At 54.1% G+C, this 51,399-nt stretch carries 52 protein-coding genes, 1 tRNA gene, 1 pseudogene and 1 riboswitch; of the genes and pseudogenes, 14 read left to right on the top strand and 40 right to left on the bottom strand.

The window, feature by feature from the left end:
* Positions 1-134 precede the first annotated feature (134 nt).
* The gene (locus tag K9G39_RS08100) at positions 135-1,523 is read right to left on the bottom strand and encodes a PAS domain S-box protein (protein WP_292004419.1); all 1,389 of its coding nucleotides are present in this window, start codon (positions 1,521-1,523) and stop codon (positions 135-137) included.
* A gap of 290 nt (positions 1,524-1,813) precedes the next feature.
* Here K9G39_RS08100 and K9G39_RS08095 point away from each other — a divergent pair, with 290 nt between their 5' ends.
* From K9G39_RS08095 to K9G39_RS08080, 4 genes are all read left to right on the top strand, one after another.
* Positions 1,814-2,341, top strand: coding sequence for a lipocalin family protein (locus tag K9G39_RS08095; protein WP_292004418.1), 528 nt, complete (start codon positions 1,814-1,816; stop codon positions 2,339-2,341).
* Positions 2,342-2,373: 32 nt separating this feature from the next.
* Positions 2,374-2,889 carry a lipocalin family protein gene (locus tag K9G39_RS08090; protein ID WP_292004417.1) on the top strand — a complete coding sequence of 172 codons (516 nt, stop codon included), beginning with the start codon at positions 2,374-2,376 and terminating at the stop codon, positions 2,887-2,889.
* 94 nt (positions 2,890-2,983) lie between these two features.
* Complete coding sequence (thiM, locus tag K9G39_RS08085; RefSeq protein ID WP_363319372.1) at positions 2,984-3,799, top strand: hydroxyethylthiazole kinase; 816 nt, start codon at positions 2,984-2,986, stop codon at positions 3,797-3,799.
* 111 nt (positions 3,800-3,910) lie between these two features.
* Positions 3,911-4,483, top strand: coding sequence for a flavin reductase family protein (locus K9G39_RS08080; RefSeq protein WP_292004415.1), 573 nt, complete (start codon positions 3,911-3,913; stop codon positions 4,481-4,483).
* A gap of 163 nt (positions 4,484-4,646) precedes the next feature.
* On the opposite strand, the gene K9G39_RS08075 is transcribed toward K9G39_RS08080, so the two are convergent.
* Complete coding sequence (locus K9G39_RS08075; protein WP_292004414.1) at positions 4,647-5,846, bottom strand: Fic family protein; 1,200 nt, start codon at positions 5,844-5,846, stop codon at positions 4,647-4,649.
* Positions 5,847-6,184: 338 nt separating this feature from the next.
* Between K9G39_RS08075 and K9G39_RS08070 the strand changes: the two genes are divergently transcribed.
* A complete protein-coding gene (locus K9G39_RS08070) occupies positions 6,185-6,361 on the top strand; it encodes a hypothetical protein (RefSeq protein ID WP_292004413.1) in 177 nt (58 codons plus the stop codon).
* A gap of 172 nt (positions 6,362-6,533) precedes the next feature.
* Entirely contained in the window at positions 6,534-6,710 is a 177-nt protein-coding gene (locus K9G39_RS08065; RefSeq protein WP_292004412.1) for a hypothetical protein, read from the top strand.
* Between the two features lie 51 nt (positions 6,711-6,761).
* Here the strand turns inward: K9G39_RS08065 and K9G39_RS08060 are convergent, their stop codons facing one another.
* Both K9G39_RS08060 and K9G39_RS08055 read right to left on the bottom strand, forming a co-directional pair.
* The gene (locus tag K9G39_RS08060) at positions 6,762-7,217 is read right to left on the bottom strand and encodes a PIN domain-containing protein (protein ID WP_292004411.1); all 456 of its coding nucleotides are present in this window, start codon (positions 7,215-7,217) and stop codon (positions 6,762-6,764) included.
* Positions 7,205-7,459, bottom strand: coding sequence for an AbrB/MazE/SpoVT family DNA-binding domain-containing protein (locus K9G39_RS08055; RefSeq protein WP_292004410.1), 255 nt, complete (start codon positions 7,457-7,459; stop codon positions 7,205-7,207). The genes K9G39_RS08060 and K9G39_RS08055 overlap by 13 nt, the downstream gene beginning before the upstream one ends.
* A 216-nt stretch (positions 7,460-7,675) precedes the next feature.
* On the opposite strand from K9G39_RS08055, the pseudogene K9G39_RS08050 reads away from it, so the two are divergent.
* Positions 7,676-7,765, top strand: a pseudogene (locus K9G39_RS08050) (DMT family protein); the annotation flags it as partial.
* A gap of 56 nt (positions 7,766-7,821) precedes the next feature.
* On the opposite strand, the gene cydC reads toward K9G39_RS08050, so the two are convergent.
* Together cydC and cydD are read right to left on the bottom strand one after the other, a co-directional pair.
* Complete coding sequence (cydC, locus tag K9G39_RS08045) at positions 7,822-9,543, bottom strand: thiol reductant ABC exporter subunit CydC (protein WP_292004409.1); 1,722 nt, start codon at positions 9,541-9,543, stop codon at positions 7,822-7,824.
* A complete protein-coding gene (cydD, locus tag K9G39_RS08040) occupies positions 9,540-11,276 on the bottom strand; it encodes a thiol reductant ABC exporter subunit CydD (RefSeq protein WP_292004408.1) in 1,737 nt (578 codons plus the stop codon). The genes cydC and cydD overlap by 4 nt, the downstream gene beginning before the upstream one ends.
* A 298-nt stretch (positions 11,277-11,574) precedes the next feature.
* Between cydD and K9G39_RS08035 the strand changes: the two genes are divergently transcribed.
* Positions 11,575-12,963: an MBL fold metallo-hydrolase gene (locus K9G39_RS08035; RefSeq protein ID WP_292004407.1), complete on the top strand. Its 1,389-nt coding sequence runs from the start codon at positions 11,575-11,577 to the stop codon at positions 12,961-12,963.
* Between the two features lie 238 nt (positions 12,964-13,201).
* Positions 13,202-13,699, top strand: coding sequence for a DUF2721 domain-containing protein (locus K9G39_RS08030; RefSeq protein WP_292004406.1), 498 nt, complete (start codon positions 13,202-13,204; stop codon positions 13,697-13,699).
* Here K9G39_RS08030 and K9G39_RS08025 read toward each other — a convergent pair.
* Positions 13,694-13,769: transfer RNA gene (locus tag K9G39_RS08025), tRNA-Lys, on the bottom strand. The two genes, K9G39_RS08030 and K9G39_RS08025, sit on opposite strands and share 6 nt — an antisense overlap.
* Positions 13,770-13,845: 76 nt before the next feature.
* Between K9G39_RS08025 and K9G39_RS08020 the strand changes: the two genes are divergently transcribed.
* Entirely contained in the window at positions 13,846-14,367 is a 522-nt protein-coding gene (locus K9G39_RS08020; RefSeq protein ID WP_292004405.1) for a tetratricopeptide repeat protein, read from the top strand.
* Positions 14,368-14,380: 13 nt separating this feature from the next.
* Here the strand turns inward: K9G39_RS08020 and xerD are convergent, their stop codons facing one another.
* On the bottom strand, positions 14,381-15,295 hold the full coding sequence (xerD, locus tag K9G39_RS08015) for a site-specific tyrosine recombinase XerD (protein WP_292004404.1): 915 nt from the start codon (positions 15,293-15,295) through the stop codon (positions 14,381-14,383).
* Between the two features lie 2 nt (positions 15,296-15,297).
* The gene (gene rsmB / locus K9G39_RS08010) at positions 15,298-16,635 is read right to left on the bottom strand and encodes a 16S rRNA (cytosine(967)-C(5))-methyltransferase RsmB (protein ID WP_292004403.1); all 1,338 of its coding nucleotides are present in this window, start codon (positions 16,633-16,635) and stop codon (positions 15,298-15,300) included.
* A gap of 97 nt (positions 16,636-16,732) precedes the next feature.
* Positions 16,733-16,840: riboswitch (SAM riboswitch) on the top strand.
* Positions 16,841-16,956: 116 nt separating this feature from the next.
* Between rsmB and K9G39_RS08005 the strand changes: the two genes are divergently transcribed.
* Together K9G39_RS08005 and metX are read left to right on the top strand one after the other, a co-directional pair.
* Positions 16,957-18,249: an O-acetylhomoserine aminocarboxypropyltransferase/cysteine synthase gene (locus tag K9G39_RS08005; RefSeq protein WP_292004402.1), complete on the top strand. Its 1,293-nt coding sequence runs from the start codon at positions 16,957-16,959 to the stop codon at positions 18,247-18,249.
* Between the two features lie 5 nt (positions 18,250-18,254).
* Positions 18,255-19,334: a homoserine O-acetyltransferase gene (gene metX / locus K9G39_RS08000; RefSeq protein ID WP_292004401.1), complete on the top strand. Its 1,080-nt coding sequence runs from the start codon at positions 18,255-18,257 to the stop codon at positions 19,332-19,334.
* A 108-nt stretch (positions 19,335-19,442) separates the two neighbouring features.
* Here the strand turns inward: metX and serS are convergent, their stop codons facing one another.
* The 3 genes from serS to K9G39_RS07985 all read right to left on the bottom strand — a co-directional run bounded on the left by serS (position 19,443) and on the right by K9G39_RS07985 (position 22,190).
* Positions 19,443-20,726, bottom strand: coding sequence for a serine--tRNA ligase (gene serS, locus K9G39_RS07995; protein ID WP_292004400.1), 1,284 nt, complete (start codon positions 20,724-20,726; stop codon positions 19,443-19,445).
* Positions 20,727-20,750: 24 nt separating this feature from the next.
* Positions 20,751-21,209, bottom strand: coding sequence for a GatB/YqeY domain-containing protein (locus tag K9G39_RS07990; RefSeq protein WP_292004399.1), 459 nt, complete (start codon positions 21,207-21,209; stop codon positions 20,751-20,753).
* 249 nt (positions 21,210-21,458) lie between these two features.
* Positions 21,459-22,190 carry an SDR family oxidoreductase gene (locus tag K9G39_RS07985; RefSeq protein ID WP_292004398.1) on the bottom strand — a complete coding sequence of 244 codons (732 nt, stop codon included), beginning with the start codon at positions 22,188-22,190 and terminating at the stop codon, positions 21,459-21,461.
* A gap of 209 nt (positions 22,191-22,399) precedes the next feature.
* Between K9G39_RS07985 and K9G39_RS07980 the strand changes: the two genes are divergently transcribed.
* Positions 22,400-22,669, top strand: a complete 270-nt coding sequence (locus K9G39_RS07980; RefSeq protein WP_292004397.1) for a cold shock domain-containing protein — start codon at positions 22,400-22,402, stop codon at positions 22,667-22,669.
* Positions 22,670-22,935: 266 nt separating this feature from the next.
* Here K9G39_RS07980 and radC read toward each other — a convergent pair whose 3' ends face one another.
* The 28 genes from radC to K9G39_RS07840 all read right to left on the bottom strand — a co-directional run bounded on the left by radC (position 22,936) and on the right by K9G39_RS07840 (position 50,517).
* Positions 22,936-23,607 carry a DNA repair protein RadC gene (gene radC / locus K9G39_RS07975; protein WP_292004396.1) on the bottom strand — a complete coding sequence of 224 codons (672 nt, stop codon included), beginning with the start codon at positions 23,605-23,607 and terminating at the stop codon, positions 22,936-22,938.
* 168 nt (positions 23,608-23,775) lie between these two features.
* A complete protein-coding gene (gene cydB / locus K9G39_RS07970) occupies positions 23,776-24,789 on the bottom strand; it encodes a cytochrome d ubiquinol oxidase subunit II (protein WP_292004395.1) in 1,014 nt (337 codons plus the stop codon).
* Positions 24,790-24,808: 19 nt separating this feature from the next.
* Positions 24,809-26,164 (bottom strand): cytochrome ubiquinol oxidase subunit I, encoded by a 1,356-nt coding sequence (locus tag K9G39_RS07965; protein ID WP_292004421.1) that lies wholly within the window; start codon positions 26,162-26,164, stop codon positions 24,809-24,811.
* Positions 26,165-26,341: 177 nt separating this feature from the next.
* Positions 26,342-27,025 carry a sulfite exporter TauE/SafE family protein gene (locus K9G39_RS07960; RefSeq protein WP_292004394.1) on the bottom strand — a complete coding sequence of 228 codons (684 nt, stop codon included), beginning with the start codon at positions 27,023-27,025 and terminating at the stop codon, positions 26,342-26,344.
* Positions 27,022-27,213 (bottom strand): cbb3-type cytochrome oxidase assembly protein CcoS, encoded by a 192-nt coding sequence (gene ccoS, locus K9G39_RS07955; protein WP_292004393.1) that lies wholly within the window; start codon positions 27,211-27,213, stop codon positions 27,022-27,024. The genes K9G39_RS07960 and ccoS overlap by 4 nt, the downstream gene beginning before the upstream one ends.
* 3 nt (positions 27,214-27,216) lie before the next feature.
* Positions 27,217-29,646: a heavy metal translocating P-type ATPase gene (locus tag K9G39_RS07950; RefSeq protein ID WP_292004392.1), complete on the bottom strand. Its 2,430-nt coding sequence runs from the start codon at positions 29,644-29,646 to the stop codon at positions 27,217-27,219.
* Positions 29,633-30,034, bottom strand: a complete 402-nt coding sequence (locus K9G39_RS07945) for a hypothetical protein (protein WP_292004391.1) — start codon at positions 30,032-30,034, stop codon at positions 29,633-29,635. The genes K9G39_RS07950 and K9G39_RS07945 overlap by 14 nt, the downstream gene beginning before the upstream one ends.
* Before the next feature lie 5 nt (positions 30,035-30,039).
* Positions 30,040-30,477 (bottom strand): FixH family protein, encoded by a 438-nt coding sequence (locus K9G39_RS07940; RefSeq protein ID WP_292004390.1) that lies wholly within the window; start codon positions 30,475-30,477, stop codon positions 30,040-30,042.
* The gene (locus K9G39_RS07935; protein ID WP_292004389.1) at positions 30,474-31,577 is read right to left on the bottom strand and encodes a 4Fe-4S dicluster domain-containing protein; all 1,104 of its coding nucleotides are present in this window, start codon (positions 31,575-31,577) and stop codon (positions 30,474-30,476) included. The genes K9G39_RS07940 and K9G39_RS07935 overlap by 4 nt, the downstream gene beginning before the upstream one ends.
* Positions 31,578-31,630: 53 nt before the next feature.
* Complete coding sequence (locus K9G39_RS07930) at positions 31,631-32,092, bottom strand: c-type cytochrome (RefSeq protein ID WP_292004388.1); 462 nt, start codon at positions 32,090-32,092, stop codon at positions 31,631-31,633.
* A 66-nt stretch (positions 32,093-32,158) separates the two neighbouring features.
* Entirely contained in the window at positions 32,159-32,302 is a 144-nt protein-coding gene (locus K9G39_RS07925; protein ID WP_292004387.1) for a cbb3-type cytochrome c oxidase subunit 3, read from the bottom strand.
* Positions 32,299-32,970, bottom strand: a complete 672-nt coding sequence (gene ccoO, locus K9G39_RS07920; RefSeq protein ID WP_292004386.1) for a cytochrome-c oxidase, cbb3-type subunit II — start codon at positions 32,968-32,970, stop codon at positions 32,299-32,301. The genes K9G39_RS07925 and ccoO overlap by 4 nt, the downstream gene beginning before the upstream one ends.
* Positions 32,971-32,998: 28 nt before the next feature.
* Complete coding sequence (locus K9G39_RS07915) at positions 32,999-34,384, bottom strand: cbb3-type cytochrome c oxidase subunit I (protein ID WP_292004385.1); 1,386 nt, start codon at positions 34,382-34,384, stop codon at positions 32,999-33,001.
* 229 nt (positions 34,385-34,613) lie between these two features.
* Positions 34,614-35,678, bottom strand: a complete 1,065-nt coding sequence (gene mtnA / locus K9G39_RS07910; protein ID WP_292004384.1) for an S-methyl-5-thioribose-1-phosphate isomerase — start codon at positions 35,676-35,678, stop codon at positions 34,614-34,616.
* Positions 35,679-35,701: 23 nt separating this feature from the next.
* Entirely contained in the window at positions 35,702-36,523 is an 822-nt protein-coding gene (locus K9G39_RS07905) for a purine-nucleoside phosphorylase (RefSeq protein ID WP_292004383.1), read from the bottom strand.
* Entirely contained in the window at positions 36,520-37,776 is a 1,257-nt protein-coding gene (locus K9G39_RS07900) for an aminotransferase class I/II-fold pyridoxal phosphate-dependent enzyme (RefSeq protein ID WP_292004382.1), read from the bottom strand. Before K9G39_RS07900 ends, K9G39_RS07905 begins: the two co-directional genes overlap by 4 nt.
* 57 nt (positions 37,777-37,833) lie before the next feature.
* Positions 37,834-38,523 carry a YggS family pyridoxal phosphate-dependent enzyme gene (locus tag K9G39_RS07895; RefSeq protein ID WP_292004381.1) on the bottom strand — a complete coding sequence of 230 codons (690 nt, stop codon included), beginning with the start codon at positions 38,521-38,523 and terminating at the stop codon, positions 37,834-37,836.
* Positions 38,524-38,533: 10 nt separating this feature from the next.
* Positions 38,534-39,025 carry a peptidylprolyl isomerase gene (locus tag K9G39_RS07890; RefSeq protein WP_292004380.1) on the bottom strand — a complete coding sequence of 164 codons (492 nt, stop codon included), beginning with the start codon at positions 39,023-39,025 and terminating at the stop codon, positions 38,534-38,536.
* Between the two features lie 33 nt (positions 39,026-39,058).
* A complete protein-coding gene (locus K9G39_RS07885) occupies positions 39,059-39,742 on the bottom strand; it encodes a tetratricopeptide repeat protein (protein ID WP_292004379.1) in 684 nt (227 codons plus the stop codon).
* Between the two features lie 159 nt (positions 39,743-39,901).
* Positions 39,902-40,675, bottom strand: coding sequence for a TatD family hydrolase (locus tag K9G39_RS07880; RefSeq protein WP_292004378.1), 774 nt, complete (start codon positions 40,673-40,675; stop codon positions 39,902-39,904).
* The gene (gene lspA, locus K9G39_RS07875) at positions 40,665-41,171 is read right to left on the bottom strand and encodes a signal peptidase II (RefSeq protein ID WP_292004377.1); all 507 of its coding nucleotides are present in this window, start codon (positions 41,169-41,171) and stop codon (positions 40,665-40,667) included. The genes K9G39_RS07880 and lspA overlap by 11 nt, the downstream gene beginning before the upstream one ends.
* A gap of 24 nt (positions 41,172-41,195) precedes the next feature.
* The gene (locus tag K9G39_RS07870) at positions 41,196-42,104 is read right to left on the bottom strand and encodes a shikimate dehydrogenase (protein ID WP_292004376.1); all 909 of its coding nucleotides are present in this window, start codon (positions 42,102-42,104) and stop codon (positions 41,196-41,198) included.
* A 26-nt stretch (positions 42,105-42,130) separates the two neighbouring features.
* The gene (locus tag K9G39_RS07865; protein ID WP_292004375.1) at positions 42,131-43,528 is read right to left on the bottom strand and encodes a tetratricopeptide repeat protein; all 1,398 of its coding nucleotides are present in this window, start codon (positions 43,526-43,528) and stop codon (positions 42,131-42,133) included.
* A 96-nt stretch (positions 43,529-43,624) separates the two neighbouring features.
* The gene (gene uvrC, locus K9G39_RS07860; protein ID WP_292004420.1) at positions 43,625-45,523 is read right to left on the bottom strand and encodes an excinuclease ABC subunit UvrC; all 1,899 of its coding nucleotides are present in this window, start codon (positions 45,521-45,523) and stop codon (positions 43,625-43,627) included.
* Positions 45,524-45,620: 97 nt separating this feature from the next.
* Positions 45,621-47,405: a sodium:solute symporter family protein gene (locus K9G39_RS07855; protein ID WP_292004374.1), complete on the bottom strand. Its 1,785-nt coding sequence runs from the start codon at positions 47,403-47,405 to the stop codon at positions 45,621-45,623.
* 55 nt (positions 47,406-47,460) lie between these two features.
* On the bottom strand, positions 47,461-47,718 hold the full coding sequence (locus tag K9G39_RS07850) for a DUF4212 domain-containing protein (protein ID WP_292004373.1): 258 nt from the start codon (positions 47,716-47,718) through the stop codon (positions 47,461-47,463).
* A 256-nt stretch (positions 47,719-47,974) separates the two neighbouring features.
* Positions 47,975-49,027, bottom strand: a complete 1,053-nt coding sequence (locus tag K9G39_RS07845) for a hypothetical protein (RefSeq protein ID WP_292004372.1) — start codon at positions 49,025-49,027, stop codon at positions 47,975-47,977.
* A gap of 239 nt (positions 49,028-49,266) precedes the next feature.
* Complete coding sequence (locus K9G39_RS07840) at positions 49,267-50,517, bottom strand: Coenzyme F420 hydrogenase/dehydrogenase, beta subunit C-terminal domain (protein ID WP_292004371.1); 1,251 nt, start codon at positions 50,515-50,517, stop codon at positions 49,267-49,269.
* Positions 50,518-50,710: 193 nt separating this feature from the next.
* On the opposite strand from K9G39_RS07840, the gene K9G39_RS07835 reads away from it, so the two are divergent.
* Positions 50,711-51,217, top strand: coding sequence for an NUDIX domain-containing protein (locus tag K9G39_RS07835; protein ID WP_292004370.1), 507 nt, complete (start codon positions 50,711-50,713; stop codon positions 51,215-51,217).
* Positions 51,218-51,399: the final 182 nt, after the last annotated feature.

Below are 51,399 nucleotides of genomic sequence, written 5' to 3'. Positions count from 1 at the left end.
TCTCCTCTGATCGCCTCAAGCGCCACTTTGGCCTTGAATTGTGCCGTAAAACTTTTGCGGTGCTTTTCGCTCATATCTTGTCCCTTTTTTGGGCAAGTTACCACCTTAAACCTTTGTCTGAAAATCCGGGTCCACTATATTGTTTCCGCTGAAAGGATGATGGTGCGGTATTCCCTCAGGAGATGCCTGAGGTCTCCGATATCTTCCTTGAGAGTTGCATGGTTGATTCTCAGAAAGTTGACGGGGTTGTTGATTTCATGTGCGAGTCCTGCAGCAAGCTGGCCTATGGATGCAAGTTTTTCCTGCAGTACCATCTGCTGATGGGTGATTTCAAGTTCGCGTGTGCGCTCTTCGACCCTTTCTTCGAGTGTCTGGTTGAGTTCCCTGAGCACCTCTTCGCTGCGTTTGCGTTCGGTTATGTCGAGGCCGATGCCTCTTATGCCGCAAACTGTTCCGTTGCGCAGGATGGGTGAGCTGTAGATCAGTATGGGGAAGGTTGTACCGTCTTTCTTCAAGGCTGTGTATTCGTGATTTTCGATAGGAATGCCTTTGAAAGATGAGGTGATTGCAGTTTGTATCCTGCTTTGTTCTTCGGGTACGAACAACCTGAGACAGCTGAAGTTATGCTCGATTTCCTCTTTGCTGAAGCCGAAGAGGTCGAGTCCGGATTTGTTGGCAAAGGTGATGTTTGCCTTGAGATCCGTTTCAAAGAGAGGCTGCGGAACGAGGTCTGCAAGTTCCTGAAACCGTTGTTCGCTTTCGGCAAGGGCTTCCTGTTCTTTTTTGCGGAGAGTTATATCTTGCTTGATGCTGATGAAGTGTGTAATAGCGCCGTTCGTGCCGGGTATCGGGCTGACGATGCTGTATTCTGTATACAGTTCTCCGTTTTTTCTGCGGTTGATGATCTCTCCCTGCCATATGTTGCCTGAGGTTATGGTCTGCCAGAATTTCCGGTAGAATAGTTTGGATTGCCGGCCTGATTTCAGCATGCAGATGTTTCGGCCTTTCGCTTCGTTTTCGGTGTATCCGGTGATGGCAGTAAAGCCCGGGTTCGAGTATTCAATGATGCCTTTTTTGTCGGTTATAACCACGCCGAAAGGGCTTTCGGTAATGGCTGCCGAAAAGAGTCTGACTTTACGGCGGAGTTCAAATTCGTTCAGGGCGTTTTTCAGCGTCACTTCAAGCCTGTCTGCGTTGACCGGCTTGAGCAGATATTCGTAGGCGCCTAACGTGAGCGACTGTACAGCCTGTTCGATGTCGCTCGAACCGGATATCATGATAACAGGGATCATGATGTTATGTTCGCGGATGTAGTCGAGCACTTCAAGGCCGTTTTTGCCCGGCATATGGATGTCGAGCAACAGGAGGTCAATGTTGCTGTTGTTGAGCAGTTCGATGCAGCTGTCGCCGTTGTCGGCCTGCAGGGTGTGGTAGCCGAGTTTTTTGATGATCTGCACTGCCACTACTCGTGAAATAGTGCTGTCATCGACAACCAGTACGGTTTTTGCTGTATCCTCAGGCAAGGATGCCGTTTTTTCCATATTGAGGCATGTTCATGACAAGTTGACCTGGGGGGTCATGAAATAGTGGACGCAAATTCGATAAAAATTTACATAAAATTTCATTTATAAGTTTATAAATAAAGAGATGGATAACGATCTTTTGCGATGGTATAACACTTATTACAGTTATTACAGAAAAACAAAAGACCCTGCCGCTCAAAAACTTCTGAATAAAATAATACAATGAAGAACTTGGTTCGATAGCTGCAGTTTCAGATTTATTCTTAATGTCCTATTTGTAACTCCTGACAATGTGTAAGAACTGTTTTCTGTTTTTTGTCATGCTGATTGCCGGTTGTGCCCCGGCGCCGAAAGATACTCCCGTTGTCGTCGACGATTTCCATCTTGAGCGTTTTCTCGGCACCTGGCACGAAATAGTGCGCACAGACAACGTCTTCCAGCGGAACGTCGATCGAGTTTCCGCGAACTATTCGGTGGAGGAAGATGGGTACATCACGGTCGTCAACAAGGCCTATGACGTGAAAATCCATCGCTGGCGGGTCAGGACGGGTAGGGCGATGCTTGCCGGCAGAAGGGACAAGGGTGCGCTGAAGATGTCGTTCTACGGCAACTTCTATTCGCAGTGCAACATCGTCGCCCTCGACATGGAACACTACAGCTGGGCTCTTCTCTGTGGTCGCGACAAGTCGATGTTCTGGATCGTTTCCCGTCGACCCGAAATTGACCCTGCGCTCCTGAAGCGGCTTCTGGCAAAGGCCGATTCTCTCGGATTCGATACCTCCAAACTGCTCTATGCCGGCTACGGCAGCAAGCGGTAAGCGTTTTTTTCCTGAACCCAACTTTAACTATCATGAAAAAACTGTTTGTTCTGCTGTTTTTCCTGTTTGCAGGCTGTACCGGCGTGCCGGAGGGGATTACCGTCGTCGACGGGTTCAGGCTCGACCGTTACCTCGGCAGCTGGTACGAGATCGCCCGGCTTGAAAACCGTTTCGAGAAGAATCTCGGGCAGGTTTCGGCGGAATACTCGCTTCGCGAGGACGGAAGCGTGAAGGTGATGAACCGGGGGTTCGACGCGAAAAAAGGGGAGTGGCAGTCCATCGAGGGAAAAGCCGCTTTTGTGGGCGACGCTACGAAAGGGGCTCTGAAGGTGTCGTTTTTCGGCCCCTTCTATGCGAGCTACAACGTTTTGGAGCTCGACAGGGAAAACTACTCGTGGGCCATCGTCTGCGGGCACAAGAAATCCCTCTTCTGGATTCTTGCCCGCCAGCCCGAAATGGAGCCCGTACTGCTGAAGCGGCTTGTGCTCAAAGCCGACTCCCTCGGATTCGAGACCGCGAAACTGCGCTATTTCGAGAAGCGGAAGTAAGAGAAAAACCCGGATTTACGCTACATTCGTCAAGGAGCATACCCGCAAAAGCCGCATGCAGAGTAAGTTTTTTCATGAAAAGCTGTTGAAAGCCATGCACAGAGGAGAGTCAGTCCCGTTTTTCGAAAGCAGAACATGGTCCCATCCGGAAGTCCCGGAAGATCTCGCCCGCCTGCGCAGGGAAGCACCCCTGGTACACTGCATCACCAACGGAGTTGTAACCAATTTTACCGCGAATGTGCTTCTTGCCTTGGGTGCATCGCCCGCAATGGTCGAAACCATCGAGGAGGTTGCTGACTTCGTGCGGATTGCCCAGGTACTGCTGATCAATGTCGGCACGATAACAACCAGAGACGCCGAGGCGATGTTCGAAGCTGCTGCTGCAGCCCGCGAGACGGATACGCCATGGGTTCTGGATCCTGTCGCGTTTGGTGCTCTCGAGTTCAGATCGCGCATCGTCAGGGAGCTCATTGCGTTTCGCCCTGCGGTCATACGGGGCAACGCATCCGAAATACTCGCTCTCGGCGGAGAGACAGGTGGAGCGAAAGGCGTTGACGCCACCGTTTCATCAACCGAGGCCGTGCAGGCGGCTGTTGCGTTGGCTGCAGGTTCCGGAGCTGTCGTTGCTCTCAGCGGTGAAATCGATTACATTACTGACGGCAGTTCCGTCATACCCGTACCGGGCGGTCATGAGATGATGACGAAGGTCACCGGTATGGGCTGTACCCTGGGAGCCCTGATTGCCGCACTGTTGCCGGTAACCGGCTCGGCCTTCAGGGCGGCCACGGCAGCCTCGGCCATTTATGCCGAAGCGGGTGAACGTGCAGGCAGGGATGCACGGGGGACAGGCAGTTTCGCCGTATCGTTTCTCGATCAGCTTTCGACCATCGGAACGGAAGCAGCGCCTTAGGTTTGCCTCCTGTTCCGCCCGCGACCTCTCCTCTCCGTGCCGACACGGCAAACCCTCAGATCTGAAATAGAACAAAAAAAGCCTCATTACTTCCATTCGAGCATGACACGTATGAAAAAATCTGTCGGAGCCAAAACGCTTCTTTTTCCAACCCCGGTTCTGATGGTCGGCACCTACGACCAGGCAGGCAAGCCGAACCTTATGAACGCCGCCTGGGGAGGCATCTGCTGTTCGAAACCTCCCTGTGTCGCGGTTTCGCTGCGCAAGGCCACCTACTCCCACGGTTGCATCGTCGAGCGAAAAGCCTTTACAGTAAGCATTGCCTGCGAAGGGCGAATGGCAGAAGCCGATTACATGGGGATCGCTTCCGGGCGCGACGCGGACAAGTTCGCCGTCGCAGGGCTGACTCATGTGAAAAGCGAACTGGTCGATGCTCCTTACGCGGAGGAGTTTCCCGTGGTGCTGGAGTGCAGGCTCCTGCACGTTATCGAAATCGGCCTGCACACGCAGTTCATCGGCGAAATCATGGACGTCAAGGCCGATGCCGCAGTGTTCGACGATGCCGGCCGCCTCGACATCATGAAAATCCAGCCGCTCATCTACGATACCGCCCGGAGAGGGTATCACGGCGTGGGTCCGCGTCTTGGCGATGCCTTCTCTGTCGGCAAAACGCTGCAATCGTGACGGTATTTGAGGAATAATTGAAAGCTTTGGATGTGCTTACAACCAGGTAGCCTTTTGAGTCTGCAGTGCTACACTCAGGCAGTTTTGGCGGGTGGATTTTCCTGCGGAATTTTTTGAAAAAGTGACTGTGTCAGTAACCATGCCCTGTATCGGATTTGCTGTATCAGAGCGTTTGGGCAGGGAAGAGATTAGGAAAAAGACGGTCGAGGGATTCTGCCGGAAAGCGGAGTGATACCGGCCCTTTTGGTGAGTCCGATCCGAGAATGCCTTTTTCGAGCAGTGACGACAGCATGGTTCTTGCCGTCCGTTCCTTTAGACCGGTGATGCGGCTGGCATCACCTCGGGAGATTTCGCCCTTTATGAGCACCATTTCCAGAAGGGTGAAGGCTTCCGGTTTCCATTCCTGTTCGTCGCAATATTTCGACAATCGCGCAGAGAGGCTGTCGAGATCAAAGAGTTGCCGCATGAAGGTTATCTGGTCGATGCAGATGTCGAGAAACCAGCCGATAAAGCTGTTGAGCGCTTTGAGTGAAAGATTTCCCCTGCCGTCAAGGTCGCCCTGGCGCGGCATATCCGCCATATCCATCATGCTCATATAGTCTCCGGGAGTGCTTATGCCACGAGCAAGTCCCCTTGATACGGACCAGAGGCCGTGGGTGCCAATACCGGCTTTCAACGCCATTGCGTGACTCATCAGGCGGCTTACACGGCCATTTCCGTCGGGGAACGGATGGATGTAATTGAACCGGTGGTGCGCCGAGGCCATGGCGGCAAGCTGCATGCCTCTTCCCATAGCGCCGGAATCGAATCGCGTTTCGAAGTAACCCATAAACGAAGCAACAACGGCACTCGAAGGGGGCAAATGCCGGGCGACAGCTACGTCGTGCAGCGGAAGGTGACGGAATTCCCCGGGTATCATGCGGATTGTCTTGCCATTTTTTTCGAGAACAAGCATCGATTCAGGCAGGTCACGATAAAATTCACGGTGAAGCCAGGTGATGAATTCGACCGAGGAGGGCTCGGGAAGTTTGCCGGATGCGTGTAGATCGTCGATTTTTTTCTGCAGCCGGATATGGGCCACAGCTTCCATCTGGAGGTTTCTTTTTTCAGGATCACCGGCATCGAATTTTTTTTGCAATGCCTGTTCGATGTCATATGGCCTGGTATTGTGGCCTTCGATAAGGTTGGAGTAGTAGCAGTTCATGATCCTTACCAGATCGGCAAGATTCGCTGCGGTCCGGGATTGGAGCCGTCCGCCAAGACGTGCAGCCGCATCCGAGAGTGTTGCCACGCGATCGACAATCTCCGGGAGAAGGGTGTCAGGAATACATGGCTCGATTCTTTGTGGTGCCTCGATGATCATTTTGCCGGTCTTTCGTAGTGATTTTACCTATAATATAAAATAAGTTATTCTGTTTTATAAAGGCTTTTTTGCCGATCTTTTTGCCGATCTGCAGTAACTCCCATGCCCACCTCATCTATGATACCGCCCTTAGAGCATATCACGGTGAGGGGCAGCGTCCTGCAGATGCGTTTTCCATCGAAAAAGTGCTGCGGGAAGTATTTGGGGGGGAGGGATGCAGATACAATAGGGGAAAAAGTATCAATTCGATTACTTGTCATTTTGGCTTCAAGAACTTCGACGGATTTCCATATCGTTCGTGAACGCCCATTCACGGAATCAGTTCAAACCGGAATTTTTTGCAGAGAACAAAGGCTGCGCTGGAGAGTGTTGTGCCGCTGCTGCCGAACCTGCCTGAAGAAAAACGTTCGGAATTTCGCGATGTTGTCGTCCAGTGCATGATCGGTGAAACCCTGCAGCCAGACGGCCGCTGCTTCGAAACTTTCAGGCGGATCAACCTGTCGGCAACGAAATGAACGTGCCGTCTCCCACTCAATGCAGAACCATTATATAACCTTGATCCGCAAACGAACATGCAGGTCGGCATTATTTGCGGGATGCGAATGCCGCACAGGTACGCTTATCAGTATATTCAGCATTGACAAGGGGCATTGGATTAACTCAAACAGTAAAGAGAGGGAGTGCATAATGAAAAAGGAGTGTGGCACGTGCGGCGGAACCGGCAAGGTGCTCGTGGAATGCAGTAAATGCAGCGGTACCGGGCAGGTAAACGGAAAGGACTGCAGGAAATGCTCTACGCAGGGTCAGGTTGTCGAGAAGTGCGGCTCCTGCAATGGCACCGGTGACGGCAGTGAGGAGGAATAAACGGATGCTTCTTATTTAAGGCATGGGAGGCTTGTGGCCGCTTATCCGCAATCAGCCATGGAGTGCTTTCAGTGAGATGACCTCGATGATATGGTCGGACTGGATGGCAAGATCGTTCGTGACGAAAAAGGTGCAGCCAGAGCGGATTGCCGTTGCGTAATGCAATGCATCGATGAATTTCATGCCCCGTTGTGCCCTGAGTTGAGCTGCAAGGTCGAAGGTTTCCCGCTCATGCGTCTGAACCGACAGGAACCCTTCAGTGCTGAAAAATCCCTTGACGGCTGAAACGAGTTCAAGGTTTCCCGTTCGATAGGGTTTCACCAGCGTTTCCGCGATAGCGGTATCGCCGGTAACCCCGATTATTCTGCCTGCATCGACAGCCTGAACGATGGGACTGACGATCCGGAAAAAGTCGGGGTTCCTGTCGAGGAAGTAGACGAAAATATTGGTATCGAGATAAACCCTGTGCCCGTTCATCCGGCTGATGGCAGCTTCTACCTTTCCCATGACTCCCTCTCTCGCTGCAGCTCCTCATCGATTTCCGCAATCGTTTCTCCCCAGACGCCTCTTGCGATTCCGGAATAATCCATTACCGACCGTTTTCGTTCTTTTCTTCCATGCGGCATCAAGGTAACCACGCCGTTGGCATAGTTTATTTCAAGCATGTCGTCCTGCTTTATATTGGCAGCTTCAGCTATGCGAAGCGGGATGGTGATCTGGTTTTTTTGACGGACTCTTACTTTTACCATTTTTCCGTTTTCTATATGTTCATAAAATCCTACTGAAGTATAAAAATCTTACTGACGGTATCCAAGATATATTCGGGTGGCAGTCAATTTCCGTCGCTTTTTCTTGTCCGGCCTCCTGATTTTTCTCCGATTTTTATAAGTTCTTCTCCGTCGGGATACCCTGCATAGAAAGAATTACCCGTTACGAATAAAAAACACGTTTATGAAAACGTCGTTCTGCTGCTTGCTTCCAATATTTTCATGACTTATGCCTGGTATGGGCACCTGAAAAATATGCAGCACAAGCCGCTGGTTCAGGCTGTGCTGGATTTTTCGCGACTCCATGTGATTTTCAGGCATTCAGAGGGGCAAATGTTTTCGCCCTACACCAGTTCCGTCGTGTGCTGCAGCTCCCACATTCTCCGATACAGCCCTTTTCCCTGCATGAGTTCTTCATGGCGGCCCTGTTCGGCAATTTTTCCTTTATCGAGTACAACGATGGCGTCGTACTGATCCATCGCCTTGAGGCGGTGGGTGATGGTGATCATGGTTTTGCCTTTGCCGAGGGTGGCGAGGGTTTCGGTTACCTCTTTTTCGGTGACGCCGTCGAGGTTCGCGGTGGCTTCGTCGAGAATCATGACCGGAGCGTTCTGCAGCACCATACGGGCGATGGCAATGCGCTGCCGTTCTCCTCCGCTGAGTTTCATACCGTGCTGGCCGCTCCATTCGTCGAGCTTCGAAGAGAAGTGGCCGAGCCCGGCGGCGGTGAGGGCTTTTTTCAGCTCCTGGTCGGTTGCTTCCGGCCGGGCAAGCAGCAGGTTTTCGCGGATGGTCCGGGCGAACAGGTAGGTGCGCTGCGAGACGAGTGCCATATTGCGCCGAAGCTCTTCGGGGTCGAACCGTTCGATGTCTGCCCCTCCGATGGTGAGGCTTCCTTCGGGCGTGTTCCAGAAGCGCATCAGGAGTGCGGTGATGGTCGATTTGCCCGCTCCGCTCGGGCCAACGATGGCGATGTGCTCTCCTGGAAGAGCCGCAAAAGAGATCCCGTCGAGGGTTTTCGCCGTGCTTCCCGGATAGCTGAAACTGAGGTTTTCGGCACGTATGGCAGGCTCTTTCGGGAAGGGCAGGGGAGCTGCCGGTGTTGTGGTTTCGGGTTTGGCATCGAGAATTTCGAACAGCCGCTCTCCGGCGTGCGTGTCGGCTTCGAGGTGCTTCAGCGATGCCGGTAGCGGAAGAAAGGGTTCGAACGAAGCCATGACAGCGAGCGTGACGATCGTGAGGGAGATGCCGTTCATGCCCGGCGTGGAGATGGCCGGAACGAGCGCCCAGAGGATGGCCACGACCGCGCCGTTCATGAGCAGGCCGGTAAGCGATTCGTGCAGCCCGTCTATCAGGGCGTTTTTCCGCTGCAGCCGGAGCTTGGTCTCTTCGGCGGTGCGCATCGCTTCAAGGTGTTCCGGAAGCTTTCCGTAAATCTGTAGCTCCCCGATGCCCTGAAAGAGGTCGAGGGCGAGCAGCTGCTGGGCGGTTTTCTCTTTCATGATGCCGACGGAGACGCCGCGGCTGAGGCGCATGGCGAGCAGAGGCACGCCGATACCGGCAAGCAGGTGGAAAAAAAGGATCAGAAGCGATGCCCCGAGGGAGTAGGTGCCGAGAAGGAACCACATCAGCGCCGATACAAACAGGGCGGTCAGCGGAGGAGCGAGAACCCGCGTGTAGATGTTTTCGAGGCTCTGGATGTCGTCTACGACCCTCTGCAGCAGGTCTCCGCTTCTGAAGTGCATGAGGCGTGCGGGAGCGAGCGGTTCGATTGCGTCGTAGAACCAGAGGCGCAGTTTCGTGAGAATCCTGAAGGTTGTGTCGTGCGAAAGCAGCCGTTCGGCGTAGCGCAGCATTCCGCGTGCAAGGCCGAAAAACCGGACGCCTGCGATGCCGAGATGCAGGGCGCTCATCGGCGGCTGCAGGGCGGCTTTGGCGATGATGTAGCCGGAGGTCATGAGCAGGCCTATGCCGCTTCCGGTCGTGGCGAACCCGATGAATGCGACAAGCGCCATCCACCAGAAGTAAGGCTTGACAAGAGCCGCGAGGCGAAGGAATGTTTTCATGCGGCTTCCTCCTGCTGCAGGCGCATGGCATCGCGGTAAAAGCCTCCTGCGGCGAGCAGTTCGTCGTGCGTGCCGCAACGGACGAGTTTTCCTTCGTTGAGCACCACGATCTGATCGGCCGACTGTATGGTTTCGAGCCGGTGTGCGATGATTACTGTCGTGCGCCCTTGCATAAGGGCTTCCATGGATGAGCGCAGTGCCGTTTCGAGCTCGGGATCGGTGTGCGATGTGGGTTCGTCGAGCACCAGAAACGGGGCGTTCTTGATGAAGGCCCGAGCAAGCGCGACCCGCTGGGCCTCTCCGCCGCTCAGCCGCGCGCCCTGTTCGCCGATCATGGTGTCGAGCCCATCGGGCAGCGATGCTACGAATTCCGAAAGCCCGGTCTGTTCCATCGCGCCCTGCAGCTCCTCAGGGGAGGCATCGTGTCGAGCCAGAAGAATGTTCTCCCTGAGGGTGGCGTTGAAGAGTGTCGGATGCTGCGGAACCCAGGATATTTTCTCGTGCCAGCGGGCCAGGGGCGTGTCGTGTATCGGACGCCCGTCGATGGTTAGGGAGCCTTCGGCGGGCTCCTGAAAGCGGAGCAGCAGGTTGACGAGGGTACTTTTTCCCGCCCCGCTCGGCCCGATGACCGCCGTAGTTTTTCCTGTCGGGATGGCGAAGCTTATCCCTTCGAGCGCCGGACGAAAAGCTCCGGGATAGGTGCAGGTCACTTCGGTAAAGACAATGGCGCTTTTTTCGGCAGCAGATCCGCCTGAGGAAGCTGTTTCCCGAAAGGGAGCGGGCGACCGGTCGAGGATTTCGAAAATCTCTTTCGATGCACTGACCCCTTCCATGCCGGCGTGGAACTTCGTGCCGAGCTGGCGGAGCGGAAGAAAAAAGTCGGGGGTGAGCACCAGCACGAAGAGTGCGTGCTGGAAAGTGAGCTGGCCATCCATCAGCCGAAGCCCGATGCTGACGGCGATGATTGCGGTGCCGATGGTTCCGACCAGTTCGAGCGTCAGGGATGAGAGAAAGGCGATTTTCAGTACCCGCATGGTGGCCATGCGGAAGGTTTCTCCAGCTTCTTCGATGGTGTCGCGCTGCCTTTCGCTCTCGGCGAAGAGTTTCAGTGTCGGCAGTCCCTGCAGCACGTCGAGGAAGTAGCCGCTCATCCTGCTCATGGTTTTCCACTGCTTTTCGGTCATGGCGCTGGCCGTTTTTCCGATCAGTATCATGAAGAGCGGTATGAGCGGTGCCGAGAGGAGCAGGATCAGACCCGAAAGCCAGTCGCCGGGAAAGATGGCCGCGAGTATCAGGAGCGGAGTGAAAAGGGCTAAAAAGATCTGCGGGATATAGCTGCTGAAGTAGGCATCGAGAGCTTCAACACCCTTGAGCAGCGTTGTGCTGAGCCGTCCGCTCTGCACGGAGCGGGCGTAGACCGGCCCGAGAGAGCCGATGGTGCCGGTCAGGCGGCTGAACAGTTTTTTGCGGATGGCAACCGTTCCCCGGTTGGCCTCGCCGTGAGAGGCCCAGTTGAAGAGCATGCGCAGTGTGCTGAAGAGCGCGAAAAGTCCGATTGGGGAGAGCAGCTCGCCGAGGCCTTTTTTCTGCATGAATGCGCCGTCGATGATGGTACTGAGCCAGAAGGCCTGGCCAATCAGCATTACCGAAGAAATCGAGCCGGCGACGACAGAAAGGATAAAGGGCGCCCGTTCTTCCTGAAGGAGCTGAAAAAGGCGCCGGTCAATGTTCATGGTTCATGCTCACAGTTTTTGATAAAAAACCGTTCTCAGTGTAAAAAATAAAACCCGTGTTTGCAACGGGACGGTTCGGGTATGAAAATACCGCTCTCTTCCTATGAGTTCCCGAGTTTCGATCGGGAGTTCACCGAACCGGTCAGTATCCCGCTGGAGCCGTCGGTGAGGCGGGTCTTTTTTTCTTGCTTTCAGGGTGCCAAATCTGTCGGTTGAAGGTGATTTGAAGTGTATCTTTTACTGTAAGGGCATCTGTTGCCGGACGCAGTTTCCTGAATTTTTTCCTGATGGAGGGGTTATGGAACTTCAGTTTTACGGTGCGGCGGAGCGGGTTACCGGTTCCTGCCATATTCTGAGGGCGGCCGGGTATCTCCTGCTGCTCGATTGCGGTCTGATTCAGGGTTCTGCCGAAGAGGAGGCTCTGAACCGCGATCTTTTTCCCTTCGAACCTTCCGACATCGATGCCGTGGTGCTCAGCCACGGCCATATCGACCATTCGGGTCGGCTGCCGCTTCTGGTGAAGCGGGGCTTCAGCGGTCCGGTCTATACCCAGCATGCTACCATCGATCTTTCGCTGGTGCTGCTGCTCGATTCGGCGGCCCTTGCCGAGCGTGACGCGGATATCCGGCGGCGTCATGCAGCGTCAGGCAAGGAACGGCATGCCGAACCGCTCTATACCCGCGAGGACGCCGAGAGGGCGGTTGCCCGGATGAGAGGCATGGAGTATGGCGAAATGAAGGAGATTCTGCCGGGCGTCAGGCTCCGTTTTCTGGACGCCGGCCATATTCTCGGTTCGGCAGTGGTGGAGCTGCGCATTACCGAAGGGGGAGAGAAACGCACGCTGGTGTTCAGCGGGGACCTCGGCCAGTATGAAAGCCCGGTGCTCAAGGATCCCGAAACGCCGGAAACGGCTGATATACTTCTGGTTGAGAGTACCTATGGAGACCGGCTGCACAGGGATTTTCAAAGCACCGTGGCTGAACTGGGCGAAATTTTCCGGACGGCGTGCAGGGAGTGCGGCAATATTCTTATTCCCGCATTTTCAATCGGGCGGAGCCAGGAGCTGCTCTATCTTTTCGCCACCTATTACAAGGAATGGGAGCTCGATAAGTGGCAGGTCTATCTCGACAGTCCCATGGCCATCGAGGCAGGCAGGATATACTGGGGATACCCCGCCCTGCTCGACGAGGAAGCCCTTGCATTGAGAAACAATCCCGCCAGGCTTCCTCCTCTCGGCAACCTCCACTTTACCGAACGGGTCGAGGCTTCACGGAAGATCAACGATATCAGGAAGGGCGCGATTATTATCGCCGGCAGCGGCATGTGCAACGGAGGAAGGATTCTGCACCACCTCAAATACAATATCCATCGTCCGGAGTGCCGGGTGATTTTCAGCGGATATCAGGCTCCCGGAACGCTCGGGCGAAAGCTTGTGGGCGGAGAAAAGGAGGTTTTTATTCACGGCAGAAGCTACAAGGTAGCCGCGGGTATTCATACCATCGGAGGTCTGTCGGCTCATGGTGACCGTGCCGATCTGCTGCGCTGGATGGGCGGTTTCAGCAACAGGCCGGAGGTGTATGTGGTGCATGGCGATGCGGAGGTGAAAGTCTCGTTCAGGAACGCCATCGAAGAACAGCTGCAGCTGGAGGTATCGATTCCCAAGCCTGGAGACAGGGTAAAATTTTAGGACTGCTCCGACGGCCCGTACGCAGTTCGATCACTCCGCTCCGGCGGTGTCCGGAATTCCCGTATCTCCCGGTTCCAGCATGGCACCACCGGAGTGCAGCTCTTACGGAGCCCCTGAAGCATCTCCCGGAACAATTGTTAAATAGAGGTTTCCTTTGTAGGTTTATAGCCGGGGAAGTGTTATCTCTGGTTCGGTGATTACCGGATTTTACAGAGATGATGTTTTTAAAAGGAAAAATATGACGACTATTACTACCGTACAGGAGCTTGTTCCGATTCTGCAGACCGCTATCGGTCCGATGATTCTCGTTTCAGGCCTCGGCCTTCTCCTGCTGACCATGACCAACCGGCTCGGGCGCATTATCGACCGCTCGAGAGCCCTGCTTGACGACCTGGAGTCGGAGCCGGAGTCCTACATTCTGAGAATCAACAAGGAGGTCGATATTCTCTGGAAGCGGGCGCGTTATATCAGGGTGGCGATCCTGCTGGCCTGCCTGACCTGTCTCGGCGCTTCGATGCTGATCATTCTGCTGTTTCTTTCGGTGCTGGTCAGTCTCGATATTCCGCTGATCATGTCGGGCATTTTTATCGCAAGCATGCTCTGCCTTTCATTTTCGCTCGTGTTTTTTCTGTTTGACGTGAATCTGACCCTTGCGGCGCTGAAAATCGAGAGGGAAAGTCACAACCGAAAGCGGGTGATCATGGAGACGAAAATGCCTAAAGAGGGGATATGGTGAATGCGGCAGGACTCGAACCTGCGACCCTCTGCTTAAAAGGCAGATGCTCTACCGGCTGAGCTACGCATTCGGTACGGTTATCAGCTGCAATATAAGAAAAATCGATGCAAGGCTTATCCCTTCATTTTTTTAACAGTTCAGGCTATATGAACCCGTTCGCTCTTCCTGTTCTCTGGCTTTTGCTTGCAGCCGCTCTTTTTCCCGCTTCGGCTGAAGCGGGCTCTCCGTCCGCACTGGTAAAGCAGGGCGAGGAGTACTACCGGCAGGCCCGTTTCGAGGAGGCGATCTCGGCCTTCAATCTTGCCGTCGCTGAAGATCAAAGTTATCAGCCGGCATATTACGCAAGGGGCAAGGCTCAGTTCGAACAGCGCAAATACCCTGAAGCCATTGCCGATTATACCGTTGCGATAGAACTGAAAAAGGATTGCGCCCGTGCGTTTTTTCACCGGGGAGCAGTCTATGCCGTCCTGAAGGAGTTTCGGCAGGCCATCGCTGATTTCGATCGCGCTATTGCCATTCGGGGGAAGTACGACAAGGCGTGGTATGCCCGCGGTCTGGCTAAAAATGAGCTCGGTGACCGGAATGGCGCCTGTGACGATATGCAGAGAGCCTCCGCTCTGGGCAATGCACAGGCTGCAGCGTGGCTCGGCAATCACGCTGTCCGTTGAAAGAGCCCCTTCCCTATCCTCTCGGGTGGAAGGTTTTGTGTACTTCCCTTATGAACGAACGGTCGATATGGGTATAGATCTGGGTTGCAAGGATGGAGCTGTGGCCCAGCATTTCCTGTACGGCGCGCAGGTCGGCTCCTCCTTCGAGAAGGTGGGTTGCGAAGGTGTGGCGGAGAGTGTGGGGGCTGATATCTTTCCGGATTCCGGCAAGCCGGGCGTTTTTTTTGACGATCAGATAGATCGCCATCCTTGAGAGCTTTTTCCCCCTTGCGTTCAGGAACAGGACGTCGTGCGACTCCGCCGCGACCAACCCTATCCGCAGTTCGTTTCTGTAGCGGGTTATCCACTCTATTGCCGCTTCCCCTACCGGCACCAGTCGCTCCTTCGATCCCTTGCCGAATATGCGTACGAAGCCGGCCTCGAAATAAAGGTTCTGCTGCTGCAGATTTACCAGTTCGCTCACCCTTACTCCGGTTGCGTAGAGGAATTCAAGAATTGCCTTGTCGCGCAGCAGGAATTTTCCGGGAGGCTGCTCCTGAAGCGGCGAGTCGAGCAATTGCATCACCTCGTGGAGGCTGAGCACGTTCGGCAGGTTTTTTGCCTGTTTCGGTTGCTGGATGGTTTCGGCCGGATTGGTGTCGAGGTTTCGTTCAGCAAGAAGGAATTTGTGCAGCGATCGGATAGCCGAAATGTTTCTGCCGAGGGTGCTGGCTTCAAGCCCGGTTCCGTGCAGTTCCGAAATGAACCGGCGGATATCGCCGGTTTCAATGCAGCCGGGAGCCCTGTTTTCGTCCTGCATGAAGAGCAGGTACCGTGAGAGGTCGTTCCGGTAGGACTCCCTGGTATTGACCGAGAAGTTTCGCTCGACGGAGAGATGGTTGAGAAAGCTTTCGAGCAGGATGCTATAGGGCGCCTTGAGGTCGTGCATGCTCAGGAGGATATCTTTTTCATCCGCTGTGCGAATCCTCCGTCGAAGCCTTCCTTTTGGCCCGGCAGCGTAAGGATGCTTCCGTTCCCTGAGGCTTCCGATGCGAATGGTTCAGGAAGAGCGCCGCCGGAGGATTCACGTCTGAATTCCGGGTGACGTCCGAGGAATGCCTCGATCTGCAGTTCGTTCTCTTCGGGTTCGATGGAGCAGGTCGCATAGATGAGTATGCCGTTTTCGGCGAGCAGCGATGCGGCATGATCGAGCAGTTCAGCCTGCAGTGCGACGAGTTCGGCAATCATCTGCGGCGTGAGTTTCCAGCGCAGTTCGGCTCGTCTTGCAAGCACCCCGGTACCGCTGCAGGGGGCATCGAGCAGAATGCTTTCCGGCGGCGTTTCCGGCTGGAACGAACGTGCGTCTGCAGCGACTGCAGCGATGACGGTGATGCCGAGCTCGCCCGAGTGTCCGGTAAGTTTCTGCAGCTTTCGGCTGTAAAGGTCTACGGCAGTGATGCTGCCGCGGTTCTGCATCAGTTCGCCCAGAAAGGTGGACTTGCCCCCCGGAGCGGCGCAAAGATCGAGTACCGTGCTGCCGGCGGCAGGGTTGCAGAGGAGGCAGACCAGACCCTGTGTAGGGTTCTGTACGGTGAGCAGGCCCTGCTTGATTGCCGCTTCGAAGCAGGAGAAGTCGGCTGAAAGAAAGAAGTTATCCAGACCGGTACGGATTACCGGCAGGGCTTCTCCGGAGCCGTGTTCCGCATAAAACTTTTTCGGGTCGCATTTAAGGGCGTTGATTCTGAAGCCGGTAAGCGGGGTGCGGTTGTTGTAGTCGACAATCACTTCGGTACGCTTTTTTCCGTAGCGGGCAATCCATCGTTCAAGCATCCATTCGGGGTGCGAGGCGATAACGGCCATACGACCGGTTCCGGTTGCGTCGCCAGGAAAATTTTCCGGTGCCGCACTCTCCGGGGTGATGTTCCGCAGAACCGCGTTGGCGAGTCTGGCCATCCGTTCACCCTTGTATTTTCGCGCAAGTACAACGGATTCGCTGACTGCGGCCCATTGCGGTATACGGTTGAGGTAGATAAGCTGGTAGGCAGCGATCCGCAGTATGTTTTTCAGCACCGGGGCGGTTTTTTCGTACCGGTGATGGTAGAACCTTCCGATGACGGCGTCGAGCGTCATGCGGCGGCGGAGCACGCCGTTGACAAGCTCAGTGGCCAGGGCGCGGTCGCTTCGGCAGAGTGACGAGTTATCGAGAAGCTCGTGCAGGATGGTTCCTGATTTTTTTTCTCCCTGTTCAACGTTCTGCAGGACTTTCAGCGCAAGTTCTCTTGATGTCATGTGTGGGTTACCTCTTTTAATGATGCAATTTGTAAAATAACGATTGCTGTTGTAGATTGATTACAATTATTTAAAATGTTCTTTGTAGCATTTAACGCTATCATCGAGAAAGGTGGAGGGACTGGCCCTGAGAAGCCTTGGCAACCGTCACAGCAAGTGATTGGTGCCAATTCCATCCCGGACTTTGAACCGGGAGAGATGATGGTATGTCTGCCATTCTGCACGTTCATACCTCTCTTCTGATCCTGTCGGTCACGGTTTCCCCGGTGTTTTAACTCCTGTTCCACTCTGGTAGCGGCAACTATTCAACAGTCGTTTATCATGAGCCAAGTAACGCCTCCATACCGGTTTGAAACACTGCAGGTACATGCCGGTCAGCAGCCGGATCCGACCACGAAGTCCCGCGCGGTGCCTATTTATCAGACCACATCCTATATTTTCGACAGTGCGGCGCATGGAGCCGACCTTTTCGCCTTGAGGGAGTTCGGCAATATCTACACTCGCCTCATGAATCCGACAACAGATGTTTTCGAGCAGCGAGTGGCTGCGCTCGAGGGTGGCAAGGCTGCTCTTGCTGTGGCCAGCGGACATTCGGCGCAATTTATCGCCCTGACGAGCCTCTGCCAGGCAGGCGACAACATCGTTTCTTCAAGCTATCTTTATGGAGGAACATACAACCAGTTCAAGGTTGCCTTCGGGCGTCTCGGCATCAGGGTGAAGTTTGTTGACGGTAACGATCCCTCTGCATTCCGTGAAGCCGTCGATGAGCGTACCAAGGCGCTCTACCTCGAATCGATCGGTAATCCCGCTTTTCATGTGCCGGATTTCGAGGAGGTTGCCGGAGTCGCCCGCCAGTGCGGTATTCCGTTGGTGGTGGACAACACCTTCGGATGCTGTGGCTATCTCTGCCGTCCGCTCCGGTTCGGAGCTTCGATTGTGGTCGAATCGGCCACCAAGTGGATCGGAGGTCACGGCACCTCGATGGGCGGGGTGATCGTCGATGGAGGAACCTTCGACTGGGGGAACGGGAAGTTCCCGATGCTCAGCGAGCCTTCGGAAGGGTATCACGGTTTGAAGTTTCTCGACACGTTCGGCGATCTTGCCTTCATCATCAAGGCAAGGGTTGAAGGGTTGCGTGATTTTGGCCCGGCCATCAGCCCGTTCAATTCGTTCATGCTCCTGCAGGGACTCGAAACGCTCTCTCTTCGCGTACAGCGCCATGCCGACAACACCTTCGAGCTTGCCAGATGGCTTGCCGGGCATCCGTCTGTAGCCTGGGTGAACTATCCCGGTCTCGAAGCGCATCCCACGCACGGTCAGGCGAAAAAATATCTCACCAACGGGTTCGGGTGCGTACTGACGTTCGGGGTAAAGGGGGGGTACGAGAAGACGGTTCGCTTTATCGAAAGCGTTCGCCTGGCAAGCCATCTGGCCAATGTGGGCGATGCGAAAACCCTTCTGATCCATCCGGCATCGACGACCCATCAGCAGCTCGCTCCCGAAGAGCAGGCGGCGGCGGGAGTTTCGCTCGATATGGTACGGGTTTCTGTGGGCATAGAGCATATCGATGACATAAAGGCTGATTTTGAACAGGCATTTGCAACATTGAACTGATACCGATGAGGGATTACAGGGAGCTCATTTCAGAAGAGACACGCTATTTTGAATCGCAGGATCCGTTTGCAACCGAACTCGGTGGCCTTCTCTCGGGGTTGCGCATCGCCTACAGGACATGGGGAACGCTTAACACACAGAAAAACAATGTCATTCTTATCTGTCACGCCCTGACGGGTTCGGCCGATGCCGATGCATGGTGGGATGGCATGTTCACCGAAGGGGGCGCATTCGACGAGCGAAAGGATTTCATCATCTGCAGCAATGTGCTTGGAAGCTGTTACGGCACAACCGGCCCGTTGTCGCCCAATCCTCTGACTGGACGCCATTACGGACCCGATTTCCCGGCGATTACCGTTCGTGACATGGTGCATGCCCAGCATCGGTTGCTTTCCGGGCTCGGGATCGAACGGATCCGGCTCGTGGTCGGTGCTTCACTTGGCGGTATGCAGGTGCTCGAATGGGGATTTCTCTATCCTGAAATGGTTCAGGCACTCATGCCGATGGGTGTTTCCGGCAGGCACTCTTCCTGGTGCATCGCCCAGAGCGAGGCACAGAGGCAGGCGATCTATGCCGACCGCGACTGGAACGGCGGCTGGTACGAGCCTGATGCGCCACCCGCATCCGGGCTCGGGGCGGCACGGATGATGGCCATGTGCAGCTACCGCAGTTTCGAGAACTTTCAGTCGCGTTTCGGGCGAGACATTCAGGAGGACGGTCTGTTCAGCGTGGAAAGCTATCTGCGCTATCAGGGACGCAAACTGGTCGAACGGTTCGACGCCAACACCTACGTGACGCTGACGAAAGCCATGGACATGCACGACCTGTCGAGGGGCAGAGGTCCTTACGAAGTGGTTCTGCGTTCGCTGCAGATACCGGTGGAAATTCTCTCCATTATAAGTGACGTGCTCTATCCGAAAGAGGAGCAGGAAGAGCTCGGACGTCTCATGCCGAAGTCGCGGGTTATTTACCTCGACGAACCGTACGGTCACGACGCTTTTCTCATCGATATCGAAAAGGTCAGCCGAATGGTTGTCGAGTTCAAGAACGAGAGGGCTCTGCAGGAGGCGCATAGCGCGGCCTGAAGGGGGCTTGTGTGCGAATCGCTCACGACAGGTAAAAAGAGATGCCTTTTATTCGGGCATCTCTTTTTGTTCTGCGATCCGGTCGATTCCGCAGGCGGGTGTTCGAGATCAGTCGATGATGTCGAATCCGGTGTAAGGCCGGAGCACTTCGGGAACGACAACCGAGCCGGCAGCGGTCTGGTTGTGTTCGAGAAGCGACACCATGAGGCGTGAGGTTGCAAGTCCCGAGCCGTTGAGGGTATGCACGAATTCCGGCTTTGCCTTGCCTTCCGGACGGTAGCGGATGTTCATGCGCCGTGCCTGGTAGTCCTCGAAGTTGGAACAGCTCGACGCTTCCAGATATTTGTTTTCGGCCGGCGACCAGACTTCTATGTCGTAGCATTTCGAGGCGTTGGCGCTGATATCGCCGCTACAGAGCAGCAGTACCCGGTAGGGAATCCTGAGTGCCTGCAGGATCGCTTCCGCATGTCCGAGTATTGTTTCAAGCTCCTCATAGGATGCTTCCGGACGGGTGAAGCGGACCATTTCAACCTTGTTGAACTGGTGAACCCTCAGAAATCCCCTGGTGTCTTTTCCGTAGCTTCCCGCTTCCCTTCTGAAACATGCCGAGTAGGCGGCATATGCTATCGGCAGGTCTGCACCTTCAAGCATTTCGCCTCGGTGCAGGTTGGTTACCGGTACCTCCGCGGTCGGAATGGCGAATAGCCCGTCTTCTTCTATGGTATAGACCTGATCGGCGAATTTCGGCCACTGTCCGGTTCCCCTGAGCGATTCGCGGTTGACCAGAAAAGGCGGAAAGATTTCTGTATATCCGTGACGTGATGTATGGGTATCGAGCATGAAGTTGATGAGCGAGCGTTCCAGCCGGGCCCCCTTGCCGGTATAGACAGGGAACCCTGCGCCGCCTACCTTTGCCCCACGTTCGAAATCGAGGATGCCGAGCGATTTTCCAAGTTCGAGGTGGTTTTTCAGGGCGAAATCGAGCTGGTAGTCGAATGCCACGGGAGTCTTGCAGACGAGGTTCTGTTCCGCGTTCCTGCCTTCAGGTACCGAAAGGTGCAGTCTGTTGGGAAGAGCGAGCAGAATATCCTCCATGGCGGTCTCGATGTGTTTCAGCGAGTTGTCGCATGCCGAAATGTTTTCGGCGACCGATTTCATTTTTCCGATAAGCTCGTCCGCCGGTCCGCTGCCGGATTTTTTCATATCGGCGACCTCCCGGGAAACCCTGTTGCGAAGGGCTTTCATATCGTCGGCCTGCTGGACCAGTTCACGGCGCTGCCGGTCAAGATCGAGCAGCTCGGCAATCCTTGGTATATCGCTTTCGAGCTGGCGTGCCCTGAGCATGGCCACGATGTCATCGGGACTCTGGCGGATGTAATTGATATCAAGCATAGTGGTTGTTGGTGTAAAAACGGGTTATGCCGGAAGCAGCGATTTGACGACCTGCTGAACTTTGTTGCCGTCGGCTTTTCCTTTGAGGGCTTTCATGGCTTCGCCCATAACCCGGCCCATGTCTTTCATGGAGGATGCTCCGGTTCTGGCTATTATAGCCTGAACGGTAGCCGTGATCTCCCCTTCGGAGACCGGTTCGGGCAGGTACTCCTCGATAACGAGGAGTTCCGACTGTTCCGTTTCGGCAAGATCCGGCCGGTTCCCGGCGGTAAACTGCTCGATGGCGTCACGGCGTTTTTTTGCCAGGCTGACCAGCACTTCTGTTTCCTGTTCTTCGGAGAGCGAGGCTGTGCCTCCTACCCGGATGGAAACCTCTTTTTCAAGCAGGGCTGCACGAATGGAGCGGATGGCGTTGAGGCGGTCTTTTTTTCCGCTTTTCAGGGACTCCTTAAGGTCCGCATCTATTTTTTCTTTTAGACTCATAAGTCGGCTCGATACGATAGTGTGTTTGCGAAGAAGTATCGGAAAATAAGGCAAAAACAGCTGCTTTCCCACAACTGCTTTTTCTTTGGGTACCTCTATTTATTTGTTCCGTGATTCGATTGATTTTTTGTTCCCGATGAATAGGGATTGAAATCCTCATTCCGATTTATCGGAATTTCGGTCTCTCTGGCCCCGTTCGACCTGTATTCAAACCGCTCAAGGCAATACCTTAGAGGTGCCCCCCTTGTTTCATTCGTTGATATCTCCACCGATCGGGCGGATAACCAGTTCCTCCACCGATGCTCTTTCCGGAAGGAAATAGGCGCAGGCAACCGTTTCAGCAATGTCTTCAGGCATCATCATCAAGGCTTTCATTCCATCGGGGACATCTCCCCACATCGGCGTATGTACCGCTCCAGGCATGATGTTGGTGATACGCACGTTGCACTCTTTGGCATAGAGTCGGAGTGCTTCGGCAAGCCCTTTTTGGGCGAATTTCGTCATGCTGTAAATGGAAGAGGTTTTAAAGGCTTTTTCGGCGGCGATGGAGGTGATGAAAAAAATATGCCCTTTTCTTTGCTTTTCCATTACAGGGAAAAGCTTCTGGGTGAGAAAAAAGGTGCCTTTCAGATTGGTTGCAATGGTGTAGTCGAAGTCCTCTTCGGTAAGCTCGCAAAGTGGCCTGAAGCGTCCGACTCCGGCATTGTTGATAAGGCAGTCGATTCGGCCATATCGCCCGATTACGGTTTCGGCAAGACCTGTCGCCTGAGCAGCGTTCGAAATGTCAGCCTGTATAACTATTGCTTCCGCACCAAGGGTTCGGCATTCCGCAGCGGCGGTTTCCAGGTCGGCGGGGGTACGCGAGGACAGTACCAGTACCGGCCTGAATGCCGGGTTTATGATTGTGTGCCTGGCGAATTCGAGGGCGATTGCTTTCCCGATTCCTTTGCCGGCACCGGTGATAAGGATGATATGTCTCATTATTTTTGTCCTGATTCTTTGCAATGTTCAGAGTAACGGAAGAAAGGTTTTTTTTGTTTCTTTGACTTATAATGATGCGTTATATAAGTGTTATTGTCCCGAAAAGTGAAATAAAAGAGCATAAAAGGAGGGGAAATGCCTATATTACACCATAAACAAGCAGCAATTATCAATTGCTGAACAGTAAATGGTAAAGCCCCGAATTTATCATGGAAAGAAGTAAGGTTAAATGGTTTGACGGTAAAAAAGGGTACGGATTTATTTTGAATCCGAATGGTGGGGAAGATGTTTTTGTGCATTTTTCCGCTATTGTTTCCGAACAGACCTTCAAGGTGTTGAATCAGGATGCCGAGGTTGAGTTTGAGCTTGAAAAAACCCAGAAAGGCTATCAGGCTAAAAATGTCCGGGAACTTGGAGTAAAGACTGAAGAGGAGGCAACTCAATCGGGCAGTCAGCTGCCGTTTGAAACCGTTTCCTGATCAGCAGGCCGGGCAGTGACTCTCCTCCGCTGCCGGGTTTTGTTTTTACCGATTCTTTTTTCACCTGACCGGTTCCGGCTGTTTTCATGCAGCTGCAGAGCCTTGGCTCTGGTTTTTTCATCCGTTGGTTGCGGTGAATAATGCCGGCATTATTTCGTTCGCTCCTGCTGAGTGATGTAGCACCGCTGTTTTTTGAATTCTCCCGCCAATTTTCGCGACTTGCCGGTGTCAGAAGATCCCTCTTGCCGGAAACAGCTGCGTTTTTCTCAGCTCAGCAAGCCGTGCTCCCTGAAACTGAACCAGTTCTCTTTTCCCACAACGACATGGTCGAGCAGCTCTATCTGCAGAATGGCACCGGCCTGTTTGAGAATGCCCGTGACCTGCCGGTCGGCGTTGCTTGGTTCCACATCGCCGGATGGATGGTTATGCACGAGAATGATGGCGTGAGCGCTCTCCCTGATGGCGGATTTGAATACCTCCCTGGGGTGGATAAGGGATGCGTTCAGGGTGCCTACAGAGACGATCTCGTGCCGGATGACCCGGTTTTTTGTGTTGAGGTGCAGGACGAATAGGTGCTCTTTTGTCTCGTCGGGAATTCGTCCGGCCATATATTCAAAAACATCTTTTGCGGACAGAATCTTTCTGTTGCTGTTTTTCCTGAAATGAACCCGCTTGTTGAGTTCGAATATCGCTGCGATCTGCATGGCTTTTGCCTGACCGATACCCCTGATTTTCTGGAGATCCGAGAGGGGCGCATCGGCAAGCTGTTCAAGGCCGTAAACGGCGATGAGTTCATTGCAGGTATCAATGATGTTGAGATTTTTCGAACCGGATCGCAGGATGATCGCCAGCAGTTCAGAAGGATTGAGCGACGATGCCCCGTACCGGAGAAATCTTTCCCTTGGCCGGCTTTCTGGGTCGAGATCGTGAATGCGCATGGCTGGTGACTGGTGAATTGGCAGGCAATCGGCAGCATGGTGTATGCCCCGAAAGAAAAATTAAAAAAATATTGCCCTTTTTTTGCGGATTTCCGGGAGAAAAAGACCCTCGAAATGAATGCGCCCCGTTATGTTCCGGGGCGCAGGAAGACGGGTCAATCAGGGCACTCAGTACTCGAGTTCGGAGTCCGGTGTTACGCGCTGGCGGAAGACCCAGTAGCTCCATCCCTGATAGACGAGGACGATCGGGACAAAGATGGCTGCCACGATGGTCATGATCCCGAGCGTATAGTCCGAGGAGGAGCTGTTGTAAATGGTGAGGCTCCATTCGGGGTTGAGGCTCGAAACGAGTACTCTGGGGAAGAGGCCCATAAAGATCGTGACGGTCGAGAACGCGATGGCTACGGCGGTCATGGCGAACGCCCATCCGGAAGCGTTCCTCCTGAGCAGCACGATCACCGAGAGCAGCGCGAGTATGCTGAATACCGGGATGATGCCGGGGTTCAGTCCAAGTCTCCGGAACAGGTCGGTTTCAATGGAGGTATAAATCGTAAATGCAAGGGAGAGCAGCGTTGCCGGAGCCCACATCTTTTTGGCAAGGTTCATGGCCCGTTCCCGAAGGATGTCGGTGGTTTTCAGGGTAAGGAATACCGCCCCGTGAAGGGTGAAGATGCAGAGGGATGCAAGTCCGCAGACCAGGGCATAGGGATTGAGCAGGTTGAAAAACCCGCCGGCATAGTTCATCGACTGGTCGATCGGTACGCCTCGGATGAAGTTCGCCAGTGCGACCCCCCACAGAAGGGCGGGAATGGCGCTGCCAGCGAAGATGCTCCAGTCCCAGAAACTGCGCCAGGCGGGGTTGTCGTGCTTGCTGCGGAACTCGAATGCGACTCCGCGCATGATCAGTGCGACGAGCATGAGGAGCAGGGCAGGGTAGAACCCGCTGAAAAGCGTGGCATACCACTCGGGAAAAGCCGCGAACATCGCTCCACCGGCAGTGATGAGCCAGACTTCATTGCCGTCCCAGAACGGTCCGATAGTGTTGATGACAGCGCGCCGTTCGCGGTCGTCGGAACTCATGAACGGATGCAGGATGCCGACTCCGAAATCGAACCCTTCGAGAACGAAGAATCCGGTAAAGAGCACGGTAACCAGGATGAACCAGATTGTTTGCAGATCCATAGTTGTTCTCCTTCAGGGTTTACTGGGCAGCTTCCAGGCCTGCTGCGGCATTTTTTTTCAAAAGGAACACATCGACGATCGTAAGCAGTCCGTAAATGATGAAGAATGCTGCTATCGAAAGAAGCAACTCTCCACTGCTGACTACCGATGCAGGAGAGACGGCATCCTCGGTTTTCAGAAGGCCGAAGACGATCCACGGCTGGCGGCCCATTTCGGCCAGAATCCACCCTGCCGAGTTTGCAATATAGGGCAACAGGAAGGACCAGAACATGATCGCTCCGAGCAGCGGAGAGAAGGTGTAGTTCTCCCTTATGACCTTGTAGAGAGCAACGATCGAAACCAGGAGCATCAGCGTTCCCGCACCTACCATGAACCGGAAGCTCCAGTATGCCGTGATTATGGAGGGGATGTAGTTGCCCGGGCCGTATTTCAGTTCATACTCCTTCTGCAGATTCTTGATGCCTTTCACTTCGCCTTCGAACGAGTTGTAGGCAAGGAAGGAGAGCATACCGGGAATGCGTATGGCGAAAACGTCTTTCAGCTCTTTTTCATTGCCGACCGTGAAGAGCGAGAAGCTGGCCGGGTTCTCTGTTTCCCATAGTGCTTCTGCAGCAGCGACTTTCATAGGCTGCGATTCGATAAGATCCTGCATCTGGGTGTGGCCGGCGAGGGTGACCAGAATGGTACCTATAAAGGCGTAGACGGCACCGAATTTCATCGAGGTTTCAAATGCACTGCGATCCTTCGAGCCTCTGACGAGGTGCCACGAGCTGACGGCGATGACCAGAAATCCTCCGGTAACAAGGCCTCCGGCCAGCACATGGGGGAACTGCTTCCAGACATAGGGGTTAAAGAGCAGTGCCGCAAAGTCGGTCATTTCCGCTCTCGATCCGTCTGCGGCCATTTTGTAGCCGACCGGCGACTGCATGAAGGAGTTCGCAACGAGAATCCACAGGGCTGAAAGGTTCGAACCGATAGCGACCAGCCAGATCGAGGCGGCATGCAGGGCTTTGGGGAGCCTGTCCCAGCCGAAGACCCAGATGCCGAGAAAAACCGATTCAAGGAAAAAGGCGAGCAGCGCTTCTATGGCGAGCGGAACGCCGAAGATGTCGCCGACGAAACGAGAGTACTCGGACCAGTTCATGCCGAACTGGAACTCCATGACGATGCCGGTCACCACGCCGACAGCAAAGTTGATGAGGAAGAGCTTGCCCCAGAATTGCGTCAGCTTCCTGTACTTCTCGTTACCGGTTCTCACCCAGGCGGTTTCCATTATTGCCGTAAAAATGGAAAGGCCGAGGGTTAGCGGAACGAAAAAGAAGTGAAAGACGGAAGTGAAGGCGAACTGAAGCCGAGCGAGAAAGAGCGTGTCCATAAGGATCTCCTTGGCAATAGTTACATGAGGTATGGTAACAATGTTCATTATAATAAAATGCTGATCCATTATAAAATAGTCCTGAAATAGTCTTTTTTTATTGCGGTCCAAATGAGCGGAATGTTTTTTCCGGGATCGTTGCAGGGTGTCCCTTCTTTCATGCAGCAGGATCGAGCTTCAGAATGCCGACAGGGTGAAGTAAATACCGGTGAGGATCATGATGACACCTGCGATGCGGTAGAGCGTTTTACGGGATTTTTCGCTGAAAAGGTGTATGGCCTTGCCCACGATGAGAAGGGATGGTACGGTGCCGAGACCGAAGCACAGCATGATGAGGCCACCCTCGAGCAGTCCCGAAGCGTGGTTCTCTGCCTCCATGGCAGTTCGGGCAGCCGTAAGCAATGCCGTATAGGTAAGGCCGCAGGGCAGGAATCCGAGCAGCACTCCCATGGGATAATAGGCTCCGATAGAGCGGGATCCCCTGAAAAGGTTCATAAGTTTTCCGATGCGGGGCATGATCCACGAGCAGCTGTTGATTGCTTTGCCTGCAGGCACGATATCGAGCGTGGCAAGCCCCATCAGGATGATCGAGAGGCCCGCCAGCATCATGATGACGGTCTGGAAGCGTTCGATGGATGCGGTCAGGACGAGGAACGAACCGGAGAGTCCTACAATGGCGCCCAGCAGGGTGTAGGTGGTGACTCTTCCGGCGTTGTAGAGCAGGTGATGCAGCATGCCGCTGCGAGTCTCGCCCAGAGAGTAGGCGGCCACGACGGGACCGCACATGCTGATACAGTGTCCGAATCCTCCGGTAAGTCCGGTGATGAACATGGTGATTGCGGTATTGGCGAGGGCGCTCATTTTTTGGTGGATTTTCGGGTTTTATCTGCTCCTGGCGAGTGCAACTGTTCGTCATCGTCGTCGAGCATTCGGTATTTCGGAGCTTCGGGATCGTCGAACTGCCCGCTGCGGACCGCCCAGATGAAGAGCAGCCATGCTGCCGTGCCGAAGACGAATCCGATGATGATGAGGTAGTAGATGCTGTCCATGTCTCATGTATGGGTTTTCTGCAGCCGAAGGGAGTTGCCGACCACGATAAGGGAGCTCGACGCCATCAGCAGCGCGGCGACGATGGGGTGCAGTACGCCTGAAACTGCAAGAGGCACGGCGGCAAGATTGTAGAGAAACGCCCAGGCAAGATTCTGGCGAATAACCGAGAAGCACCGTTTCGAGCGTTCGATGAGCGTATCGACAAGGAGCAGCCTGTCGGTGAGCACGGCGACTCCCGCGCTTTCAAGCGCGATGCCGGTAGCGCTGCCAAGCGTGACCCCCGTGTCCGCAGCGGTAAGAGCCGGAGCGTCGTTGATGCCGTCGCCAACCATCATGACGGTTTCTCCCGCCGCTTTGAGCTTTTCGATGACCGATGCCTTTCCCGCAGGCGACAGTCCGGCCTGCATGTCGGTTATGCCGCACCGTGCTGCGATCCGGGATGCCACTCCGGGGTTGTCGCCGGTCAGCATCATGATTTTCATGCCGCGCCGCCTCAAAGCCGACAGCAGTTCCGGCAGGTCGTCGCGTATCTCGTCGATGAGGCCTATCATGCCTGCGGACCGGGTTCCCCGGGCGAGCATGACCACGGTTTTCCCTTCCTCCTCGAGCCTTTGTGCTTGTGCGTTCTGTTCGGGGGTGAGTTCCACCTGATTGTGCCGCATGAATGCAGGCGATCCGGCCAGCCATGTTTCATTCTGCAGGGTGCCGGAAACCCCCTGGCCCGGAAATGCCCGGAATGCTTCCACAGACAGGAGTTCCCCGTTCCATTCTGCCGCTATGGCTTTTCCGGACGGATGCTCCGAAACCGATTCCAGCGACGCGGCATACCTGAGCAGGTCCGGAGTCGTGCCGAAATCCACGATGTCGGTAATCGAGGGTTTGCCCCTGGTTATAGTGCCGGTTTTATCGAACGCCACGAGGGTTGTTTTCGAGACGGTTTCGAAGATATCTCCTCCCTTGATGAGAACCCCCTCTTTTCCCGCAGCGGTCGAACCTACGAGTATGGCAAGGGGAGTGGCAAGACCGAGAGCGCAGGGACAGGCGATAACAAGGACCGAGACCGCATTCATGAGCGCACTGACTGAACTTTGGCCGCCGGTATTCGTCCTGTAGAGAAAGGTCAGAAGCGCGATCAGCAGGATTGCAGGAACGAAGTATCCTGCAACCCTGTCGGCAAGCTGCTGGACGGGGGCCCTGCGCGACTGGGCTTCTTCGACGGTTCTGATGATACCGGCGAGCAGGGTCTCTCCCGGACTACCGGTAACGCGGGCAAGCAGACGCCCGTTTCCGTTCACCGTTCCTGCAAAGATGTTGCTTCCGGATCTTTTCATGACGGGAAGCGACTCGCCGGTCAGCATCGACTCGTTGATTTCCGCTTTTCCCTCGATGACTGTACCATCAAGCGGAATTTTCGCTCCGGGAATGATTTCGATGATGCTGCCGGGCGGGACCTGATCGAGCGAGACCGTCTGCCGCTCCCCGTTTTCTTTTGCCAGTACAGCCTCCTGCGGTTGCAGCCCGGCAAGCGCGACAATGGCGTTGCCTGCCTTGAGACGCGAGCCGGCTTCAAGGAACCGTCCAAGCAGGATGAAGGTGACGATCATTGCGGAGGTGTCAAAGAAAACCTCCCCGCCGAGAGGGATCATGGCGATGCTGTAGAGGTAGGCAGAAAGGGAGCCAAGGGCAACGAGCAGGTCCATGTTCGGGTTCAGCGAACGGATGGATCGAAGCGCTCCGGCAAGGAACGGGTAGCCGGAATAGAGCACGACCGGAGTCGCCAGCGCCCAGGAGATCAGCTGGAACGCGAGCCTGTACTCGGTTTCGATACCCTGAAAAAAGCCGGCATAGAGAGCGGCAACGATCAGCATGAGCTGCATCGAGAAGAATCCGGCGGTGCCGAATCGCAGCAGCAGTTCCTGTTTTTCTCTTGCGAGGCTTTCCGTCGTGCCGCCGCTTCGCACGGGTCGCGCTGTATAACCGAGCGAGTGGAGCGTTTCGAGAATCGCGTCGAGCCCGGTCACTTCGGGATTCCAGTGGATAGCTGCCCTGTTTGTCGCGTAGTTCACCCTGACGGAATGGATGCCCTCCTGTTTAGAGAGGTATTTTTCAATCAGCCAGACGCATGATGCGCACCTTATGCCGGAAAGCTGCAGGTCGATTCGGCACCCTTCCTCCATTTTAACGATGGTCGAACTGAACGCATGAGGATCCGTTTTCTCGAAGGAAGGGGCTCCGGGCAGCCACTGGCAGCGCTGCTCATAGAAAGCATCGAGCGATGCATTGTGTACAAGCTCGTAGACGCCGAGGCAGCCGTGACAGCAGAAATATTTTACCGAACCGTCGATCTCCGCTTTGAGTGCTGCTGCCAAAGGCACTTCCCTCAGACAGTGTTCGCAACGGACTGTGCCGGAGGCAGCCTCAGTCCCTGACATCAAAGGTGAATGCAGGATTGTTCAGTTTTTCCGAGAGTACGGTGGCTTTCCAGAGCTTGCGACCACTCATGCATTTGACGATGAGTCCCTTTCCCTGATAGAGGCAGTTGCTCTTTTTAACGAGCTTGACCTGGTTTTTTCCCATCTCCATACCCGGCATGGAGAGGTCGAGCATCAGGTTTTCGGGAAGTGACGAACAGGGCTTTACCGTGACGCTGAAGAGCAGTTCTTCCATGTGTTTTACCGGACGAGGGCTGATTTCAAGGGTGACGGCGGTGTTCCCGGACGTTTTCGTGCAGGGGCCGTCGTGAATGTTACAGTCCGGTTTCTGTTCGGCAGGCAGCATCCATGCGGTGAGGAGAAACAGGGCGACAAGTGTTGTACCCATGCCTTTCAGTTGAGTTCTATAAACCATTTTCTTGATGTTTGGAGTTTATCCTTACTGATATCCACCCGGGCAAGCCATACTCCTTCGAAAGGGATTACTGCCGTTGTCCGGTAGTTACCCGGCTCTGTCTCTTTCATTGGCACGGTTCGGTCGAATGTCTTTTTCGAGAGGTTTCCGACAAAGAACGTCACCACGGCATTCCGCAGAGGCTTGCCGTGGGTTGAAATCGTAACATGGACGTCATTGTTTCCTTTTTGCAGGGAGTCCGGCAGGACGACGGAGAGTCCGCTATACGACTCGGCTGTTTTCGTGCTGAAGTAAGCGCTCGCTTTTTCATAGTAGTTGGGCTCCACAAGCCCCTCTGCCTGTCGGTAGGCTATGGTGATCCCGCTTGCCATGGCAAAGATGAAAAGGCTGTAGAGCGCGATGAGAAAGAGTTTCATAGAAAACCTGTATCCTTCTGGATTGATATGCCGCTGCCGATGAGCGTGAACCGGACTTTTTGAACGCTTCCCGAGGCTTTCAGCAAAACCTTGCCACGTGCTACTTCGTACGCTTTGAGCGTCACGGTGTGCTCTCCGATAACGGTAACGTCCGGAGCTGCAGAAAGTTCAAGGTCAAGCGTTTTTCCGCTATTGTTGTAGACCGTCCATGAGTAACGGTTCAGCCCTTCCGGAAGCTGTTCCTGGTCCCGGGTAATGAGGAAATCCACCGGGGGACGCAAGGCAATGATAAGGATCAGCAGCATGCCGGCTGCTGCGGTAATGCCTCCCATCCAGAATGTTTTCGCTCTCAATATCTTTCCCTTGTAGTTCGGGAAAGGCGCAAGGCCGCGAGGTTCGCTCTTTGCGCTGCATGCATCGATGCACTCGGCGCACGCAATGCACCTTGTGCTGAGTCCCGCCTTGATGTCGATGCCGACCGGACAGACTTTTACGCAGGAGTCGCATTTCATGCAGGTATCATCGCGCGATTTGTCGTATTCGATCACGAGGGTATCCTTGTCGAAAAGCGCATTCTGCATCATGGCGTAAGGGCAGATCGACATGCAGAATTTTCTTCCGAGAAAGGCAAGTTCAAGGTAAACCAGCACCCAGAGAACAAGAAAAAAAGCGGTAACCGGCAGGGAGATGAAGAGGCCCTTCATCGTTTCCGGAGGGGGCACGAAGTACCAGATCATCGTAAGCGATACAATCGCCGAGATGGGGAGCAGCAGGATGTTCCTTACGGTTTTGCTGTTTTTCATGCCGAACCGGGAGGCAAGGCTTTCGGAGAGATCGAGCAGTACCGTTTGGGGACATAGCCAGCCGCACCAGATTCGCCCGAACACAGCAGTTACAAAGGTAATGAAGAGCAGCATGAAGAGAATGGCCGCGAGCAGCAGGTAGAACTCCCGGATCCAGATGACCGTACCGAAAAAGTAGAGTTTAAGTTCGCCGATATCGAAACGCAGGGCGCTCTGGCCATTTATCCTGATAAAAGGAAGCCCTGTGATGAGCAGGGCTTGCAGTAGTTGAGCCGTTCTTCTGTATTTTTTCCACACAGGACGCTGATGTTTGGATTGCTTCCCGCTTGCCGTATTATTAGCAGCAAGCCTTATTTCTTCACGCTCTCCAGAAAGGCTACAAGCTTGTAAATTCGCTCTTTTCCAAGTTGCTGCATGAATGGAGGCATGCCGTTCGGTCTGCCGTTGGCCACCGATTCATAGATATCCTGAGCGGTTGAACCGTATTTCAGTGTGACCGTGAGGTTCGGGCCGATACCACCCGTTGCGTCGGCATTGTGGCATGCGGCGCAGCTTTCGGCGTAGATTGCCTTGCCTTCTGCAATGGCTGCCGGCTGGCCGCTGTACTTGTCGGGAGTCCCTGGGCTCTGGCTCGCCGCGGGAACGGCTTTTGCCATCTCTTCTTCAAATCCCCTGTAAAACGACCAGCCGGAAATCGTCGGCGTAAAGGAAACGATGTACCAGACCAGAAAGATGATGACGCCGAAAAAGAAGAGCAGCCATCCCTTCGGGATGCTGTTGTGGCCCTCTCCGGGTTCTCCTGTATCGTGCATGTTAGCCTCCTGTTGATTTATTGCGGTTTGGTTGCCTTGCAGATTTTTGCCGGATTTCATGCAAGGTTATTCGTCCTGTTCCAGCATGGTATGTTTTGGCCGTTCAACCTGCTGTTTTCTCCCCGGATTGTAGTAATACGCTATGATGCCGGCAAAAACGGCTGCCAGCGATATGGTGAAGAAGAGGTATGCGAGCTGTGAAAAGTTCATTTCGTTGCCTCCAGATTTTTGACGTCACGGCCGAGTTTCTGCAGATAGGCAATCATGGCGTCCATTTCGGTGAGATCCCCACGAAGCTTTTCGGGAGTGACCTGATCGCGGGTCTCTTTCGAGTCGTAATCGGCAGCGGTGACTTTTGCCCTGTAGTCTGCAATCTGCCGCTCTACCTCAGCTGCACTGTAACCATATCCCAGCACCGATATTTTTTTGATCGAATATCTTGTGTCGAGCGGGTTTTCGGCAAGCCATCCGTATGGAGGCATATTGGACTTCTCGAACATGCCCTGTGGACTCTGCATGTGGCGGTAGTGCCACGAGTCGGGGTACTTTCCGCCAATCCTGTTAAGATCCGGTCCGGTACGGCGGGAACCCCAGAGGAAGGGTCGGTCGTAAGCGAACTCTTCAGGTTTGGAATACTCGCCGTAACGCAACACTTCGGTTCTCAGCGGTCGAACGGTCTGGGTATGGCAGTTGTTGCAGCCCTCCCGGATGTACAGATCCCGGCCTTCAAGTTCGATTGCGGTGTATGGCTTTATGAGCGGGCTTACCGGCTGTGTCGATGGCATGAAGAGCGGAATGAACACCGTTACGATGGTTCCGATAAGAATCACCACTGCCGACAGCACAGCAAAAACAACCGGTTTCGAATAGATCCCCATGATAAATGCTCCTTTTAGGGTTGGTTGACTATGCTTCCACTGGCCGTTTTCTGACGGTCATGACAAGGTTGTAGACGAAAATCAGGATACCGATGAAGTAGACCAGACCGGCAGCGAAACGCAACCGGTAATAGGGATAGAGTGAGGTGACCGAGTCGAGGAAATTGTACATGAGCGATCCGTCCGGGTTGGTGGCTTTCCACATCGCTCCCTGCTGGATGCCTCCGATCCACATGGTGATGGTCCAGGTGAGCTGGCCACCGAGAATGAGCCAGAAATGCATGTTGGCGAGCTTGATGCTGTGCAGTTCGTTTCCGGTGATACGCGGGATCATGTAGTAGAATGAGGCCGAGATGACCATGGCCACCCATCCCATGGTACCCATGTGTACATGTCCGACAACCCAGTCGGTATAGTGGAAGAATGCGTTGAGTGTGCGCAGGCCCTGCAGAGGTCCCTGGAGCGTCTGCAGGCCGTAAAAGGTTATGCCGAGTATGAAGAATTTGACGAGATAGTTCGAGCGCATCTGGTCCCAGTTGCCCTGCAGGGTGTAGTAGCCGTTTACGACCGAACCCCATGAGGGAGCGATCAGGAAGATGCTGAAGGCGATGGCAACGGTTTGTATCCACTCGGGAAGCGGGGTGAGCATGAGATGGTGCGCGCCGGTCCAGAGATAGGCGAAGATAAGTGCCCAGAATGAAATGATGGAAAGCCGGTGGCTGTAGATCGGCAGGCCTGTAGCTTTTGGAAGAAAGTAATAGAACATGGCCAGAACCGGTACGGTAAAGATGAACCCCACGATATTATGGCCGTACCACCACTCCACGTTGGCGTCGTTGGCTCCGGCGTAAAGGCTGTAGGACTTGAAGAGGGTGACCGGAACTGCGAGGTTGTTGACGATGTAGAGTACGGCGATGGTGACGGTCATGGCGATGATGTACCAGAGCGAGATGTACATCTGCTTTTCCTGACGTTTGAGGAGCGTGCCGAAGACGTTGATGGCGTACATGACCCAGAGGATAACCACTCCCACATCGAGCGGCCACTCCAGTTCGGCATACTCCCTTGTGGTGTTCATGCCCATGAAGAGGCTCAGGGCGGCAAGGGCGATGGCGGCATTGAAGAGGTAGAGATGGGCAAGAGCAAGTTTGGGAAAAGCAAGAGGGGCGCGGGTAAGGCGCTGCAGAATGTAATAGGATGTGGCGAAAATACCGGCCAGACCGAAGCCGAGGCCAAGACCGTTCGTGTGCACGACCCGCAGCCTGCCGAAACTCAGCCAGGGGGTAAGGTTCAATGCCGGATTGAACATCTCGAAGGCGATCCATAATCCGACTACAAGACCGATAACCAGCCAGAACAGGGCTGAAAATGCGAATCCTCGTACAACCCTGTATTCATATCCTGTTTCGCTCATTTGGCGTTCTCCGGATAGTTGTTGTTCTGGAAAAGGCACATGACAACGATCCCGAAAGCGGTAATACAGAGGATATGACCATCAGGAACGCCGCGTGCCATTCAGCGTATCTTCGGAATCAATGTAAACAGAAAAAACGGTTTAAGCATGGCTTTTTCATAAAAAAAGACCGGAACTGTCTGGTATTCCGGTCTTTTTTTATGGCTGGTTCTTCCTGTCGAAGGGATGCTCAATCGGCAAACAGTTCTCCGAGGCCTTTGACGTAGTTGCCGACGACAGCTTTTCTCTCGGTGATGATGCCCCGGATAAGGGTACCGGGCGTAACGTCGAAAGCGAAGTTCACCACCGGCGTGGTCGGCGTGGCTACCTGGGTGCCGAAAATCGTGCGCAGTTCGTCAGCGTTACGCTCCTCGATCGGTATCTGTGATCCTTCAGACATAGTGATGTCGATGGTGGAGACAGGAGCGGCTATGTAGAACGGGATACCGTGGTGGTTCGCGCTGATGGCATGGGCATAGGTGCCGATTTTGTTGGCCGTGTCGCCGTTGGCCGTGATGCGGTCGGCGCCGACCACTGCGAAATCGATCATGCCTCGCTGCATGAGGATTGCCGAAGAGGAGTCGGAGATGGAGGCGAACGGAATGCCGTCGTGCTCGAGCTCCCATGCGGTCAGGCGCAGCCCCTGCAGGAGTGGACGGCTTTCCGAGGAGATCACCCTTTCGATCAGCCCTTCCTGCCAGGCGAGGCGGATCACGCCAAGGGCCGTACCAATGCCGCAGCAGGCGAGCGTACCGGTGTTGCAGTGGGTCAGCACGTTGAGCTTGCGGGTTTTCAGCACGGCGGCCAGATCCTGTTTCAGTTGCTCGACACCATGACGCGCGATCCTGTCGCAGTTATCGACCTCGTCAGTGTATATCCTGTGCGCTTCATCGGTCATTTTCGCAAAGAGCGTTTCGAGAGAATCCGCTTCGAAGTTTGCGTCATACACACCCTGCATTTTTCTCGTTGCGAAGAAGAGGTTTACGGCCGTAGGGCGGGATGCGTTGACCTCGGCGATCAGCTTGTCGAAGTAGGTCGGGAAGTCGGCCTTGTCTCCCTGATATGCGTTGAGGCCAAGCACGACCGTGTAGCCGGCCGATGCGCCGATGAGAGGAGCGCCTCTGACGGCGAGAGTCTTGATGGCCTCGATGGCCTCCCGGTAATCCCGTGTTTCTACATGGAGCTCCTGCAGAGGCAGGTAGCGCTGGTCGAGGTAGCGGAACGTTCCGTTTGAAAAGGAGATGGCGTCTATCATGCTTTGTAAAGGGATTCTATGGTTTACAGGTTTGCAACGACGGCTTTGAAGATGGCGGTCATTTTCGGCTCCGCATGGTTGGAGACCTCGATGATCTCCTCGATGCTGACCGGCTGCAGGCTGTCGGGGAAGCATTCATCGGTGACGATCGACATGCCGAACACTTCGGTGCCCTGATGGACGGCGGCGATGACTTCCGGAACGGTGGACATGCCGACGACATCGGCACCGAGCATTCTCAGCATGCGGTATTCGGCTCTGGTCTCCAGGCATGGGCCTGAAAGTGCGATATAGACGCCGCGCTGCACCTTTATTTTCTCTTCGAGCGCTACCTGTTCGGCGATGCCGAGGATGCGTCTGGAGTAGGGTTCGCACATGTCGGGGAAGCGGGAGCCCGTTTCAGGATCGTTCGGTCCGATAAGGGGATTTCCGCCGAGCAGGTTGATGTGATCGTCGATCAGCATGATGTCGCCTTTGCTGAATGCCGGATTGAGGCCTCCGCAGGCGTTGGTGATGCCGAGGGTTTTTACGCCGAGATGTTTCATGACCCTGACAGGAAAGACGATCTGCTGCATCGAATACCCTTCATAGAAGTGGAAACGACCCTGCATGGCAACGACTTTTTTTCCGGCCAGCGTGCCGAAAATCAGTTTGCCCTGATGGGTTTCGACGGTGGAGATGGGGAAGTTGGGGATATCACCGTAGTCAAGGGCGAGTTCAACATCGATCTCTTTGGCAAGAGCTCCCAGCCCGGTTCCGAGAACGATGCCTACAGGGTATTCTCCCTGGATTTTCTTGCGGATAAAGGTGACGGCTTCCTGAATTTTTGCCTGCTGAGCGATCATGATCGGGTTGTTGTTTTAGGTTTTTGACGAATAGCGCCGGAGTGCTGCCGGCAGTGGTGTAAAAAATCGTACAGGTCATGGTAAACCCGTTCAAGGGTAGCGGTATCGGGAAGGTAAACTATCCTGAAGTATCCTTCGCCGGGTTGCGTGCCGAACCCCGAACCGTGAACAAACAATATCTGCTTTTTCCTGAGCAGTTCAACAATAAATTCTTCATCCGAGGCAAATGGATAGCGGCTCAGATCGATTTTCGCCATGACATGGAAAGCGCCTTCGGGTGTGCTGCAGGATAGTCCTTCGAAATCGTTGAGCATGCTGACGGTCAGGTTTCGCTGCCGGTGGAGTTTCTCCATAATCGGCAAAAGATAGTCATTTCCCATGGAAAGCGCTTCTGTTATGGCGTACTGCGGTGCGGCGGGTGCACAGAGTCTTGCGTCGGCAAGTTTTCGTAACGCCCCGGAGAGATCTGGCAGGAGGTGGCTGTTGCTTATGGTCATCCAGCCGGTTCGCCATCCTGGCACCATGAAGTTTTTCGAAAGGCTTTCCAGCGTGAATACCGGCAGGTCATTGCCTGCAAACGAGGCGAACGGATGGTGCGAGCCACTGTAGATCAGTTTTCGGTAAACCTCGTCGGCAAGGCAGATGAGCTGGTGTTTCCTGGCGATTTCAGCAATCGCCGCGAGCAGTTCTGCAGGATAGAGCGCTCCTGTCGGATTGTTGGGATTGATGATGATCAGCAGTTTTGTTCTGGAGGTAATCAGGTGCTCGATTTCCTGTGGGTCGGGAAGCCAGCTGTTCAGCGGATCAAGATTGTAGGGTACGCTTACAGTCTCCTGTCGTGCGGCCAATGCCGTGTAAAGCGGATAACCGGGTGAGGGGCATAGTACCTCGTCTCCCGGGTTCAGGAGTGCCGTACAGAGCAGATCGGCAGCTTCGGTCGCTCCCGCTGTAACGATAATCTGCTGATCGGAAGTTTCTATCAGGCGGTTTCCGGCGTCACGGGCAATCGCTTCGCGGGCGGAGGGAATGCCACATGAGGGGGCATAGCTGTGCCGTCCATTCCGGAGTGCCGCAATATACGCTTCGGTAAGCTGCGGTGGCGGTTCAAAGCCGAAAAGCGTCGGATCACCGATATTGAGTCGTGATATCGTTTTTCCTGTGGCTTCATACTCTCCGGCGAGTGCCGCGATGTTCAGGATAGCATAATTATAGTTCCGGACACGCTGTGCGGCATCATATCCAGGATCGTTCAAGGGTGCCATCATAGTTTTCTGCTGCAGGTGTTCCGGCAAGGCAGTAATGAAACAGGCTTACCGCCAGCCGAATATTGCTGTTCCTACACGAATCAGTGTCGCTCCTTCAGCAATAGCGGCTTCAAAATCCTGGCTCATGCCCATGGAAAGCTCCGTAAGAATCGACGGTTCGGGTGCCAGTTCCCTGAGTTCGTCGAGAAGCCGGTGCAGACGGCGGAACTCGTAGCGGGCCAGAGCCGGATCGGGAGATGCTATGGTCATGAGCCCTCGCAAGGTGCAATTCGGGAGCATGAAAAATGACGGAGCCTGTCGGAGCAGTTCTTCTGGTTCGAAGCCGTATTTCGAGGCTTCACCCGAAGTATTCACTTCAAGCAGGTATTCTGCCTCGATGCCGTGCTGAAGGGCACGCCGTGACAGTTCTTCTGCGGTCGAGAGTCGGTCTACGCCGTGAATCAGCGCGACCTTTCCGATGATCGAACGGACCTTGTTGGACTGCAGGTGCCCGATGAAGTGCCATCGGAGAGGTTGATTTTCGAGCAGGGGATCGGACATCTTGTCGAGAAACTCCTGCACATAGCTCTCTCCAAAATCGATCTGTCCCGCGTCGAAAGCCTCTCTGATCTGTTCTGCCTGTTTGGTTTTCGAGACCGCAATAAGCCTGACCGTCGAGGGGTCTCTGTGGTTCTTGAGGCAGGCTGCGTCGATACGCAGCCTGATGGCGGCAAGATTTGCGGCAATGGATTCCATAACCCGGCTCCTATGCCTGTACTGCGGAGGTGATGGTTTTGATGGTTACCGGACTCAGCGGGTTGTCGTTGAAGTCGGTTTCAACGGCGGCAATCGCATCGACGACATCCAGGCCGGTTTCCACAACGCCGAAAACCGTATACTGGCCGTCGAGGTAGTCATTATCGGTATGGTTGATGTAAAACTGGCTGCCGGATGAGGCTTTTTCCGGGTTGTTGTCGCGGGCTGCTGCCAGCGTGCCTTTCTTGTTGGCATGCCGGATCTCTGCGGGAATGCGGTATGACGGTCCGCCTGTGCCGTGCAGCGCGCGTTTTTCGTCATGGCGGGAGAGCGGGTCACCGGTCTGGATCATGAAGTCACGGATAACGCGGTGAAAGCGTATGCCGTCGTAGTAGTTTTCAGTGACAAGTTTTTTGAAATTGTCGCGATGCAGCGGAGTGTCGTCGTAAAGGCTGACCGTGATGTTGCCAAGCGTCGTTTCGATAATGAATGATTCAGGCATGGTTCGGACTGTTTTCTTGTTGATCGGTATGGGTTAACGGCTGCCGGACATCTGCCAGAGCGCTCGCTGGGAGAGTGCGGCTCCGGTTGATCCGGGGTAATCGGCAACGGTTTTTTTGTAGAGTTCAAGGGCTTTTTCCCGTTTTCCGGAGTCAAGGTGATTGTCGGCGGCACTGACAAGGTACTGGGCTTTGAGGGCTTTGTTTTCGGCTTTTTCCGATGCCTCCTCGTAAGCCGAAGCGGCTTTGGCAAACTGTTTCTTTTCCGCCTGACAGGCCCCTGTTCCGGCAAGTACGGCCGCGGCCAGATCCCTGTTTTTCATCGATATGCCTTTATATACGGCGAGGGCCGAGTCCGGTTGCCCAAGCGCGTAGTAGGCGTTGGCCAGAAGCAGCGACGACATCCTGCCGCTCGCGGTGCCACCGTATTTTCCTGAAATGCTTTTCAGTCCGGGGTTGGTCTGTGTTCCGTCAATTGCCTTGCGGTACTCGCCCCGGTCGAGTAGCGGTGCGACATTCGAAAGCTTCAGCGAGGCTTCCTGCTCTGCAGCTTTCTGGTGATTCAGCCAGAAGGCTGTTCCTCCTCCTATTGCGGCAACAAGCACGAGTGCGGCGATCAGTGCGTTTTTATATTTGATGACAATATAGAGGAGGTTATCGGTTGCATCCGGTTTGATTTGTTCCGGGCTTTTTGAGGGCTCTGTTTGCATCTGGGTCATGTTCATGGTGTTCGTTACATTCCGGTTTTACCGGTAGATTGATTGATAGCCAGGCTGTTATGTTCTCTCTATACAGAGGGCCCAACGGTTTGCAACCTACGCAAGTTTGCCTGAATTTCAAAATTGTTCCCTGTTCGCAGCTGTATGCACAGCAATGGATTACACTCCTTCGAGTTTGAATATCCGTGCCGCATTTCCGGCAATGCGCCCGGCACTCTCCTCCAGAGTCATGTTTTTTATTCCGGCTATTGTTTCTGTGACCAGACGGACATTCGAGGGGTGGTTCCGCTTGCCTCTGTATGGCACCGGACTCAGATAGGGAGAGTCGGTTTCGGTCAGCAGGTGTTCGAGAGGAATATTCCGGACGACCTCCGGCAGAAGCGAGTTTTTATAGGTTATCGTTCCGGGAATCGAAATCGCGAAACCGAGCCGGATGCAGCGGAGGGCGATTTCGCTGTCGCCGGAAAAACAGTGCATGAGACCGCGCATCGAGGAGTGTTGTTCCTCTTCGAGAATGGTCAGAAGATCTTTCCAGGCTTCACGGCAGTGGATGACGACCGGAAGGTCGAGGGTCCCGGCAAGGTGCAGCATGGCGCGGAACGCTTCCTGCTGCTGGAGGGGATTGCAGTCAGGGTAGTGATAATCGAGACCTGTTTCTCCGATGGCCACAACTTTTCGTGAGCGAGCCAGTGCGGCCAGTTCGTCGAAAATACTCTCGGAAAGTTGCTGTCCGATTTCGTGCGGATGCAGGCCGACGTTGGCATAGACCATCGGGTGTGCTGCAGCAAACTCGACGGATTTTCTGCTGGATTCCACATCGATTCCCGGATCGACAAGGAGCGTCACTCCCGCCGCGGTCATTTCACGGATGATTTCCTCCCGGTCAGCGTCGAAATCGGGAAACGAGAGATGGCAGTGGACATCAACGAACATGGTTTTCACCGGAAGGGAGGTGTTCGGGAAAAATCCTGCCGTGCAGCAGGATAAGGATGCAGGCCCCAATGGTGATGGCTGAGTCAGCGATATTGAAAATCGGCCAGAGCGCTACCCATGAACCCATGACGAATCCCTGGTAGAGATCGAAATGGATGAAGTCGATAACCCTTCCCAGAGTGAGACGGTCGATGAGGTTGCCGATGCCACCTCCGAATATAAGGGCAAAAGGGAGCAGGAAAAGGGTGTTGCGGTTTCCGGATTTCACGACATAGAGTACGATGAAGAGCGATATGGAGCCGACCAGCAGGATCATGACCATTTGCGGTGCGAACTCGACGCCGAAGGCGATGCCGTTGTTTTCCGCATAGGTCAGTTTCAGCCATTCACCGATGATCGGGATGCTCCCTTTTTCACGGAGAAACATGACGGCAAGTTTTTTGGTGAACTGGTCGAACAGCACAACAATCGAGGCTAAGGTAAAAAACCACTTCATGGTCGGTGCAGGGTTATCGTAAGGTTACAGGAGTTCATCAGGGCTGCCGGGCGGTTTCGATATAATACGGAGCAGTTCGCTTCTGATTGCATCAACAGGCATCGCTGCGCCGGTCCAGAGGGAGAATGCCCGTGTCGCCTGTCCGAGGAGCATTTCGATGCCGCTGATGGTTTCGGCCCCGGCCTGTTCCGCAGCGGCGAGCAGCGGCGTTCGCAGAGGATTGTAGACCATGTCGTAAACGATATGGCGGCTGTGCAGCAGGTTTTCTTCGAGCGGCACGATGCAGCCTGTGTCGTCGCCGGTTCGTCCCCTGGTGCCTATCGGTGTCGCGTTGACAACCACGCTGCAGTTCCGGAAATATTCACGCGTGTGGTTTTTTCCGCAGTGAAGATCGCTCAAAAGACAGATCGAGACCCGTTCCTTGTGGAGATAGGGTTCGAGCATAAAAAGCGCCTTGAAGATATCCCTGACGAAGAGGTAGATGACCGATGGGCGGAAAAAACGCCTGAACGCCTCGATAGCGGCCAGCGATGCGCCTCCCGAGCCGAAGATGCAGACCGGACGGCCTTCGATGCGGCTCAGGAATGGAAGCAGGGGGGCTGCGAAGCCCCCGATATCGGTATTGTGTCCGGTAAGTTTCCCGTCGGTATTGACGATGGTGTTCACTGCCTGTATGACAGCGGCATCCTCCGTCAGTTCGTCGAGCAAGGGAACGACATCCTTTTTATAGGGGATGGTGACGTTGAATCCTGCGATGCCGAGAGCGCGAGCGCCGCGAAGCGCATCGTCAAGAAGTCCGGGTACTGCAATGTCGAAAATCGTATAGACATAGGGGAGCCCAAGCAGTTCGAATGCGGTATTGTGAATGAGCGGAGACCACGAATAATCCACGTTCCGGCCGATAAGGCCGAGGATTTGCTTTGAAGGCTTCATGCAGCGCGGTGTTCGGTCCGGAGGGTTCAGGAAATACCAAGCATTTTTCTTACGGCATCCTGCTGGTAGAGTTCCGGGAACGTGCTCTGGAAAAGCTGCTTTTTATCAGGGTCGATCTTGAATGCTTTGCTGAGTGCCTTGAGCGTACTGAGTTTGTCTCCCATGGCGAAATACGCCGCGGCGATTTCGAAGTGGGCATCGGCCGAATATGGCTGCAGCTTCAGCGACTGCTGGAGCGCATCGATGGATTCGCCGAATTCGCCGTTTTCCCTCAGAACCATGGCATAGTCGAGCCATATCTGGGAATTATCGGACTCGAGAAGGATGATTTCCCGGTAAGTTTCCAGAGATTCGGCAAGCCTGTTGAGATTGTAGGCTATTTCGGCTTTCAGCAGAAGAAATTCGATACTGTCGGGCAGGATGCGCAGTGCCTCCTCAACCGACACGGCAGCCTCTTCATACTGTTCAAGGGCTTCATAACAGCAGGCAAGCGCAAACCATGCATCTGAAAAATCGTTGTTCACCTCAAGACAGCGCAGGTAGAAAGCGGTTGCCTCTCCGTACTCCTCGAGCTCTTCGTAAGCTATACCGAGATTGTAGAGGGCATTGATGTCGTCTGGCTCGTATTCAAGGGTTTTCAGATAGCTTTCGGCAGCCTCCTCTATTTTTCCGGTAATTGCCAGCACATTGGCGCGGTTGTACCATGCCGAACTGAAGTCGTCGGCAATAGCCAGCGCAAGGTCGTAGGATTCGAGCGCCTCGTCGTACCGTTTCAGTTTACTGAGCACAAGACCACGGTTATACCAGGCATTGATGTTGTAGGGGTCGGCGTCAAGCGCTTTATCGTAACACTCGACGCTCTCGTCGAGTTTGCCGAGAATATCCCTGCAGTAGGCAAGTTCGTACCATGCGTCGGAAAACGCGGGATCGATGCGAAGACTTTTTTCGAAATCGATTTCCGCTTCGACAAACCTGTCTTTCCTCTGGAGCACGATACCACGGTAATAGTGGAACTCGCGTTCTATCGAGGAATCCACGAACACATCCTCGAAAATATCGAGCGCTTCGTCGAAACAGCCGGTATTGAAATAAGCGAGGGCAAGGTTCAGCTGCATTTCACCATCGGCAGGACTGAGAAGCACCGCTTCGCGAAAAGCATCGAGAGCTTCGCTGAACTCACCGTTGAGCGTCAGGCAGTTTCCAAGGTGAAACCAGGTTTCGGAATTGTATGGAGCGATGAGTTCAACGCGTCGGGCAACCGTGAGCGATTCCTGAATAAACCCGTCCTCATTGAGCCGGATGATCAGCTCGATCAGCTCATCGGCATCGTATCTTGAATCGAGATCGTCAAGGTCGGGTGGCTCTTTACGTGACAACCCGGATGCATCTTGACGGCCATCATCGAAAAAATCGGGCAGGTTCATAGACAGTCGGAAAGAGTTTCAATTATCATCAGGCGTACCATTTGGTAAATATAACAGAATTTTATTAAGAACAACATTTGCCGGGGTTCCGGCGTTTTACCTCGTGAGCTCCTGGGGATGATAGAAGAGGTATATTTTTTTCGCTGCGCTTTTTCCCGCGGCTGCCTCCAGTTCTTCAGGCAGGAGCGAGGCGATACGTTCTACGGAACCAAAATGTTTTAGCAATTTCTGTGCCGTTTTTTCACCAATGCCGGCTATAGAGGTGAGTTCTGTCTGCAGGGTTCTCTCCCGGCGGAGTTGACGGTGGTAGGTTACGGCAAAACGGTGGGCTTCGTCACGCAGCCGCTGCAGAAGTTTCAGTGCCGGAGAGGTTTTCGGCAGGTTGAAGGGGTCTCGGGCATGGGGCATGAAAATCTCTTCAAGACGTTTGGCCAGTCCGATAACCGGGATATCGAGACCTGCCCGGGTCAGTACGGCAGATGCGACATTGACCTGCCCTTTTCCTCCGTCGACGACAACAAGATCGGGGAGTGGCAGCTCTTCGCAGAGAGAACCGCTGTACCTGCGCGTCAGTACCTCCTGCATTGCGCCGTAATCGTCCGAGCCTGCAACGGAAGTGAGCCTGAACTTCCGGTAATCGGATTTTCTGGGTTTACCCCCGACGAAGCAGACCATGGAGCTGACATAGTCGGTACCCTGAAAATGGGAGTTGTCGAAGCATTCGATCCGTTCAGGCATTCTCGCAAGTCGCAGCTGTTTTCCGAGATCGAGAACTCCCCCATGTTCGCGTGCAGCTTCTCCTCGTTTCTGCTTCTCGATGAGGTACTCCTCAAGATGGTGGGTGGCGTTGCGCCGGCACATGTCGAGCAGATGCGCTTTTTCTCCTATCTGCGGCACCACGAGCCGGACGACGGTTTTTCGTCCCTGTTCGTCCTGTTTTTTTGCGGCCAACAGCGTTTTCAGGGCTTCCTCCTCTTCGGGGGGCAGCGGATGCTGGAAAAGGATTTCGTCCGCAATTGCGTCAATGGTTTCGATATAGTATTTTTCGGCGGCTTTCGAAAGAAGAGTGGATTCGGTTTCCCCACCGGTGTTGTTCATGTAGATGCGTCGGGAGCCGAGCAGCTTTCCTTCGCGGATTTTAAAGATCACCGCGCAGGCGTCGTCCTGCCCGGAGGCAAGCGCGAATACGTCACGGTCAACACCGTCAAGGCTTACTACCTTCTGTTTTTCGGTATAGCGCTTCATGCTTTCAAGCTGGGAACGGATCTCCGCAGCGGCTTCGAATTTCAGCTCGCCTGCCAGTGCATGCATTTTCTCCGTGAGCGAACGGATCATGCCCGAAGTCCTGCCTTTGAGCAGCCTGACGATCTCCCCGATCATTTCCAGATACTCCTTCTCCGGCTGGAGCCCTTCGCAGGGGCCTTTGCATTTATGGATGTGGTAGTCGAGGCAGACCCTGAATTTTCCTGCCGCTATATTCTCTTCGGTCAACCGGAGTTTGCAGCTTCTCACGGGAAAGATGGATCCGATGAGATCGAGTATGGAACGGAGTTGGCCGGCTTCGGTATAGGGACCGAACCATGTCGAACCGTCGCGCCGGAGCTGACGGGTAAGGAATATCCGTGGAAACGGCTCGTTGGTGATGACCAGATAGGGGTAGGTTTTGTCGTCCTTCAGGTTGACGTTGTAACGCGGCCTGAGCTCCTTTATCAGGTTGTTTTCCAGGATGAGGGCTTCCACTTCCGACGAGGTGATGATCACTTCGAGGTCGGCGATGTGGCCGACCATCACAAGGGTTTTTCCATAGAGCTGCCGGGAATCGCGGAAATAGGAACGGACCCTGTTGCGCAGGTTTTTTGCCTTGCCCACATAGATCACCTTGCCGGAACTGTTCCGGAACTGGTAGACTCCCGGCAAGGCGGGCAGGTTCGCCAGCTTGTCGGCGATGCCGTTTTTTACGGTTTTGTTCAGGGTATGGTTATGGTGCTCTGTCATCATCGGCGGTTCTTTTTCCTGTTCGCAAAAGGTAACAATAAAAAAGGCGCGGTTGGTTCCGCGCCTTTTTTATTTGCAATGCCATAGAGAAAACCGCTCAGTGAGCCGATGCCTCTCCGGCTCCTTTGGGGTATCTCAGGCTGTCGACCAGCTCCTGGATCTCCTGGGGAGGTGCAGGGGTGATGCGGGAAACGACAAAGCTCACGGCAATGTTGATCAGCATGCCGACCGTTCCGATGCCTTCCGGCGAGACTCCGAACCACCAGAATTCAGGCTTGTTCATGTCGGGGCTGATGAACTTGAAGTAGACGATGTAGGCCGCAGTGAAAATCAGGCCGGAGAGCATGCCGGAGATGGCACCCTCCTTGTTCATTCTCTTGGAGAAGATGCCGAGAATGATGACCGGGAAGAAGGACGCCGCGGCAAGACCGAAGGCGAAGGCAACCACTTCAGCCACGAAGCCCGGAGGGTTGATGCCGAAGTATCCGGCAATCACGATGGCCACGCCGACCGCGATGCGGGCAAACATCAGTTCGCTTTTCTCGGTGATGTTCGGATTGATCTGCTTTTTGATCAGATCGTGCGAAACCGAGGTCGAGATGACCAGCAGGAGACCTGCCGCCGTCGAGAGCGCTGCGGCAAGACCGCCTGCAGCCACCAGTGCGATCACCCAGTTCGGCAGGTTGCCGATTTCCGGGTTGGCAAGCACCATGATGTCCTTGTCGATATAGAGCTCGTTGGAGTTGTCCGTGGGCTTGTTGGACATGAGCATCTGGCCGTACTGCCCTTTTTCCTTGGTGATTTCAGCTTTTTTGCCTTCAAAAGGGTCTCCGCCTCCGGCGTTCTTGCCGGTGTACTGGATTTTGCCGTCGTTGTTTTTGTCCATCCAGGCAAGCAGACCGGTTTTTTCCCACTTTTTGAACCATCCGGGCATGTCGGTGTAGCTGTTGTTGCTGACGGTCTGGATCAGGTTCAGGCGGGCGAAGGTTGCGATTGCCGGCGCCGTGGTGTAGAGCAGGGCGATGAAGATAAGCGCCCACCCGGCGGAGATGCGTGCGTCACGGACTCTCGGTACGGTGAAGAAGCGGACGATAACATGCGGAAGACCGGCGGTACCGACCATGAGGGCAAAGGTGATCGCAAACACGTCGATCATGGGTTTTGAGCCGGTAGTATAGGCTGCAAAACCGAGTTCGGCATGCAGGTTGTCGAGCTTGTCGAGCAGGAACACTCCATCGGCGCCTGAGCCGCCCATGCCGAGCTGCGGGATGGGTGTACCGGCGATGATCATGGAGAGAAAGATGGCGGGAACCATGTACGCGAAAATCAGCACGCAGTACTGGGCAACCTGGGTGTAGGTGATGCCTTTCATGCCTCCGAGTACAGCATAGAAGAAGACGATGCCCATGCCGAGCAGGATACCGGTGTTGATATCGACTTCGAGGAAGCGGGAGAACACCACGCCGACACCGCGCATCTGGCCTGCAACATAGGTGAAGGAAACGAAGATTGCGCAGATAACAGCCACCGTACGCGCTACGTTTGAGTAGTAACGGTCACCGACGAAGTCGGGAACGGTGAACTTTCCGAACTTTCTCAGATAGGGGGCGAGCAGAAGCGCGAGTAGTACGTAACCGCCCGTCCAGCCCATCAGGTAAACCGAACCGTCGTAACCCATGAAGGAGATGAGACCGGCCATCGAGATGAATGATGCTGCCGACATCCAGTCCGCAGCGGTTGCCATGCCGTTGATGATAGGCGGAACGCCTGCGCCGGCAACGTAGAATTCTTTTGTAGAGCCTGCTTTGGCCCATATCGCAATTGCGATATAGATCAGAAACGTAGCCCCTACGATGATATACGTCCACGTTTGTACATCCATAGTGGTAATACTTGTTAAGGTTGAAAAAAAAATAGCTGAAAACGGTGCAGGTACATCACTCCTCACGGACATCGAATTTTCTGTCGAGGCTGTTCATCAGGGCGACATAGATGAAGATAAGCAGGACAAAAATGTAGATCGATCCCTGCTGGGCAAACCAGAATCCGAGTTTGAAACCGCCTATCTGGATCGCGTTGAGCGGTTCGGCAAGCAGGATGCCGAATCCGTAGGAGACCAGAAACCAGGCGACAAGCAGCCCGATCAGGTAGCCGAGGTTGATTTTCCAGTACTCCTGGAGTTTTGCTTTTTCCATGGTTTGAAATGTTTAAAAATTACAAGGACAAGTGCGTGCAGAGAGAAAGGAACCTGTTTATTAAAGTTACAGAAAAAAAAAGATGGTAAAACGGTAATTAATAATTGTTACAAACTTTTTACGCACCACGTTTTTCGGAACCTTGCAGATCTTCTTCACACTTTTTCGTTTTTTATGACGGAAAAGCGTTTTGTGACGGGGGGAGTTAAAAAAAAAGCCGCAGTTGCCTGCGGCTTTTTTGAGAGGCAAGCTTCGTTTAGAAGGTTACCGTTGCAATGAGCTCGGTGCGAAGTCTGCTGTAGTCGTAGTCTGCTCCTAAGAAATTATCGCTGTAGGCCAAGTAACGGACAGTCGGGGTGAGGCTGAAGGAACCCATGGCCGACTCGTATACATTGTACTTGTACTGTGCCCACACGAAGTAGTTGTCGTAATCGGTTGTTAATGCGCCAGGAGTATTGTCATCGGTGTGGCTGTAGTCCACCCATGCGGTGAAGGCGCCGATTTCTCCTTTCAGGCGTAACAGGTAGCCGCTGTAGTCTACAATGTCATCATCGCAGACGGTGTAAAAGCCGCTGACGCCGATTTTTGCATCTCCGGCAGGAACTGTCAGGTTAGCGCCGAAGGTGTGCGGTGTAATATCGTTATACATGCCGTCGCCGTCGGTCAGCATGATCAGCGCCTGGGGCTCGAAGGTCACTTTGCCGATGTTGGTTTTGTAGCTGAGGTGCAGCGCGTAGCCGTCGTTGAACATGCCGTCACCTTCCAGCGCGGAGTCGTCATCGGAATCCTCGTTGAGCAGAACCAGAGTTGTGTTGAGTTCACCGCCGCCGATCTTGGTGCCGTAGTTCAGGCCCAGCACGCGGTCCATGAAGACGGTCGCCACCGGAATGTCGAGAGGAGCATCTGGCGAGAGGGCGAGGTCGAAGATCGGGTTGTTGACACTGTTGAGAGGAAGGCGGCCCATCATGTAGTGGCTGTTCTCCATCATACGGCCGAAGTAGAAGTTCGAGAACTCGATGTTGGTGTCTTCGAGGTTGTCGTTCAGGATTGTCCAGCCGCCAACAGTGTTGTCGGTGGTGAGCATGGCCTTGAAGAAGTAGCCACTGCCCATATCGGCGGCCGCTTTCAGGCGTACACGGTAGGCGAAGGTGAGATCGTCTTCATCATCTTCCATACACAGCCATTCGGTATCCGTGAACTGGCCTCTGAGGCGGATCGAAGCGTCGCCGCTGAACTTGACTTCTGCAGATGCAGGCGATGCGTAGGCAAGCACCGCAAACATGGCTGCAAGAGAGAGCATTTTTTTCATTGTGTTTTCTCCGTTAGGTTATGTGTGTGTGTATTACTGACTGGAAAATCAGCTGGTCTGCCTTTTTCGGCAGGGGCCAATGCAAAAAAAGAACAAGTGTGGTTTTTAATAAACTCTATGTTACTAAAATATCATAAAAAGAACAACTATTGTGTTTTTTTTATAAGTAATAACTGTTTCCGATGAATGATCTACTATATGGTTATATAATAATTGTTACTAACCGGAAATCCAAATTTTCATTTTCCGGTAAAGGGGGGCAAATTATCGAAATCGCTCACGTTATACTGTTTTACCAGATGATGGATGTGTTCCGGCACAAGGATATCGAGGCGCTGGGGGGTGTAGTGCCGGACGAAGAAGTAGTTTCGCAGGGCATGGATGTCTATCGAATACCTGGCGAACTCGATACCTCTGGGACCTTTTCTTGCCTTGAGGGCACTGAGCAGTTTGCCGAAAACAACCGGCATCGAGCGACGGTCGCCCAGCAGGTGTGGTTGCAGGATAGGGCCGATTGTCGGCTGTATTGACGCCTTGACGGCCCCGAAGCTGTCACCGCTGCCGGTTTCAGGTGAAATGGTCAGGTCGCTTCGTACCAGGTCGATCAGTTTCTCTCCTTTTTCCGTTCTCAGCATGACCCACTGCAGTTTTCCATCCGGCGTATAGGGCGCTCCGAAATAGCCTACCGTGACATCGGCAAGGCTGTTGATGTAATCGAAACAGCTCATGCAGCTGTTCGAGAAAACTCCTACTTTAAGCACTGCCGCCGGAAGGCTGAAAAACGGGATTTTCTCGATTCTGCCGGTCGAGTGCACGATGTGCACCTTGTAATCCTGCATGAATTCGAAATTCATCACGGTATCCGGTGACCGGCTGATATGGCGGAAAACCCACTTGAGGTGTGCAGGTTCGAGGTTGTCGGTACAGGGAATGCCCACGACGTGCAGTTCGACATCCTTGAGATAGGGGTGGGTTGCCGCAAAGTCCCTCAATACGTGAACATGACACGACGCGCCCACAACCATGAGCTTTCTGACCTTTTTTTTCCATGCAGTATGCAACGCCTGCAGCACAGGTGAGAGTACAGGTTTGTTTCCCCGTGCTTCATGAATCTCTTCTGCAGATGTGGCGAGGACGGCTTTTGGCTGGAACGTGCTGCCCTGCAACGTTACTACCCCGTCAACAAGTCCGCTCTGGAGGGCTTTTGTTGAAATTGCGGTTATGATACCGCTCCACTGGGCGCCTTCGAGCGGTTTGTTCATGACCGCGTTGAATCGGTCGAGGGATATGCCGAAGCGGAGCTCATCTTCGTTCTGAACGTTTCTTGTTCTGCCGAACACTCTCTCTTCATGCTTTCCAAGCCAGCCGGTATTGAACACGCAGCTCTCAAGGCTTTCTCCGGTAGGCCAGGCATTTCCCATGCAGAGCCCGCAACGGCTGCACAGCGGGTCGTTGAATTGCGGGTTTTCAAGTTTCGGTGGTGGATTCATAGAAGAGAAGGGCATACTGGAAAAAAATAAAGGGGAAAATAGGGATTCTCTGTCGAGACTGCAACTGAATAGCTTTCCCCTGCGCCGATTATTTTGTTTATTGAATTGCCTTGTGAACGCACAGCGGGCTCTTATTCGTTCATTGGTGCCCGGATTTTCATTGTTAATTGGCAAATATTATTTATACCCGGTTATGTCGAAGGTTACTCTAAGAGTCAGTGCCATCTGTGTTCAGGATGACCGGGTGCTGCTTATCGAGCACAAGAGTTTCGCTCCTGAAGATCCTTCCCTTCCAGGCCGTTACTGGATTCTTCCCGGTGGCGGAGTGGAGCACGGGGAAACCCTTGATGAGGCGCTTATGAGAGAGATGAAGGAGGAGACCGGTCTCGACTGCAGCATCGGCCCTCTTCTTTTCATCAAGGAGTTGCTCTATCCTTTTCCGGGTTCGCTGGACCCGGGCAGCCGACATCATTCCGTTTCGCTCGGGTTTTATTGTGAGGTGACCGGAGGTGAGCTGATAACCGGCAGAGACCCGGAGTACAGCGATGACCAGCAGATGATCATTCAGGTACGGTGGATTCCGTTCAGGGATCTGCACGAATTCGAGCTCTACCCGCCATTTCTTAGGCAGTATCTTTTAACCCGCAGGGAGAACGGCTATGCGGATGCGGTTCCGGAGCTTTTCGACTCGATGCAGTGAAATCGGTAGCCGGTAGTCAGTAGTCAGTAGTCAGTAGTCAGTAGCCGGTAGTCAGTAGTCAGTAGTCAGTAGTCAGTAGTCAGTAGTCAGTAGTCAGTAGTCAGTAGTCAGTAGTCAGTAGTCAGTAGTCAGTAGTCAGTAGTCAGTAGTCAGTAGTCAGTAGTCAGTAGTCAGTAGTCAGT

Source organism: Chlorobium sp. (assembly GCF_021740465.1).
In the GTDB taxonomy this organism is placed as follows: domain Bacteria; phylum Bacteroidota; class Chlorobiia; order Chlorobiales; family Chlorobiaceae; genus Chlorobium.
This window is presented reverse-complemented; position numbering and strand designations above follow the sequence as displayed.

Excerpts from the sequence above, each read along its gene's own strand:
- K9G39_RS08095 (WP_292004418.1), top strand. The coding sequence starts at position 1,814 with ATGTGTAAGAACTGTTTTCTGTTTTTTGTCATGCTGATTGCCGGTTGT.
- K9G39_RS08090 (WP_292004417.1), top strand. The coding sequence starts at position 2,374 with ATGAAAAAACTGTTTGTTCTGCTGTTTTTCCTGTTTGCAGGCTGTACC.
- thiM (WP_363319372.1), top strand. The coding sequence starts at position 2,984 with ATGCACAGAGGAGAGTCAGTCCCGTTTTTCGAAAGCAGAACATGGTCC.
- K9G39_RS08080 (WP_292004415.1), top strand. The coding sequence starts at position 3,911 with ATGAAAAAATCTGTCGGAGCCAAAACGCTTCTTTTTCCAACCCCGGTT.
- K9G39_RS08075 (WP_292004414.1), bottom strand. The coding sequence starts at position 5,846 with ATGATCATCGAGGCACCACAAAGAATCGAGCCATGTATTCCTGACACC.
- K9G39_RS08065 (WP_292004412.1), top strand. The coding sequence starts at position 6,534 with ATGAAAAAGGAGTGTGGCACGTGCGGCGGAACCGGCAAGGTGCTCGTG.
- K9G39_RS08060 (WP_292004411.1), bottom strand. The coding sequence starts at position 7,217 with ATGGGAAAGGTAGAAGCTGCCATCAGCCGGATGAACGGGCACAGGGTT.
- K9G39_RS08055 (WP_292004410.1), bottom strand. The coding sequence starts at position 7,459 with ATGGTAAAAGTAAGAGTCCGTCAAAAAAACCAGATCACCATCCCGCTT.
- cydC (WP_292004409.1), bottom strand. The coding sequence starts at position 9,543 with ATGAAAACATTCCTTCGCCTCGCGGCTCTTGTCAAGCCTTACTTCTGG.
- cydD (WP_292004408.1), bottom strand. The coding sequence starts at position 11,276 with ATGAACATTGACCGGCGCCTTTTTCAGCTCCTTCAGGAAGAACGGGCG.
- K9G39_RS08035 (WP_292004407.1), top strand. The coding sequence starts at position 11,575 with ATGGAACTTCAGTTTTACGGTGCGGCGGAGCGGGTTACCGGTTCCTGC.
- K9G39_RS08030 (WP_292004406.1), top strand. The coding sequence starts at position 13,202 with ATGACGACTATTACTACCGTACAGGAGCTTGTTCCGATTCTGCAGACC.
- K9G39_RS08020 (WP_292004405.1), top strand. The coding sequence starts at position 13,846 with ATGAACCCGTTCGCTCTTCCTGTTCTCTGGCTTTTGCTTGCAGCCGCT.
- xerD (WP_292004404.1), bottom strand. The coding sequence starts at position 15,295 with ATGCACGACCTCAAGGCGCCCTATAGCATCCTGCTCGAAAGCTTTCTC.
- rsmB (WP_292004403.1), bottom strand. The coding sequence starts at position 16,635 with ATGACATCAAGAGAACTTGCGCTGAAAGTCCTGCAGAACGTTGAACAG.
- K9G39_RS08005 (WP_292004402.1), top strand. The coding sequence starts at position 16,957 with ATGAGCCAAGTAACGCCTCCATACCGGTTTGAAACACTGCAGGTACAT.
- metX (WP_292004401.1), top strand. The coding sequence starts at position 18,255 with ATGAGGGATTACAGGGAGCTCATTTCAGAAGAGACACGCTATTTTGAA.
- serS (WP_292004400.1), bottom strand. The coding sequence starts at position 20,726 with ATGCTTGATATCAATTACATCCGCCAGAGTCCCGATGACATCGTGGCC.
- K9G39_RS07990 (WP_292004399.1), bottom strand. The coding sequence starts at position 21,209 with ATGAGTCTAAAAGAAAAAATAGATGCGGACCTTAAGGAGTCCCTGAAA.
- K9G39_RS07985 (WP_292004398.1), bottom strand. The coding sequence starts at position 22,190 with ATGAGACATATCATCCTTATCACCGGTGCCGGCAAAGGAATCGGGAAA.
- K9G39_RS07980 (WP_292004397.1), top strand. The coding sequence starts at position 22,400 with ATGGAAAGAAGTAAGGTTAAATGGTTTGACGGTAAAAAAGGGTACGGA.
- radC (WP_292004396.1), bottom strand. The coding sequence starts at position 23,607 with ATGCGCATTCACGATCTCGACCCAGAAAGCCGGCCAAGGGAAAGATTT.
- cydB (WP_292004395.1), bottom strand. The coding sequence starts at position 24,789 with ATGGATCTGCAAACAATCTGGTTCATCCTGGTTACCGTGCTCTTTACC.
- K9G39_RS07965 (WP_292004421.1), bottom strand. The coding sequence starts at position 26,164 with ATGGACACGCTCTTTCTCGCTCGGCTTCAGTTCGCCTTCACTTCCGTC.
- K9G39_RS07960 (WP_292004394.1), bottom strand. The coding sequence starts at position 27,025 with ATGAGCGCCCTCGCCAATACCGCAATCACCATGTTCATCACCGGACTT.
- ccoS (WP_292004393.1), bottom strand. The coding sequence starts at position 27,213 with ATGGACAGCATCTACTACCTCATCATCATCGGATTCGTCTTCGGCACG.
- K9G39_RS07950 (WP_292004392.1), bottom strand. The coding sequence starts at position 29,646 with ATGTCAGGGACTGAGGCTGCCTCCGGCACAGTCCGTTGCGAACACTGT.
- K9G39_RS07945 (WP_292004391.1), bottom strand. The coding sequence starts at position 30,034 with ATGGGTACAACACTTGTCGCCCTGTTTCTCCTCACCGCATGGATGCTG.
- K9G39_RS07940 (WP_292004390.1), bottom strand. The coding sequence starts at position 30,477 with ATGAAACTCTTTCTCATCGCGCTCTACAGCCTTTTCATCTTTGCCATG.
- K9G39_RS07930 (WP_292004388.1), bottom strand. The coding sequence starts at position 32,092 with ATGCACGATACAGGAGAACCCGGAGAGGGCCACAACAGCATCCCGAAG.
- K9G39_RS07925 (WP_292004387.1), bottom strand. The coding sequence starts at position 32,302 with ATGAACTTTTCACAGCTCGCATACCTCTTCTTCACCATATCGCTGGCA.
- ccoO (WP_292004386.1), bottom strand. The coding sequence starts at position 32,970 with ATGGGGATCTATTCGAAACCGGTTGTTTTTGCTGTGCTGTCGGCAGTG.
- K9G39_RS07915 (WP_292004385.1), bottom strand. The coding sequence starts at position 34,384 with ATGAGCGAAACAGGATATGAATACAGGGTTGTACGAGGATTCGCATTT.
- mtnA (WP_292004384.1), bottom strand. The coding sequence starts at position 35,678 with ATGATAGACGCCATCTCCTTTTCAAACGGAACGTTCCGCTACCTCGAC.
- K9G39_RS07905 (WP_292004383.1), bottom strand. The coding sequence starts at position 36,523 with ATGATCGCTCAGCAGGCAAAAATTCAGGAAGCCGTCACCTTTATCCGC.
- K9G39_RS07895 (WP_292004381.1), bottom strand. The coding sequence starts at position 38,523 with ATGGAATCCATTGCCGCAAATCTTGCCGCCATCAGGCTGCGTATCGAC.
- K9G39_RS07890 (WP_292004380.1), bottom strand. The coding sequence starts at position 39,025 with ATGCCTGAATCATTCATTATCGAAACGACGCTTGGCAACATCACGGTC.
- K9G39_RS07885 (WP_292004379.1), bottom strand. The coding sequence starts at position 39,742 with ATGACCCAGATGCAAACAGAGCCCTCAAAAAGCCCGGAACAAATCAAA.
- K9G39_RS07880 (WP_292004378.1), bottom strand. The coding sequence starts at position 40,675 with ATGTTCGTTGATGTCCACTGCCATCTCTCGTTTCCCGATTTCGACGCT.
- lspA (WP_292004377.1), bottom strand. The coding sequence starts at position 41,171 with ATGAAGTGGTTTTTTACCTTAGCCTCGATTGTTGTGCTGTTCGACCAG.
- K9G39_RS07870 (WP_292004376.1), bottom strand. The coding sequence starts at position 42,104 with ATGAAGCCTTCAAAGCAAATCCTCGGCCTTATCGGCCGGAACGTGGAT.
- K9G39_RS07865 (WP_292004375.1), bottom strand. The coding sequence starts at position 43,528 with ATGAACCTGCCCGATTTTTTCGATGATGGCCGTCAAGATGCATCCGGG.
- uvrC (WP_292004420.1), bottom strand. The coding sequence starts at position 45,523 with ATGACAGAGCACCATAACCATACCCTGAACAAAACCGTAAAAAACGGC.
- K9G39_RS07855 (WP_292004374.1), bottom strand. The coding sequence starts at position 47,405 with ATGGATGTACAAACGTGGACGTATATCATCGTAGGGGCTACGTTTCTG.
- K9G39_RS07850 (WP_292004373.1), bottom strand. The coding sequence starts at position 47,718 with ATGGAAAAAGCAAAACTCCAGGAGTACTGGAAAATCAACCTCGGCTAC.
- K9G39_RS07845 (WP_292004372.1), bottom strand. The coding sequence starts at position 49,027 with ATGAAAAAAATGCTCTCTCTTGCAGCCATGTTTGCGGTGCTTGCCTAC.
- K9G39_RS07840 (WP_292004371.1), bottom strand. The coding sequence starts at position 50,517 with ATGAATCCACCACCGAAACTTGAAAACCCGCAATTCAACGACCCGCTG.
- K9G39_RS07835 (WP_292004370.1), top strand. The coding sequence starts at position 50,711 with ATGTCGAAGGTTACTCTAAGAGTCAGTGCCATCTGTGTTCAGGATGAC.